A 43,984-nucleotide genomic window follows, 5' to 3' on the forward strand; every position below is an offset into this window, starting at 1 on the left:
GCCGCGCACCGCACCGGTGCGGTGCGCGGCCCCGCCCGCCGGCCCGACCCCACGGCCGGACCGGCGCAGGGCCCGCTCAGCCGAGGCGGGTGAGCCGGGTGCCGACGGAGGGCTCGGTCAAGGCGTTGCGGACGGCCACCGGCACGCTCTTGGCCCCTTCTCCCTCACCGGCCGTCAGGGTGCCGACCTCCGTGCCGGCCTTCGCCTCGTGCGGCAACGGCGGGGCGCCGGCCGCGGCGACGGTGAGCTTGAACTGCTGGCCCGGAACACCGATCACGTTCAGGTCCTTGGTGGCCACGAGCGGCGTGCGGCCGCCGAGGCCGTCGTCCACGTATCCGACCGTGTCGCCCTTGCGGACGAGCGGGGTGGCCGCCAGGGCCGTACGCACCGCTTCGATGATCTTCTTGCTGTTCGCCTGCACCAGGGCCAGGCTGTTGATCGCGTTCAGGTCCGGTCCCTCCACGCGCTGCTCCATCAACGTGCCGACGATCAGCGGGGTCTCGTCACCGACCGACTTGTACGCCGCCCACATCAGTGCCCCGCCCGCCGGCGTGCTGGAACCCGTCTTGATGCCGCGGACGCTGAGGCCCTGAACGCTGAGCAGGCCGTTGTTGTTGCCGAGCGGCTCGGGCAGACCCTTGATGGGTGCGCTGGGCATGGCGACGATCGAGCGGAAGACCTCGTCCTTCATCACCGCCTCGGCCAGCTTCAATTGGTCGGTGGCGGTGCTGACGGTGCCGGCGTCCAAGCCGCTGGGATCCGTGTAGGTGGTGTCCTTCATCCCGAGGTCCCGGGCGGCGGCGTTCATCTTCTCCACGAACGCGGTCTCGGAGTCGCTGCCGGTGTCCCAGCGGGCCAGCAGCCTGGCCACGTTGTTGGCCGACGGGATCATCAGCATCTTCAGCATGTCCTGCTGGCTGAACTTCGTGCCGGCGGTGAGCCCCTGGATCCGGGACTCGTCCTCGGAGTTGCCCTCGACCACGGCCTTCGCGTCGACCGTGATGTCGGGACCGGGATCGTTCTTGCGCAGGGGGTGGCCCTTGAGGATCACGTAGGCCGTCATCACCTTGGCCACGCTGGCCGTGGCGACGGGCTTCTGCTCGCCGAACGAGCCTATGTCGCCGGAGCCGGGAACCCGGACGGCCCCCTGGCCCTTGGCGGGCCACGGGATCGAGAACTGCCCGTCGACGGTGCGACCGGTCTCGGCCGCGACGAGCCGGGGGGCGGGGAGCGGACGCAGCAGCTGGGCGCCGACGTAGGCCCCGGCGAGGAGCAACAGGATCGGCGTCCACACCTTGACGCGGCGCAGCGCCGTCCGGCGGAAGGTCTCCGGCGGAGGAGGCGTGTTCGTCAGCTGGGCCAGCAGATCCAGCGGCGGCTCGGGCGCTGCGGACGCGTGGGGCTGGGAGGGGGGACCGGACCGCGGCGCCGCGGGCGTCGGCTCGTCCAGCGGCTTGAGGGCGACGAACCGGCTCGTCCGCTCGGTGTCGCCGTCCTCTCCGCGAGCCCATGCGGGCACCTTCCGGCCGTCGCCGTCGCCGTCGGCCGTGGCCTTGGTGCCGGTGGCGGTGGCGGTGGCGGTGGCGGTGGCGGACTGGCTTCCTCGGCCTTGGGGCCCGTCGGCGTCCTTCGCCGCGACCGAAGGCTCGGCTTCCTCGTGCGCATCGCGACGCGCTTCGTCGTCGTCCCCGGCAGGGTCCGTCGCGGCGTCGGGCGCGCGCAACGTGACGGTTCGCGTGTCCTCGCCTCCGCCATCGGAGTCGGCCGCGGAGGCCCCGCCCCCGGCCCCGGTCTCGTCACCCGGCGCGGCGGCGCGCGTCGCCGGCTCGGCCCCGGCCTCGGCCTTGGCCTTGGCCTTGGCCTTGCCCTTGTCACGCGTCGGCTTGGTGAGCGTCAGCGTGCCATCGGCCTCCGCACCGCCTTCAGTTGCGGTCCCGGTACGGCTTGCGGGCACGTCATCCGGCTCGGGCCCGGTGTCCCGTCCCTTGCCGGCGGTGGGCTGGGACCCGCGCTCGGGTTCGTCGCCCCCTGCGGCGCCGTCGGGTTCGCTCGGCGCCCCGGTGTCCGAGGCGGACTCGGCCCCCGCCTCGGCGTCAGGGGTGTGCTTGGGTGCGGGTGACGTGACGGCTCCCGCGCCAACGGTTCCTGTGCCGCTCCCGGGCTTGGCGGGGGTGGGCGCGGGCATCGCGAGCACCTGCGTGTCGTCCGCCTTGGGCCCGGCCTTGGCTTCCGCGTCCGCGGCCGTGTCGCCCGTGTCCGTGTCCGTGTCCGTGCCCAAATCTGCCGCCACGGCCTCGGGCTCGGCCTCGACCTCGGGCTGGGTGCCGGGCCGGGCGGCTTCCGCTCGGGAGTCGGCTCCGTCCATGGCCTCGGGGCGAGTCCCAGCCGTGTCGTCGGCCGTGGTGCCGTCGGCCCCGGCGCCCGTCTTCTCCTGCACGGTGTCACGCGCAGGCTCGGGCCCGCCGGCCCCGGCCCCTTCATCCGGCTCATCGCCCGGTACGTCAGTACCGCGCCTGAGGAGCTCACCGTCTGCGTCCGCCTTTGGCGTCCCGTCAGCCGTGGACAACGCGAGGGCAGACGCGTCTTCGGCGTCGATCGCGTCCGCGTCGTCCGGTTCCGCGGTGGTGTCGTCCGGGACCGCCCCCGCGGTGGTAGTGCCCTCGACCTTCGGGTCGTCCGGAGAACCGCCCACCACCGTCATCGCCTTCATCCCAGCCCCGCCTTGCCACTCACACCGTGCAGATATCGTGCGACGGTGCCCATACGGAGCCCCGCCGCACTGCTAGATGTACGCAGCGCACCGTGCGTTCCCCCTTGCTCGCTCTTGTGACCGTTCGGCACGGCATGTCGGCCGGGTTCCGCTCCCGCGCCGCGGTCGGGCCTGCGGTGCGGCCGCCGCCATGTACGCCCTCGGGGTGGCTGGTCGCGGCGGCCGTGCGCGCCGCTGCACCGCCGCCGGGCCACCACGGTGCCGATTGAAACCCCATCCCGCGGCAGACTGTGCAGGTTGCAGCCGTTCGGCACTGCTGACCAGCGGATACAGTACGGGAACCGGTCCTACCGAGGGGCCGATCGGGGGTGACCACGAGACGGCCGCACCCTGGTCGCGGCTCTTCCGGGCCGGAGACCAATCCGATGTGAATCGTTCAGGGGGAGCCTTGTTCAGGCCCATGTCCACGTTTGCCGCGACCGCGCTCGTCGTCGGCGGTGTCTTCTTCAGTGCTGTGCCCGCCGCTGCCGTGACCGTGCAGCCGAGCGCCGTCCCGGTGGTCCTCGCCGCCGGCGGTGAGGCGGATCCGCAGTATTTGCTGGACCAGTACCACTACTGGAGCCGCATGGCGGACAAGTACAAGAAGGAGGGCAAGACCACGGAGGCCCGCAAGGCGCGGGCCCGGGCGGACGAGGCCAAGAGGCGCTACGACCGCCTGACTGCTTGCGACCGTAACCTCCACTGCTAGTACTGCAACGGCACTGGCCGTGACGGCTCGGGCCGCCGTCGGGGCGCCGAGCCGCGGGCGTGTCGCGGTGCCGGCCGGGGTACGACGGAACCCCGGCCGGGCAGTATGCAGCTGACCAACGCCGCTTCGGGGCAGGGTCCCTGAACGATGCCCCGGCACCACCTGCGTTCGGCGCCGTCGGCCGACGCCGGTCACACGTGCCCGAAACCTCGATGCCATGGCCGATGGACCGTACCGGCCCCGGAGACCCCGGTCGGCTCACGGATCGAACCGCCCGGGACCCGGAGTGTGCGTTCGGCGTAGGCTTCTTTGCCACTCAGCGCGCGGAACTCGGTCGCGCCCAGGCCCTACGCCTCCCGGAAGCTGCGGCTGAAGAGCGTCGGCCCGCTGAAGCCCCAGCGGCAACGGTGTGCACCGGGCTGACGCGAAGGCCCGTACGCGCGAGGTCGGATCGGCACCGCTGCGGGCGACGCCGTCGGATCCTGGCCCGGATGCTCGGATGCTTTCCTCCTGGCAGCGGAAGCGCTGGTGGAGGCTGCGGACGGCCGGGCCTCATCGCCGGCATGCGCGAGACGACGCTGGAGAACCGAGCCCAAGGCCGTGCTGCCGTAGCGAAGATTCCCGGTAAGAAAGCCGGACGGTCTGAGTACGCGTACTCTGACGCGGCCGGGCCGGACGGGATCCCATGGGGGTCACACGCGGGCTGCCCGCCTGCCCCAGGCACCACCACCAGGAGAACCCTTGCGTTCCGGAAAACTGCGCACGATCGCCGGCATCACCTTCGGCAACTGGCTCTCGCGGGCCTACCTCGGCCTGGCCGGCTTCCTGCTGTTGATGAGCGCCGGGAACGACGGCAGCCTGGCAGCCGGGCTCTGGGCACTGCTGCTGGCCGTGCCCACGGGGGCCGCCCTCATCGCTCTGGTCAACGCCGCCGGGGACTTGGCGCCGGAATCGGATGCGATCGTGTGGTTCATCCTGCTGTTCTCTTACCTCTTGCAGGCGTTCCTGCTGGGCCTCGTGGCGCGGGCGGTCCGACGGGCCGTCAAGCGGATCGGGCGGCGGCCCGCGACGGCACCGCAGTGGGGAAACCCTCCGGAAGAGACGCCGTAGGGGGCCGTCGAGCACCGGCCCTCCGTCGTGCCGGCCCGCTCGTCGTCTTTTTGACGCGCGGAAATCCACGGGTGCGCCGGGCCGACCACGGCAAGGTGCTCGCCTCGCCGACCTGCCGGGACGCCTCCGGGCGCAGCGGGACGGTCCGGCCGACCGCTATCCTCCACATCCGCCGCAGGGGCCGTGCGGATCCTGCTCACGCGCCCACCAGGAGTCACACCGGCAGACCCCGAAGGGTGATTGACACGTGTCGCACTTCGGCTCGGACGGTTCTTCCGGTTCGGAGACCGGACAGGGCGCCTCGGGTATTCCCGCCCGGCTCCTGCGGCATTCGCAGGACAGACTGCCCCGGCAACTGCCGCCGCGCAGGACCGAGTGGACGAGCCGTTGGTGGCCGCACTCCGTACACCGGTACTCGAACACGGGCCGGCCTATCCGAGCGGGGCGGGCTGCACGGCCGCCGCCGGTGCCAGCAGGCAGTACCAGGGTGCTGCGGACGGAACGGCCCGCGCTGCCCCGTGGCCGAATGGGGCGCCCGCGAAGCGCGCGTTGCACGCGGGCGGGAGCCAGACCGACGAGGTGCTCCTCCGCTGAGATGCGGAAGTTCGGACGTGCTCGGCGCGGCTGACCGGCCACGCAGTGCTGACGAGAAGGCTCATACTCCACAGGATGACCCAACTCGCAGACCAGCAGGGGCGATTCGGCCGTGCGCTTCGCCACGGTGTCACCCGTGCTGTCGGCGGTCCGGCTCCCGGACCGCGGGGAGGAACGATCGCAGGAATGATCACGCCGCCGCAGGTCCGCGTGGGTGGCGGTTCGGGGCGGGCCCGGAGGGGCGTTCGAGTGACCGCGTCGAGCAAGTCGGACGGCGAACCGGGCCGGCGGCCATGCCGGCCCTGGTCGGCGGACTGGTTGGAAGGGCCACCTCAAGCCCTCACCTGACCCCGGACGGGCGTGGCCGGGCCGCCGTCACAGACACGCCGCCGTCTTCCCAGACCTCCGGAACCGGAACCGGGTCGATCGGCCGGAAGCGGGACAACGGGCGTACGGGCGGGTCAGTCAGCTCGGATGGTGCTCGGGGTGGGTCTCGGTCTTCAGCGTCCAGTACTCCCCCAGGCACACATCCGGCAGCGGCGGGAAGCGGTGACCTTTCACGTCCGTGCTCCAGTGGTGCTCACCGCCGCAGTCACACTCGTAGATCCCGCTCGCGGGCACGATCTCGCCCGGGTGCCATGACGTCTGCTCCTCGCTCATGCCACCAGGTCTACGACGACCACCGCTCCACCGCCACCCAGCCCGGAGAGGAGACCCCGGGCTCGGCACGCGCGGCGTTCGGAGGCGGGGCGGTGGTCGAAGAACCGGGCGCAGGCCCGCTCGACTGCGACCGGGCTCACCCGGCGAGGTGGCGGCGACCGCCCTCACTGCCGTCCGACGGCTCGCCGTCTTGGCTGGTGTGTGGCCAGTTGCACTGCGTACGGGGCGTCTGGTTGTGCGGCTGGTGTGGCTGGGGGCCGGGCCTACGACATCCTCGTCCACCTCCACCAGGTCCGCGCTGCCGACGAACTCTCAACCGCACCCGCACCCGCAGCCGCGGCCGCGCCCGACAGCGGGAAGTGGGGTGGGGAGTGGGGAGCGGCCGGATCGGGTCCGGGCGCGGGCAGGACGACGGCCGCGAGCGACCGCCCGCGTTCGACGCACCACAGCCGACCTGGCCAGGCCCCGCGCAGTTGACCTGATCAGGTCCAGCACGTTGCAGCCGGGCCCTCGGTCATGGCTGCCCTGCTCCTGCTCCTCGCCGTGCGCACCTACGAGGAGACGGCCGTCGCACTCGCGCGGTCGAACGGGGCGCTGCGCACCGCCGAGGCCACCATCACGAAGCTGACGTCGCACACGGCGGTCGAACTGCGTGCGGCGGCAGCTGATGACGGTCGGCGGCGTCCCGGACGAGGCCGCACACGGCCTTCGCCGGGGACAGCGAATCGAGGCGGTCCCGTGGCACGGCGGGCGCCGGAACCTGGCCGCGCCGGCGAGGCTGAGGGTGGTGGTCCGGTGGATCCGTGTGCAGTAGTGCGGCGGATCGCCGCGGCAGCTGTCAGGGCCGCACCGGACGTTTGGTCGAGCCCACCACGGTGACGGCCCCAGGTACCTGCACGGTGTCGGCCGCCCGAGGGGGGGGACGGTACCCCACCCCCGCCATCTCGGAGGCTGCTCAGTCGAGACAGAATTCGTTGCCCTCGACGTCCCGCATGACGATGCACGATTCGTTCTCGTCATCGGCAGGCAGTAGTCGCTCGCGTACGGCGCCGAGGGCGACCAATCGTGCGCATTCGGCCTCAAGCGTGGCCAGGCGCTCTTCACCCACGAGTCCGGTGGCGACCCGCACGTCGAGATGCAGCCGGTTCTTGACGACCTTGGCCTCGGGAACCCGTTGGAAGAACAGTCGCGGGCCCACACCCGAGGGATCGATGCACGCGAACCATGAACCCTGATCTTCAGTTGGCAGGGAGCGATCGTAATCGCCCCAGGTGGCGAACCCCTCCGGGGACGGCGGTACGACGTACCCCAACACCTCGCACCAAAAGCGGGCGACGCGCTCGGGTTCTGCACAGTCGAAGGTCACTTGGAACTGCTTGATGGAAGCCATCGGCCCACCGTAGCAAGGGGACTCTGCTACTCATTTCCCTTTTACGTCCTGCGAGTTGACGAGACCACCCGAGGGGTACCCGTCTCGGAGCCTCATCGCCCGTCAGTGCGACGGAGTCAGGCGCGCATCTGCTCCAGGGCGTGCCTGACCGTCCCGCTGGGCTCGCGGGACCCGGCGCGCACCTCTCCCAGGGCAAGTACGGGCCGCACGGTGTCGACCAGATCGACCAGCAGGTCGGCCGTGGACGCCCACAGGTACGCGCTCCATGCGCCTCCGTCGGCCCACGGCGACAACAGGAGCAGTCGCTGCTCGTCTCCGGGACCGGCGAAGCGCCGCTGCTCCTCCCGGTCCGTTCTCGTCACAGGACGCGCTTCGAGCCGTTGCCCCAGGGTTTCGAGTTCCGCCGCGGTGACCTGCGTGGCGGTCGCTTCGAGCATGCCGGAGCCACGGAGCAGCGCGAAGTCCCACACCCGCGTGTAGACCCACTGGGCGAACGTGTCCGCGTGCGGCAGCCAGCCGCCGGGTTGCACGCCGTCCCAGGAGAGCAGCACGGGCGGGTCCTCGGAGCCGTCCAGCTGCACCGCAAGGCAGTAGACGCCCTGGTTCTCCTGGAGGAACGGCAGCAGGTCGTGCGTCAGGGGGGCGAACTCGCGTTCCTCCTGCTCCTCCAGGTCCTCCGGCCATTCCTCGTCGTCGGTCGGCCAGTAGAAGGTCTCCGGCCGGCCGAGGCTCTCGACCGGGTAGACGTGGTCGGCGTGGCGCGCCGGTTCCAGGAGCGTGGTCGCGGCGGCGAGGGAGTACCAGTCGCGTACCGACCGGGGAAGTGCCCGGCCGTGCTGCGCCGCGAGCGCGTCCAATCGGGCAACGGCCGCATCCGAGCGCTCGGCGCTCGCATCCGCGAGGGTCAGGGCGGTCGCCAGGTAGTCCATGTCCCTCAACCGTTCGTCGTCGACGTGGCGCGGTTTCGCGTCAGCGGATCTATATCAGGCCGCGCCGACGATCGGACCATCGGTCCTTCCCCTGCGGACCAGCTGACCAGGGCGCCGTGATGGTTTGCTGGATCTTGCCCTCTTGGCGGCGGTGGTCCGCCGGGCCGAGCGGATGCGGGCCGCTGTGGGTGGGAACGTCCGGGAGGCCCGCTACGTGGTCGCGCAGCCGACGAGGAGGCGGGGCGCCGTCCGTACCAGGGCGGCGGCCGCGACGCCGATCGCGGCGCCGGCCACGACGTCGGAGGGGTAGTGCGCCCCGCTGTGGATGCGCTCGATGGCCACCAGCACCGTCGGCACGGCGCAGGCGGCCCCCGCAAGGGGCCAGGTGGGCGCGACTGCCCCGGTGAACGCCACCGCAGCGGCGGTGTGGCCGGAGGGGAAGGAAGAGCTGTCCGGCCGGTCCTCGTCGCCGTGGTGCGGGATCCATTCCTTCGGCGGGCGGCGCCGCTCGACGAGCTGTTTCCCGACCCCGTTGGAGAGCAGTTCCGCCACCGCCATGCCCGCAACACCCGCGGCTGCGGCCTTGCGCCCCCTCCAGCCGCCCCAGGCCGCCATGACCGCAGCGGCCGCCCACCACACCTTCGTGTGTTCGGCCGCCTCCTCGACCCGCGGCAGGAGCCGGCGGGCCCACGCGGAGTCCCAGACGGCGATCCGCTTGGTCAGCCGATGGTCACCGTGACGTAGGGCCGCCGGAAGCCTCATGTCTTACCGCTTCCCGGCCCGCGGCCACTCCACACGGTGCTACGCCGAGCGGCGATCCGGGCGGCACGAACGAGCACGCCGCCGCGGTCACCGCATGTCCCGACGTGGAACCCGCCCTACAAACGGAATGTAGTATTCCGCCGACGTACGACAGAAGGACAGACGACATGTTCGACTCCCTTGCATCCGGCGGCGACCTCGGTCGGTTCCAGGCCGCTTCGGGCACCCGTCCCGGATCTCCGGCAGGTCTCATGTCGCGCTGCGCCGCCACCGCCATCGACCTGGTCATCGCCGTCGTGGTCATCGTCGCTCCGCTGGTCGGCCTCGACCGGACCCTCACCGGCGCCGGTGTCGCCGATGGGGATGCCCGTGTGATCTGGCGCGCCACCGCCACCGTCTGGGCCGCGGCCTTCTTCCTGCTCTACTCGCCGCTGAGCGTGTCGCGCTGGGGCGCGACTCCGGGCAAGCGGTCCCTGCGCCTCGAAGTGGTGCACTTCGAGACCGGCGAGCGCATCGGCTACGGCTCGGCCGTCGCCCGGCACCTCACGAACCTGGTGATGAGCGGCATCCCGGCGCTGTCTGTCGCCCACGTCTCGTTGATCACCCTCAGCCGGGACGGCCGCGGCCTGCACGACAGGGCGGCGGGCAGCGCAGTGATCCACCGCCGGTGACGGCACGGTCAGGGCGGGCTCAGGGGCCGGGGGTATCACTTCCGACGGAGCGGTCTCGAAGCCGTTGACGCGGCCGGACTCGGACGGCGGCACGTTCGACGCCCCCGGCCGGACGAGGGCGACGTTCCGTGACGAGCGGGTGACGACCGGTTCCCGCTCGACTGGCGGCGAAACCGCTTCCCTCCCATGATCACCGGGCTGAACGTGGTCCGCATGACGACACGGGTGATCACTCAACAAGCCATCGGCGGCTCCGACGTGCTGGAACTCGCCGAAGTACCCCTCCCTTCGCCGGGCCCGGCGAGGTCCTGGTCCGGGTACGGGCCACCGGTATGAACCCCGCGGACTGGAAGGTCCGCATCGGCAAGGTGGACTTCTTCGGCCCGCCGCCGTTCGTACTGGGCCACGAGTTCAGCGGCACCGTGGAGGCCGTCGGCGCGGGAGTGAACCGTTTCCCGGTGGGCGAGGAGGTCTACGGCTGGACCGTCCCGCCACACGGCAGCCACGCCGACCACGTAGTGGTCACCGAGGACAGGATCGCACCCAAGCCGCGCACCTCGACCACGTCGGCGCCGCCCTGCCGATCTCCGGCTTCACCGCCTACCAGGCCCTCGTCACCCTCTCCGACGTACGGCCCGGCCAGCGCGTGCTGATCCACGGCGCGGCCGGCGGGGTCGGCCACCTCGGCGTACAGATCGCCAAGGCCCGGGGCGCGTACGTCATCGGCACGGCTCGCGCCGCCAAGCACGACTACCTGCGCGGACTCGGCGCCGACGAGCTGATCGACCACACGGCGGAGGACTTCTCCACCCTGCGCGACGTCGACGCGGTGTTGGACACCATCAGCAACGACTACGGCCCGCGCTCCCCGCCCGCCCTCAAGCCGGGCGGCATCCTGGTCGACGTCGTCGGCGTCGGCGTGGACCGCACCGAGGTGACGGCCCGCGCCGCCGCACTCGGCGTGCGGTTCGTGGAGTTCTTCCTGGAGCCCACCCCGCCGTCCTGACCGCCTTCGCCGAACTGGTCGACACCCACGGCGTACGCCCCACGATCTTCGAGACCTTCCCGCTCACCGAGGCGGCGAAGGCCCACCACAGCGAAACCGGCCGGGTACAGGGCAAGATCGTCCTCGTGCCGCAGGCACTTCAACGGTTGCTCGCCGTGACGGTTGGGCAGGCGGATCCTTGGGGTCTGACCGTGGATCGGAGCGGCCTGAGTCGGCCCTGGCGGGCGGCGGCTCGAACGGCGGCGAGGGCCGGGCAGCGGGGAGCTGCGGTGTGCGGGGAACCGCGGGGCGGGCGTCGGCAGGCAAGGGCTTTCCAAGATCACAGAGCGCCCGGCCCCGTGATCGCGGTGCAGCGCCGTGTCGTCATCCCGAACCGAGCTGGCGGAATTCATGGGTGGCGCGGGGGAACAAGGTCGACAAGATGCTCGACTGCAGCTCTCCGGTAAGGGAAGTTGCGAGGAATTGGGTGCAGGACGCCGAGAAGTGTTCCCATCGGTCCCCGCGGGCCTCGTTCACCATGACGGTCCATCGGTCCGACTCAATTCCTGGCCGAACGAGCCAGTGGAGGCATTCTCCGTTGTCCGTGGTCGCCCATGGGATCACTCGGGCACCCTCGACCTCCAGTTCCGCCGGTTTCCCCTCGAATTCCCAGAGGTCTTCCAGGACTTCGGCCTGGCGCTCTGCCCATGCGATGAGGTCGTAGTGGTCGTTGGGGCAGCCCGGCTCCAGAACGTAGAGGTAGTCGTCCCAGTTGCTTCCTCCATAAACGTCGATGAGCTCCTTGTAGTCGACGGGAAGTACGACTCCAAGGCTGCGCTCGACCTCGCCCCAATCCTTGTGGCGGGTCTCGCTCGGCACTGGGGCGATGCCGAGAAGACGCGTGAGGGCGTTGGTCATAACGGGTCCTGTTTCCTGAGGGGCAACGGGTCCGGGAGGCGGGGAGGTTGGCTTCCTCCTGCAGCACCGCCTTCGTGGCCGTCGCGCCGGCAACGGGCGAGATGAAGTCCCAGGGCCTGCTCGACTGCCGGGGGCGGGTGACACGGGCCGGGCGGGGCGGCCGGGCGCAGCTGGTCGACCGGTTCGCCTCGACGCCCTCTGGAATCGAATCCGCCGTTCAGCCGTGGAAGGAGAAGTAGAGCGTGTCGTTGTAGAAGGAGGCGAAGTGTTGTTGCCAGTCCGCGCGGACCGAGGCGAGCCAGTCGTCGTTTTCGCCGGCGATCGCCGCCTCGGCCCGGGCGACGGCAGCGGGTATGTCGTGGGCGACCAGCCGTTGTACCCCGGCCACCGGGTCGTCGTCCGTGATCGACACCATCTCCCCGGTCTCCAGGATGAAGTACCTCGCCCGCTGCCGTTCCAGGTGGGCGGTGGTCTTGTCGATGCACTCGGCGAACTCGGCGTCGTCTTCGAGTCCCTGACCGACCAGGTGCAGGAGGTCGCTGAGCAGGGCGGCTCCGCTGGCATAGTCCGCGGCGATGCCGATCCGCGGATTCCAGATCATGGACGGGACGATCGTCGTTCCGTACCCGGCCATGAGCTTGTGGGCGAGCGGGACGTCCCACCTGTGCTCGGATATGCACCGGATCGCCTGGGGGTTCTCGTCCTCGGTCGGCATCGAATCAGCAGCGTAAAGGTATGAACGGTTTGCCATGGCGGCGACCCTAACAGCGCGGACCGACAGCGCCCGGTGCCGACGGCTCGAACGACCGTGCCGGGGCCGGGGTTACGGTGCCGAACCGGTCCGGCGAGCGGGTTCGCGGTGCGCGGGACCAGCCGGTGGAGGGCGTAGAGCCGCCGGGACTCCTATGCGGGTCGGGCTTGGAACCGCCCCCGCGTCCTCGTTGAGGGACGGGCCGGGGCCGGGCCGGGTCGTTGTGCCGCGGGGGCGGATCCGGCCTCGAACCGACGCGTGGCGGTGGTTATCGGCCGTTTTCGCGTAGAGGAGCCGGCAGGGTGTCCACGAGCGGGATGACGGGGCAGGCGGTTCGATGTCCGACACCGCCGCGCCGCTGTAGCTCGGCCGCCCAGCCGGAGGCTGAACGAGCGGCGCCGACGAGGAGGTTCCAGCATGCTGATCACCGTGACGCGGACCGGCGGGTTCGCGGGCCACGAGCGCCAGGCCGCCGTCGAAACGGAATGCCGCGCCGACCGCGCCGAGTTGGAGGCACTCGCCGAGCGCGCGCTCGGCGAGGACCGCCAGGCCGACCAGCAGCCGGTGGCTGACGGCTACCACTACGTCGTACAGGTCGACGGGAAGTTCATGGAACTGCACGACCCCCATCTCACCGACACCCAAAGGCGGTTGATCAGCACCGTCCTGGAGGAGGGCGCCTGACGGAACCCTTGCCGCCGGGGCGCCCGGCCACCGCGACGGGTCTTCGGGGCGCGGCGGAGGAAGGGGGTCACGGCGGCGGACGAGGAGGACCAACGGCCCGGAGGACCAACGGCCCGATCGACACGGGGGCACCGCCCCGCCGTCCGGTAAGACGGGCACCGCCCGAGGGCTCAGGCCTCCACGTACTTGCGGTAGGCCGCCCCCAGTTCGATCACGTCCACCGAGGCGTGCACCACCGGGCGGGGCCCGTCCGCCGCGCCGGACGTGTACGAGCGCAGCAGGTCGAGCGCGGCTGCGCTCAACTCGGCCTTGACCGCCTCGGACCGGCCGGCGAGCAGGCCCAGGTGCACGTGGACGACGGCGTTCTCGGGCGCGCCGTCGGCCACGTACACCTCTTCCAGGCGCCTGAAGCGGGTCTTGCAGTCGGCGACGGAGCCCCCGGCCACCTTGGCGGTGAGGGCGTGCAGGGCGAGGGCGAAGGGGCGTCGGGAGAAGACGTCGGAGAGGTTCGCCGAGTAGTCGACGGTGATCTGCGGCATGAGGCAGTCCAGTTCTGTTATGACCCGATCGGTGCGGTGTCCATGCATTCTCCCCGACCGTCGTGCGCACGGGTCACGCGGGTGAGCCGGAGGACCGGTGCGAAGAAGAACGCGCCCCAACGGTGACATGCAGGCGCAGCCGCATGAACACCACCGCTCCCCGGGCCCGAGGGAACCGCCCCCTCCGCGAACGACCAGGAACGACCTCCTGCGCTGGCGCTACGGCCGTCGCGGGAGTGTGGTCTTCGCCCGGGGCCGGGCGGCCTGGGCGGGGACCGGGGGTCGCGCCGGAGCGTATCGGCTGGTGGGCGGCGGTGGGTGCTGGTGCTGCGTACGCTGAAAGTGCAGGCGGCGAGGGCGTCGCGTGCGCGGAAGGAGTCGTGTGTGAACCGGTTCGCGCGCCTGGCCACGCGCCTGTTGGCCGCGCCCCGGGCCGTCGTGTGGATCGCCGCGGGCCATGAGGCCACTGAGGCGGCCGAGGCCTGGCCTCCGGGCGTCGCTGACGAGGACATGATCGCCTTCTGTCGGCGCACCGCCCGAGAGGGCCGCCCTTGGGCGGGGCGGTCGTCCGGGGCGGGGGTGGTCTGCTTCGCCGGTGTCCCGCTGGCCGGGCCTGACGGAGCCCTCCTCGGGGTGCTGGCCGTCGCCGATACCGGCGTGCGCCGGTGGAGCGAGGACGACCTGGAGAACCTGACCGATCTTGCCGCCGCCTGCAGCGCCCAGGTCAGACTGCGCGAGCGGTCCCGGACCGCGCAGCGCGGGCAGCAGGAGGCCGAGGCCGCGGCCGGGCTGGCCGTGGTCGAGGCGAACCGCATGGAGGTGCTGTTGTCCCGGGCGGAGCTGCTGCTGCGGGCGGCGGAGGACCTGGGCAACACCAGCGGGCTCGTGCAGGTCCGTACGCGGGTGGGCGACCTGGTCAGCGGTGATCTCAAGCCCTCCTACGTGGGTCTGGTGCTGGTGGGGGAGGACGGGCTGCTGCACCGGCTCCCCAGCCCCGGAGGTGGTGGCGCCTGGTCGGATGCGAGCGAGGTGTTCGAGCTGGGGTCCGCCTGGCCCAGTGCGCGTGCGGTCAGGGAGGGCCGGATGGTCGTGGTCGACGCCCGGGAGGCACTGGCGGCGGGGTACGGGCCGGAGGCTGCTGCCGCGTTCGACGCCCGAGGTCTGCGGACCGTGGTGTGCGCGCCGCTGCTGGGCGTACGCGGCACCCTGGGTGCTCTGGTACTGGGGTGGGAGACCCCGTACACGGTGGACGTGGCGGAGCAGGCGGTACTGACCGCGTTGGCCGGATACACCGCGCGCGCGGTCGAACGTGCCCTCTATCTCGACGAACGGATCTCGGTCGCGCACCAGCTGCAGCAGTCCATGCTCACCGACCTCCCCGAGGCCCCCGGCCTGGAGATCGCGGCGCTGTACCGGCCGGCCGCACACGAGCACATGGTCGGCGGCGACTGGTACGACATGTACCCCCTCGCCCCCACGGACCGCGGCGGCGGCAGTTGGGCTGTGACGGTCGGCGACATCATCGGCCACGACCTGGCAGCGGCCACCGTCATGGGACAGGTCCGGAGCATGCTCCGCCAGGCCGACCACGACCAGCCCGGGCATGCGCCGCACCACGCGTTGGAAGCACTCGACACCGCCTGCCACACCATAGGCGTGCCGGCGGGCGGCACTCTCATCCACGCCCATCTCACCCCCCGCCCCCGGGGCCACTGGCACTTCGCGTGGACCAACGCCGGCCACCCGCCCCCGCTCCTGGCACGTCCCGGCCACGGGGCCGAATCCCTGCCCGGCAACGACATCCTCCTGCATCCCGCCCTTCCCCCCACCCCCCGCACCACCCACACACGCCTCCTGCCCCCCGGCAGCACCCTGCTCCTCTACACCGACGGCCTGATCGAACACCGCCACCAGGACCTCGACCGCGCCATCGACCACGCCGCCCGGCACCTGGACGCAGCCGACCCCCACACACCCCTGCAGCACGTCCTGCACGACCTCACCAACGCCGTCGGCCCGCGCCACCCCGAGGACGACACCGTCACCCTCGCCATCCGCACCGCTCCGCCCACCGCGGAGTAACCGGGCGGTCCAGCAGACCGAGCGGCCGGCGCAAGGCCGCCAGGGCGGCTCAGAACGCGGAGTGGGCGAACCAGTGGGCCAGCAGATCCCGGTCGCCGAGCAGCTGGAAGGCGTCGTCCTGCTGGTCCAGGCGGCCGTAGAGCAGGAGGTGGAGGTCCGAGGCCGTTCCCCGGACCGTGGCGTCCGCCGTGCCCGGCTCGGCGGGGTCAGCCGCCAGGGCGAAGCCGTCAGGATGCAATCCGACGAGCCACTCGCCGTCGCCGTCGGTACAGCTGAAGTGGATGGTCCGGTCAGGGGCGCGCAGCTGGGTGGTCAGTGGCGCGAAGGAGGAGGCGAACGGCAGGTTGGTGAGGAACTCGTCGATGCCGTCGACCGCCAGTACGCGGTCGACGTCCGGGGCGAGTCCTAGTGCGAGTTGGGCATCGACCCGGTGGACGAGGGTCTCGAAGAGCATGCGACGGACCCAGAAACGGGCGTGCTGGTCGACCCCCCAGGCCCACATCGGAGTGTCCGGGTCGGTGGCGGCGAACACCTCGGCGGCCTCCGCCGCGCCCGCGGCCAGCCAGTCCGGGAGGTCGCCGGGGTGGTCGGGCAGGCGCAGGTCCACCTCGCGGCGGGTCGGCGGCTGCTGGATGCGGCGACGCAGCAGCTCGCTGAACCAGCGGTGCACGCTGCCGACGTGCTGCGTGAGGTCGGCCAGGGTCCAGCCGGGGCAGGTCGGCACCGGGCTGGAGAGGTCGCGCGCCGTGACGGTGGCGACGAATGCGGCGGCCTCGGCTGCGACGGCCGCTCCGTGCTGGGCGGGGGTCATGGGGTGCCCTTCTTCGGGTGGTGCTGCCCCCGGGATGGCGAGGGTAATTGAAGAGATGGATGATTGAGGCCCTTAAATAATCGCTGGCGACGGTATTGCGCGGGCCGTGATGATGTCAACTCCGGACACCGTCCTCCGCCCGGTGGTCGCAACCGTGTGCCCGGCTTCTGGTGGGGCTCGTGCCGAACGCCTACCGACCGGCGGCTGGGTGCCGCTGCTGATCCCACGCTGATCCGCTGCTGGCCCGCGGGAGCGTCGAAGCTGTCACCGCCGCCGGGACCGGGCCGCCCATTGGCCCTGGACGTACGGGTCGGCTTCCGGGGCGTACGGGCCACCGTGCGTGGTGAGGTGTTCCTCGATGCGCTCCCACTCGGCCACGACGGCCGGGGCGGCGCCTGCCTCGCGAGCCGACTCCAGGGCGGCCTCGGCCTGGTGGTGGTGCATGCCCGTGGCCTCGGCCCGTACCCGGTCGCGGACCTCCCGCTCGCCCGGGGCGGGATCGTGCGGCTCGTGCGCCGCCTCGACGGCGGCCTCGTCCGGGTGCCCGGTCATGTGCTGCTCCCCCCCTAGCGGTACTGCCACTGCCTTCCTCCTGCCCGGTCCCGGCACGCACACACGCCCGGGACGCAGCACCCCCCGTACCGGCCGGAACCCACCGCCGTCACGCCCCGGGCACGCGGTGGACCGCGTCCGCCTCCGCCGCGGGGGCCCGGCAGGGCGGCGCGCACCGGGTGCGACGCCGCGCCGGTGCTGCTGCCGGTCCCCCGCGCAGCCATCAGTGCGGCACGGGCAGCCCCTGTGCGAAGCCGCCGTCGACGGCCAGCTCGACGTTCGTGGTGAACGTCGCGTCCGCGGCCAGGAACAGGGCGGCCGTGGCGACCTCCTCCACCGTGCCGTTGCGGCGCAACGGGGTGGTCTCGTTGCCCTGCTCCTCGAACTCTCGGCGCTCCTCCTCGGTCAGACCGGCCACACCCATGGTGGGCGTCTTGATGAAGCCCGGGGCCACGGCGTTCACCCGGATCCGCCGGGGGAGCAACTCGGCGGCCAGGACGTGGGCGAACGCCCGCACCGCTTCCTTCGACGCCGAGTAGGCGCTCAGGCCGGGGAAGACCACGTCGTTGACGACGGTCGTGAAGACGATCGACCCGCCGTCGCGGAGCAGCGGTGCGAGTGCCTGCACCGTGAAGAAGGAGCCTTTGGTGTTGACGGCGAAGTGCCGGTCCCAGGCCGCCTCGGTGACTTCCGCCAGCTCCGCGAACGCGGCGACGCCGTGGTTGACGAACAGGTGGTCGACGCGGCCGAGGCGCTCCTGCACGGTGTCGGCGAGTGCCGCGATGTCTGCCATGCTCGCCGCGTCGGACCGCACGACATGGGCCGGCCGGCCCTTGAGCCGGGTCCGGGCCTCCTCCAGGTTCTTTTCGTTGCGGCCGGTCAGCAGGACCTCTGCCCCTCCGTCGAGGAGTGCTTCGACGATGGCCAGCCCCATGCCGTGGGTGCCGCCCGTGACGACCGCCTTGGTGCCCGTGAACTTGCCGGTGTCGCTCATGTGGTTCCCAGTCCTTCCGGTGCTCTGTCGGTTGAGGGGGGCCGACCGTTCGGCCCCCGGCGACAACCACGGTGCGCGAGCGGACTTGCGGAACTCCTGCGGTACCCGTGCGCTCGGGTCGTTCTCCTTCGGTTTCCTTGCGGACGTCCTTCAACTCGGCCGGCAGGGCCGGGAGGAGCGGTCCTGCGGAACCGTGTCGCCTAGGCTGGTCGGATGCGTTTCGGTGTACTCGGCCCCCTGGTCGTGTGGACGGCCGACGGCCACCCGGTGGCGGTGCCCGAGGCGAAGGTCCGCGCGCTCCTGGCGCGGCTGCTGGTGGCCTCCGGGGAAGTGGTGTCGGCGGAGCGGCTGGTGGAGGACCTGTGGGCGGGTCGGAGCGTCCCGGCCCGCCCGGTGAACTCCCTCCACACGCTGGTGTCCCGGCTCCGCAGGGCCCTCGCCGCAGCCGGCGGTGAGGAAGCGGTGCTGCGCCGACCGCCGGGCTATGCCCTCCCCCTGGACCCCGGCACCGTGGACGCCGGCCGGTTCGCCGCCCTCGCGGACCGCGCCCGCCTGCAGGACGATCTGCGGCAGCGGGCCGCTCTGTACGCCGAGGGGCTGGGCCTGTGGCGCGGGCCGGCCTTGGCGGACTTCGCCGACGAGCCGTTCGCCGCAGCCGCCGCGGCCGGCCTGGAGGAGCAGCGGCTCCTGGTGGTGGAGGAACTCGCCGGGACGCGGGTGCAGTTGGGTGATTTCGGCGAGGCCGCCAGCGACGTCGCGGATGCTGCCCGTGCGCACCCGTTGCGCGAGCGGCTGCGCGCGGTGCAGATGCGGGCCCTGTACGGAGCCGGCCGGGTCGACGAGGCGCTGGAGGTCTACCAGGACGTACGCGGGCGGCTCGCCGAGGAGCTGGGCATCGAGCCCGGTCACGAACTTGCCCGGCTGCACCAGCAGGTCCTGCGGCGGACCCCGGGGCTCGCGCAGCTCCCGGACCTGCCGGAGCCGGAACGGACCGGGCTGCCGTCCTCCGGCCCGGCGCCGGTCGCGACCCGGGCCGACGTACGCGCGACGCCGCCGCGGGCGGACGTGCACGCCGTACCACCGCGGCGTACGAACCTGCCCGCTGCCCCGCTCTCCGGCTTGGTCGGCCGCGACGGGGACGTGGCGGACGTCAGGGCGCTGCTGGCCGTCACCCGGCTGGTGACCTTGACGGGGGCGGGTGGAGTGGGCAAGACCCGGCTCGCCCTGGAGGTGGCGCGCGGACTCGTGGACGATCAGCCCGACGGCGTGTTGCTGGTCGAACTGGCCGGGCACGCCAGGCCTGCGGAGGCGGACGGGCCGGGAGCCGTGGACCTTCTGGCCGAGGTGGTCGCCGCTGCCCTCGGCGTACGCGACGCGTCGCCCCACCACCTCGGCCCGCGCGAGGCGGAGGCCGCTCAGCAGTCGGAGTGGTCCCTGCCGGCCGGACGCCGAGGGGCTCCGGCACGCCGGCTGGCCGAGGCCCTGAGCCACCGCCGACTCGTGCTCGTCCTCGACAACTGCGAGCACGTCGTGGAGGAGGCCGCCTTCCTCACCCGGGGGCTGCTCAGCGCCGCACCCGGGTTGCGGGTCCTCGCCACCAGCCGTGAACCCCTGGCCCTGAGTGGCGAACAGCGGTGGCCGGTCGGACCGTTGGCGTTGCCGGGCCCTCGGGCGACCGCGGCCGAGGTGCTGCGGAGCGACGCGGTCCGGCTGTTCGAGGCCCGCGCGGCCGAGGCCTCCCCCGGCTTCACGCTCCGCGAGAGCGATGCCGCGGCGGTGGCGGCCGTGTGCCGCCGCACGGACGGCATCCCACTCGCCCTGGAGCTGGCGTCCACCCGGGTGCGCACCCTCGGCCTCACCGGGATGGCCGAACGGCTCGACGACCGCTTCGGCTTGCTGACCGGCGGCCCTCGGGACGCCCCGCGCCGGCAGCAGACCCTCAGGTCCGTGATCGACTGGAGCTGGGACCTGCTGACCGCGGCCGAGCGGATCGTACTGCGCCGCCTGGCCGTCCACGCCGACGGCTGCACCCTGGAAGCGGCGGAAGCGCTGTGCCCGACCGCCGGAGTGAAACGGGGCGAGGTGCTGGACCTGCTGGCCCGTCTGGTGGACCGCAACCTGGTCGTCGCCCAGGTCGACGGGGCCGGCCCGCCCCGCTACCGCCTGCTGGAGTCGGTGACCGCCTACTGCGTGGAGCGGATGGAGGAACGCCCGACCCACGGCTCCGGGTCCGATGCGGGCACCGGGCCCACGGAGTACGAAGAACTGCGCCGTGCCCACGCGCAGCACTACACGCGTCTGGCGGAGGAGGCCGACCCCTCGCTGCGCGGCCCGGAACAGGAGCGGTGGCTGGAGGTCCTGGATGCCGAGACGGCCAACTTCCGCTGCGCCCTGGACTGGGCGCTGACGGCCGGCGACGCCCGACTGGCACGGCGGCTGGCGGGCGCGCTGACGTGGTACTGGTTCCTGCGCGGGCGGCTGGGCGAGGCCGGCAGGGCGACGGCTGCGGCACTCGCCCTGCCGTGGCCGCCCGGCACCGACGCCGACCCGGACGGTTACCTCCTCGCCGCCCGGCAGCGCGCGTTGGACCTGCTGTCGGGCGCGCCGGCCCCCGTCTGCGGCAACCGCCCGGCCGACGACGCCACCCGGACCGCGCCGACCGACCGGCCCCCCGGTGGCGGAGGGCCCCCAGGACCAGAAGGGCGCGAGCGGTCCGTGTCGTCCGTGCGGTCCGTGCGGCCCGAGGGATACGGGAGCGGGAACCGGGCGGAGCGGGCCCGTTCCCTGTGGTTCCTCGGCCATGCCACCACCCTCTTCAGCGCCATGGAGGCCGGCGAGGACCTGGTGCACGCGGCGCTGGAGGAGTTCCGGGCCCTGGACGACGACTGGGGCGTGGCCGCCGCCTTGACCGTACGGGCCGTCCAGCGCTCCGTGCGCGGCGAGCTGGCCGCTGCCCGGGGCGACGGGGAAGAAGGACTGCGGCTGTTCCGGAGGACCGGCGACCGGTGGGGGCAGCTGCAGGCAGGAGCCGTCCTGGGCCGGCTGGCCGAAGCCGCGGGCGACTACGCGACGGCCGGGGCCCGGCACGCCGAGGGCTTGCAGATATCCGAGGACCTCGGGTTGTGGACGGAGGCGTCCGTACGGCGTGCCGCACTGGGCAGGATCGCCCTGCTCCGCCAGGACTATCGCCTCGCGGACCTCCTGCACCGGCAGGCACGGCAACTGGCCGTCGAACAGGGCGACCGGCCGGCGCAGGAGATCGCAGAGGTCGGCCTGGCGCTGAGCGCCCGCCGCCAGGGCCGACCGGAGGAGGCCGAGACCCGCCTCCGTCCGTGGCTGGAGTGGAACCGGAAGCTCGCGACGGCCACCGGCACCGCACTGGTACTCGCCGAACTCGGCTTCGCCGCCGAACAGCGCGGGGACGCTGCTGCTGCCCTCGCGCTGCACCGGGAGGGCCTGGCCGCGGCCCGCAGGACGAACGACCCGCGCGCCGTCGCCCTCGCCTTCGAAGGTTTGGCGGGGGCCCACGTCCGTGCGGGTCGGCCGGGCCGCGCAGCGCGTCTCCTGGCGGACGCCGCCCGGCTGCGTGCCTCCGTCGGGGCGCCGCTGCCACCCGCCGAACGCGGCGACGTCGACCGCATCACCGCCGCCCTCCACGCCGAGCAGGCCCGCACCGGGTGATCCCGCCCCGGCCCGTCCCCCTCCCGGGGACGGCACGGAGCGGGGCCGTTCACCGTTCGTGGTCCGGCACGCCGCCCGCCGAACACGCCGGGAGGCTGACCATCACACCCGAAACGTCCTGTTACCTTCCTGTTCGTACGCAGAGGGACGACGGAAGGGCACCCGTGGACGGCGGCTCGAACACCACGCACCACGGCAGCGGACGGCGCGCCTACATCGGTTCCTTCACGACGGGTGGCGGTCCTGGCATCGTCGTCGCGGACGTGGACCACGACACCGGGACGCTGACCCCGTTCGCGGCGGTCAACGGCTTCGACAACCCGTCCTGCCTGGCACTCGCCCCCGACGGGCGGGTGCTGTACGCGGTGAGCGACTGCGACGACGGCCTCGCGGTGGCGTACCGGCCCACGGCCGGCGGCCTCGCCCTGCTCGGCCGGCCCGTCCCGGTCGGCGGCCGCGGACCGACCCATCTGTGCCTGACGGGCAACCGGCTGCTGACCGCCCATTACGCCTCCGGCAGTGTGAGCAGCCTGCCCCTCGCGAACGACGGCAGCCCGGCCCACTCACCCTCCGTCCTCGCCCACCGGGGCTCCGGCCCCGACCCGGACCGGCAGAGCGGGCCCCACGCCCACCAGGTCCTGCCCGACCCGTCCGGGCGCTGGGTGCTGAGCGTCGACCTCGGCACCGACTCCGTACGCGTCTGCTCGCTCGACGCGGGGACCGGCGCGCTGCGCGTCCACACCGAAACGGCCCTGCGGGCGGGGAGCGGACCGCGGCAGCTCGTCTTCCACCCGGACGGTGGCGTCGGCTACGTCGTGCACGAGCTCGTGCCGCAGCTGACCGTCTGCCGGTGGGATCCGGCCGCCGGGCGGCTGACGCCCGTCGGCGAGGTGCCGCTGGGCTCGCCGGGCGCGCCCGACGAGGTACGCGAGTACCCCTCGGTGGGGGTGGTCTCCCGCGACGGGCGGTTCCTCTGGGTGGCCGTGCGCGGCACCGACCTCATCGTCACGCTGTCGTTGGCGGACGGCCCCGAGGAGCCGCGGCTCACGGACACCACGGCGTGCGGGGGCAACTGGCCGCGGGACCTGGTGGTCGACCCGTCCGGTGCCCGCCTCTACGTCTCCAACGAGTGGTCGGGCAACGTCACGTGGTTCGAGGCGGACCCGCTGACCGGCCGGCTGCAGCGCTCCGGCCATGTGGACGTCCCGGCCGCCGCCTGCGTCGTACTCGCCTGACGCCGCACTGGACGGTCGGCCACTCGGCATCCCGGAGGGCCACGCAAGCGCCGGCCCCCGACGCGGTGGACGTCGAGGGCCGGGGGTGCGACCGGGTCAGGGCTTCTTGCGGCGGCTGCGCGCCGAGTCCGCGACTCCGCGGGCCTGCTCCTCGGCCTTGCCCGCGGTCTCGCGCACCTTGCCTTCGACCTGGTCCATCTTGCCTTCGGCTTCCATCCGCTCGTTGCCGGTCACTTTGCCGGCGGCTTCCTTTGCCTTGCCCTTGGCCTGCGCCATCTTGCCCTTGGCCTTCTCAGCCATGAAGAGTCTCCTCCTGGAAGAACGCGCTTACGCCCACAAACTATGCGAGATCGGACGGCTTCGCGCGCCGAGGCGGGGAGCCCGGGCGCGGAGGGAGGGGCATCCGCGGAGAGGTCCGTCGCACCGGGACTCCACCGCACCCGGCCCGCCGCGCCGGCCCTCAGGGCGTGGCACGGTCGTCCGGGCGCCAGGACGTCGCGTCGGCGTCGGCCCGGCCTCCCGCTCCCAGCAGGCCCGTGGACCGCAGGTCCTCCCCGGCCTCCAGCCCTGGGAGTTCGCGGCGGGCCACGCGCGTCACCAGGGGCGGCAACCCAACCCGCGCGAGCTGCACCGCCCGCAGCCAGGACGGTACGTACACGGCGGGGGACCGCCGTTCGACCCCCGTCACCAGCCGACGGGCCACGGGGCCGACCGGGTGGATGCGGCGTGCCGGGGCGGGCATGTGCGCGCGGAGTTCCCGCAGCGCCGGCTGCCGGTCGGCGCCCTCGACCATGTCGGTGTCGGTCCAGTTGATGTACGCGATCCCGACGTCCACCCCGTGGTGCGCCACCTCGGCCCGCAACGCGTGGGCGAATGCCTCGACGCCCGCTTTGGAGGCGCAGTAGGCGCTCATCATCGGAGCCGTGCTGAAGGACGCCAGGGAGGCCACCTGCAGCAAGTACCCGTGAGTTTGCCGCAGCGCGGGCAGGAACACGCGCGCCGTCGTAGCGCTGCCGGTCAGGTTGACGTCGATCACCCGCCGCCAGGTCGCGAAATCGGAGGTGGCGAAGAGTCCCGCCTCGGCGATACCGGCGTTGGCGATGACGACGGAGGGCGGGCCGAAACGCGCGGTGATCTCGTCGGCGACGAGCATCATGGCGGCTTCGTCGGTGACGTCGGCCTCCCAGTACGCGGTGAGGGGGCCGAGTCGTGCCGCGACCCGGTCGAGCACCTCCCGTTCGTGCCCCACCAGGGCCGTCCGCGCCCCGCGACGCACGAGCTCCCCCGCCAGGGCGGCACCCAGCCCCCGCGCCGCCCCGGTGACCACGGCCACCCTGCCGTGCAGCGGACTTCTGGACCGCATCGACCGCATCGACCGCACCGGCCTCATGGACCGCATGGATCGTATGGACCGCATCCGCATTCCACCTCCCGCCGGGTCGCCGCGGCCACCGATGCACCGGGTTGTGGCTCACTGGTGCTCCTGTTTCCGGCTCCTACCCCGTTCCGGCGGCGGAAACGGACGGGCGCGGGCGTCGGCGGCCCGGCCCCGTTCCGGGGGCCACCGCCCGCCGGTGACGGGGGCCGCCGCAGGCGATTGCGGCCGCCGCTTCCGGGCAGCCGCCGCACATGAGTGATGACACCGCTGTGGAATGGGCCCCGTACTGGATGAAGACGGCGCCGCTGCCGCCGCGCCCCGCCCTCGACGGGCGGGTGGAGGCGGACGTCGCCGTCATCGGCAGCGGCATCGCCGGGCTGAGCACCGCCTGGGAACTGGCCCGCGCCGGCCGCGACGTCATCGTGCTCGAAGCACGACGGTCCGCGTCGGGCGTCACCGGGCACACGACGGGCAAGCTCACCGCACTGCACTCGGCGGTCTACGGGAAACTGCGCGGCTCCCACGGCGAGGAAGCCGCGGCGCAGTACGCGCGGTCCCACAGCGCTGCCCTCACGCACGTGCGGGAGACGGTCGTCGCGCTGGGGATCGACTGCGGCCTCGAAGACCGGCCCGCGTTCACCTACTGTGAGGACGAGGACGGCGTCGCGGACCTGCGTGCCGAGGCCGAGGCCGCTCGGGCGGCCGGCCTCGACGCATCGTTCGTGACGGAAACGGGCCTTCCCTATCCGGTGGCCGGCGCGGTGAAAGCCCTCGACCAGGCGCAGTTCCACCCCCTGCAGTACCTGGGGGGCCTCGCGTCCGACCTGACCGCACGCGGGGGCCGCATCTTCGAGCACACGAGGGTCACCGGTCTCGGCCGCGGTGCACCCCACCACCTGACCACTGCCTCCGGAGCGACCGTCACGGCGGACACCGTGGTGGTGGCCACCCACCACCCGCTGTTCGACCATGCGCTGCTGGCCACCCGGCTCACCCAGCACCGCGACCTCGTCATCGCGGGCGTGGTGCCCGGGGAGGCCGACCCGGGGGGCATGTACATCACCCGCGAGGGCGGCACCCGCTCGGTGCGCACGGCCACGCACGAGTCCAGTGGAAGACTGCTGATCGTGTCAGGTGAGGCCTTCACCCCCGGCTCGGACGAGGACATCACCGTCCGCTACCGGCGGTTGGCGGCCTGGGCGCAGGAGAGGTTCCCCGATCTCGTGATCACCCACCGGTGGGCCGCCCAGGACAACGCCTCGACCGACACCGTCCCGTTGATCGGCCCGCTGCCGGCCGCGGGCGAGCGGGTGTACGTGGCCACCGGCTTCGGCGGCTGGGGCATGACGGGCGGAGTACTCGCCGGCCGGCTGCTCACCTCCCTCATCGAAGGCTCGCCCGAGCCATGGGCGGGCCTCTACGATCCGGGCCGGATCGGCCCGGTCGTGCGCGAGGCGGCGGCTTTCCTCAAGGCGCAGTGGGACGCGGGGAGGCACGCCGTGCAGGACCGGCTGCGGACCCTGGGCGACGGCACCCGCGGCTCCGTGGCCGATCTGGTGCCCGGGGAGGGGACCGTGGTCCGGTCGGGCGGGCACCCGTACGCGGTCCACCGCGATGACGCCGGCCGGCTGCACGCCGTCTCTGCCGTATGCACCCACATGGGGTGTCTCGTCGCCTTCAACAATGCGGAGCGGACCTGGGAGTGTCCCTGCCACGGCTCGCGGTTCACGGTCGACGGCAGCGTTCTCCAGGGCCCCGCCCTGGAGGGACTGGAACCGAAGGATCCCGATTCCTTCGGCTAGAGCGGCTACAGCGTAGGGCTCGCGTAGGGCTGGGCCGTCCCCCGAACGGCCCCCTGCCGCGGGCCCGAGCGCCTGGGCGACGGACAGCGGCTGGGCGAGGGCCCGGCCGGGCCTCCCGACGGGCAGGCCGCGGCCCAGCATCCGCCTTCCGCCTCGCCCCGCCGCGGGCGACCACCCGCGGCAGGGCAGCGGAAGCCGGAGCCGACCGGTGTCAGACCTCGCCCCGCCACTGACCCGTCGGCATGCCGCGCTCTTCGATGAAGTGCTTGAACCGCTTCAGATCGCCCTTGACCTGCCGGTCGACGAAGCCGAGCTTGTCACCGATGGTCTCAGCCATCCCCTCGGGGTCGAAGTCCATCATCAGAGTGACCCGCGTGTGCGAAGGGTCGATCGGCTCGAAGGTCACCACACCCGACTGCTCCGTCTGGCCACCGATCGTCACCCACGCAACCTTTTCGTCAGGCACCTGCTCGGTGATCTCCGCATCGAACTCCCGTTCCACGCCGGCGATCTTCGTCACCCAGTGCGTCAGGGTGTCCGTGCGCTGATCGATCCGCTCCACCCCGTCCATGAACTGGGGGAACGACTCGAACTGCGTCCACTGGTCGTACGCGGTCCGAACCGGTACGTCCACGGCGATGGATTCCTTGACATGCGACACAACAGACCTCCTTGCTCCGATGATCGCGGGCGGCCGCGCACAGCGGCGGCAGCGCAACCGCCCCCTCCGCTCGCGCCTGCCCGGGCATCCCCCTCCCATGCACACGCGACGCCCGATTCCGCCGGCTGGCGCTACGGCGTGCACAACGGCCTGCGCAGCACGCCGCACCGTGCCGCACGGGGCGCCCACCGCCCGGGCCGCGCAGCTGGGCATCCGGCCGGCGCCCGCCGCCGCGTTGCGGCCTGCGGCTCGTCACGCCCCTGAGCACGCCCTTGAGCCGCGCAGGGACCTGGTGGAGGTGCACTGGGTCGCCGCTCTGCGGCCTGACCCCCCGTCAACTCGCCCACGTGACGGTCGTCCCGGTCACCGCTGTCGCCGCCCTCGCCGCGGTCGCTTCCCGGCCGTGTCCGCGCGTCGTGAACCTGCTCGCCCGACCGCCTCGGTACCGCCGTCGGGGCACCGCTCGCGAGCGCCGCGCTATGCCTTCGCGCCGCCTCCCGCGACGACGCGCAGGGTGCGGACGGAGGAGTCGGCCGCGTCGGGGATCAGTACGCCGTGCTCGACGCCGCTGCGCAGGTAGTCCAGCACCTCGTCGGTGATCACCTCGCCGGGCGCTATCACGGGCACGCCCGGTGGATAGGGGCTGATCAGCTCCGCGGAGATCCGACCTGCGGCCCGCTCCGCCGGAACGTGCTCGGCAGGGGCGAAGAACGCCTCCCGCGGCAGCAGTGCCTGCTCCAGCTCCAACGCCGGAGGAGCGGGGAGGTCCACCGGCGGCTGTGACTCCATGGAGTCGGCCCCTTCGACGAGGGCGCGCAAGGCCGTCACCAGCCGCTCCTCCGTCTCGGCGTCGTCGGCGTGCGTGATGGAGACGCTCATGCGGCAGCTGTCCGAGCCGCCGAGGTCGACGTGCCGGTGGGTGCGCAGCCATTCGGCTGCCTGCATTCCGCTGACGCCCAACTCCCGTACGTCGACCACGATCTTCAGCAGGTCGAGGTCGGCGGCCAGCCCGGACCGCACGACCTGGCGGTCCATCAGCCGCAAGCCGGGCATGTCGTCGATCGCGGCGCGGATGCGTTGCGCGCGGCGCAGCGCCGCGTCCAGCAGTTCGCGGCCGTGTTCGGCCATCTGGCGGCGCCAGCCGTCCAGTGTGGCGTAGACGAGGGTGGAGGCACTGGTGGTGGCCAGCAGGTCCTCCCGCTGCTTGAGCACCTCGGGCGAGACCCGGTCGTACTGGAGGTGGAAGACCGAGCTCTGCTCGATCGCGCCGCCCATCTTGTGGACGCTCGCGACGACCAGGTCCGCCTCGTGGTCCATGCCCCACGGCGGCAGGTCCGGATGGAAGGGCAGGTGGGCGCCCCACGCCTCGTCGACGATGAGCGGGACGTCGAAGTCGTGGCAGGTCCGGGCCACCCCCCGGACGTCCGCGCAGGTTCCCCATTCGGTGGGGGTGACGAGGAGCATGCCCTTGGCGTCGGGGTGTTCCTCGAGACGACGGCGTACGTCGTCCGGCTCGGGCGGGTGGGCGAGGTGTCGCTCCGCATCGAACTTCGGGTGCACCCAGATCGGCTCGACGCCGTTGATGATGACCCCCGCGATCACGGACTTGTGGGCGTTGCGGGACAGGAGGAGTTTCTCGCCGGGCCCGGCGACGGCCAGCATGGCCGTCTTGACGGACAGGGAGCTGCCGCAGGTGGAGAAGAACGCGTGCTCGGCGCCGACCGCCTCGGCCATCAGCTGCTGTGCCTGGTCGAGCACCCCCCGGGACTGTCGCCGGTCATCGAGCCCGTTGAGCACGAGCACGTCGGAACGGAACACGTCGATGCCCACGGTTTGGGCCACCCGAGGGTCCGCACCCCGGCCCTGCTTGTGCCCGGGCGGCCCGTACACCACGTCGTTCCGTCGGCGGAACTGCTCCAAGGCCTCCAGTACCGGGGCACGTGACTGGTCCATCGATCGCTCCTCTCATGGCGCCGTCGGTCGGCTTGGGCGTCAAGCGCCGGGCGCCGAGGCGCCGCAACGGCTGATCGGGCTTTCCCGACGTGTTGCCGCGAACCGCCTGCGGAAACGCGGCCGCCTTCGTCAGCCGTCGGGAACGCGGCGTCATCGGCCTCCCACTCGGGCCGGGACGCATCAGGGGACGGGGGCCCACGAGGCACGCAGCAGTCCCTCGTACCGGGCCACGGAGGCGTGGCTGTCGGCGATCACCGTGTAGCGCCAGGTCAGACCGTCCGGGGGGACGTCGGCGTAGAGGACGACTCCTTCTCCCCGGGCCGGGTCGTAGGCGATCCGCTCGGCGCACAACCGGTCCACGGCCTCGTCGAAACCGTACCGGCGCGGCGTCCGCACCGTGCCGGTCGCCCAGGCCGCCGCGGAGGCCCCGGCGTTGGCGGCGAGTCGCGCCACCATGGCGTACGGGGTGGTGGTGGCGGTGCGCCGGACGTTGCTCTCGCCGGCGAAGAGCTCACCACCGGCCGACACCATCGCGTCGAGGCTGAAGGGTCCGGCGTACCCGTGCGCGGCCAGGTGACGGCCCAGGGCCATGCCCCACCTCTCCAGCGTCGGCCCGTTCTCCTGCAACGGGGCCGGCAACGGCGACAGATAGCCCGCGAAGGTGCCCCCGAGGGTCCGCATCTCACCGCTGAACACCGGCCGCGGCCCCGCCGGCCCGGTCACCATCTGGATGCTCACCGCACGTGCCACGTCGACGCGCTCCTCGACGACCCACAAGCCCTCCGCACCTCCCACCGCCGGGAGGTCCTCCAAGGACGCGGCCCCGGCCGCCGCCGAGAGGAAGCGCAGGCCGTGGCCCCCTGCGGACCTGTCGGGTTTGACCACCACCTGCTCGTGCACGCGCAGCAGCTCCCCCATGGCGTCCGCCAGCCCTTCGCGGCGGCAGACACGACCGTCCGGAAGCCGCATTCCCAGTCCGGCCGCCGTGTTCCGGAAGACCGCTTTGGTGTTGAGCGACCTGGTGATCCCCAGCGCCGCTTCCGCCGCCTCCGCAGAGGGGTACGGCGCCACCGGCACCCCGAGCCCCCGCGCGAGCGCCACCGCCGGAGCGTCCAGCGCGGTGGGCAGCACCGCGCCCGCGTCACGGCCTTCGGACGCCTTCCGCACGGCTCGGACCACTTCCGGCAGCGCGGCGCATCCGCTCACCGTCTCGAAGGCCCGTGCCAAAACGACCACCGCCACCGATTCCGGGGGGACCCCGGTCAGGCCGCAGGCGTACCGCAAGAACGCCTCACCGACGGGCACCGGGCTCACCAGTACGTCGCCGGGGCGCAGCACCCACACTTCCCGCGGCGCCAGCTCGGCCCACGCCCTCAGCACGTGACGCTGGGCCAGGTCCACCGCGAGGTCGGAGACGAGGTTCGCATAGACGATCAAGAGCTGCGCTCCTCCCGAGGAGGGGGCCGCACGGCACGGCGGCCCGAGCCGCCCCACACTGCCGAAGCCGCGCCACCCGGCAGGCGAGGCACCCCGTCCGGCCACGAACAAGAGCACGTGGGGGTGAACCCGGTGGACTCGCTTCCGTCCGTTTCTGCCACGCGACTACCCCTCGGCCCGGCCTTCACTCCGACCGGCGTCCGCCGGCCTGAAGGGGGGCCCGGGAGCACCGTCGAAGCGTCGCGCGGTGATCGGGTTGAGCCCCGCACGCTCGGGAAGGCGCCCGGGCACACGGACTGCCACGGCAGTCGCGGTGGCAGCGGGCGTCCGGCAGTCACCGGGAGGCCTGCCGGAGAGGACCGGAGAGGAAAGCAGATGAGCGTGCGCAAGCGCCCGGGCGGCGGAGGCGGGTGGGAGCAGTCGGCCGTCGGCGTCACCGCGGCCCAGGTCCGCGCGCTGTTGGAGCCGACCGGCCGGGACCGCTCCCTGGTGCTGCTGGAGGGGCGCACTCACGTCGTCGCGACGTCCTCGCTGTCGTCGCCGCGCTATGGCGGAGCCATCGAGGTCGTCTCGGGCCGGGACCTCGCCGATGCCCTGCCGTCCGGGCCACCGGCGGAGCAGGACCTCGAAGCGCTGGCGGCACGGCTCGAATCCGTGATCGCTCACCTGGGCGCCTGAATCGGTTCCCGCGCCGGCGCCGGGGGGACCGGGGTCCGGCGTCGCGTGCCGGGGTCCGGCGTCGCCTGCCGGGGTCCGGCGTCGCCTGCCGGAGTCTCGGGCCGGATGCCGGCTGCGTCTAATGCCGGTGCCAGGAGGGTCAGCCCTCGGCGTCCTTCACCCGTACGCGCCTTCGCCACGCCCGGCGGCGCGGCACGGATGGGCGTAGACAGAGGGCGGTGAGCGAAGGGGCCACTGCTCACCGTCACTTCCGCGCGAGGGAATCCGCATGGCAATGACATCGACCGAACCGGTCGCTCCCGTCCCTGCGCCAGGGCGAACGCCGGGACAAGTCGTGGTGACCTGGCTGTCCACCACCGACCACAAGAAGATCGGACACCTGTACCTGATCACCTCGTTCGTCTTCTTCCTGGCGGGAGGGCTGATGGCGCTGGCGATCCGGGCCGAGTTGGCCCGGCCGGGGACCCAGATCCTCTCCAACGAGCAGTACAACCAGGCGTTCACCCTGCACGGCACGATCATGCTGCTGCTCTTCGCCACGCCGACCTTCGCCGGCTTCGCCAATGCGATCATGCCGCTGCAGATCGGGGCGCCGGACGTCGCCTTCCCCCGGCTGAACATGCTGTCGTACTGGCTGTTCCTCTTCGGCGGCATCATCGCCTTCGCCGGGCTCCTCACCCCGCAGGGCGGCGCGGACTTCGGCTGGACGGCATACACGCCGCTCAGCGACGTGGAACGCAGCCCCGGCATCGGCTCCGACATGTGGATCATGGGGCTGGTGATGGGTGGTTTCGGCACGATCCTGGGAGCGGTGAACTTCGCCACGACGATCATCTGCATGCGGGGGCCCGGGATCACCATGTTCCGGATGCCGATCTTCACCTGGAACGTGCTGCTGACCTCGGTGCTGGTGCTGTTCGCGTTCCCCGTGCTGGCCGCGGCGCTGCTGGTGCTGGAGTCCGACCGGAAGTTCGGCTCCCACGTCTTCGACCCGGCCAATGGTGGCCCCCTGCTGTGGCAGCACCTGTTCTGGTTCTTCGGTCATCCCGAGGTGTACATCATCGCCCTGCCGTTCTTCGGGATCATCACCGAGATCCTGCCCGTGTTCTCCCGCAAGCCGATCTTCGGCTACATCGGCCTCGTCGCCGCGACGATCGCCATCGCCGGGCTGTCGGTGACGGTGTGGGCCCACCACATGTTCGCCACCGGGGCCGTGCTCCTGCCCTTCTTCTCCTTCATGACGTTCCTCATCGCCGTCCCCACGGGGGTGAAGTTCTTCAACTGGATCGGCACCATGTGGAAGGGCTCCCTCTCGTTCGAGACACCCATGCTCTGGTCCATCGGCTTCCTCGTGACGTTCTTGTTCGGCGGGCTGACCGGCATCATCCTCGCGTCGCCGCCAATGGACTTCCAGGTCACCGACACCTACTTCGTCGTCGCCCACTTCCACTACGTCGTCTTCGGCACCGTCGTCTTCGCCATGTTCGCCGGCTTCTACTTCTGGTGGCCCAAGATGACCGGCACCATGCTCGACGAACGCCTCGGCAAGATCCACTTCTGGACGCTGTTCACCGGCTTCCACGGGACCTTCCTCGTCCAGCACTGGCTCGGTGCCGAAGGCATGCCGCGCCGGTACGCCGACTACCTGGCCGCCGACGGTTTCACCGCACTCAACACCGTCTCCAGCATCGGCGCCTTCCTCCTCGGCCTGTCGACGCTGCCGTTCTTCTACAACGTGTGGAAGACCGCCAAGACCGCGCCCCGTGTCGAGGTCGACGACCCCTGGGGATTCGGGCGCTCCCTGGAATGGGCCACCTCCTGCCCTCCGCCGCGGCACAACTTCGTCACCCTCCCCCGCGTACGCTCCGAATCCCCCGCCTTCGACCTCCACTACCCGGAAATCGCGGCGCTGGAGCGGACCGGCGACGAAGGCGAGCGCGATGCCATCGACCAACCCGGCGCCCGCAAGACCCCCGGTACCGGCCGGGGCCCGGCCGAACGGTAGGCGGCGCGCCCATGGACCGGAAGGAGACCGCGGACGGCCTCGCCCGACTGGAGGCCTACTTGATGAGCCAAACCGCGCTGCAGGAAGCCGCGACGGCGGGCGAGGCGTTCGCCCGCCGCCTCTCCTGGCTCGGCCCCCACGAACAGGACGAGGTCGCCCGCCGATTCGCCGACCACCACCTCGCCCTCCGCAAGCAGATGCTCCGAGCGGTGATCGACCGCGCCCACGAACTCCGCGCCGAATACGGCCACCGGTACGCCGTGCTGCGCCGCCGCACCGTCGCCGTGGCCCTCGCGGCAGTCGTTGCGGTCGCAGGAGCCTCAGCCGGCATCACGGCCCTGCGCTGACCGCACGGCCGCGGGGCACTGGCCCGAACCGTCCCGCGCTCCGCGGCTCTCCGGCTGCCGCACGGCGACGCCACGTGCGCATCGCACTGCACCTCGTTCCCGGGGTGCGGCGGGGTTGAGGATGCCGCCGCCGGGCAAGCGCCCCACCATGAGCGGCGACAGCTTCGACCGGTTGGGCCGCGGGCCGGAGCCGGAGGTCCTCGCGGAGTGGGCGGCCGTTCCCTCCGTGTCGTCCGACCCCGCCCGCGCCTCCGACGTGCGCCGCTCGGCGCAGTGGCTCGTGGACGCCTTCCGTCGGCTGGGGTTCCCGCAGGCGGAGGTGTGGCGGACGGCGGGCCTGCCGGCGGTCTACGGCTGCCTGCCGGCCGCCGATCCGGCCGCACCCGTGCTGCTGGTGTACAGCCACCACGACGTCCACGCCGCCGACCCCGCCGAATGGCGGCTGGGCCCACCTTTCACCCCCGTCCTGCGGGACGGCCGCCTGTACGGGAGGGGTGTTTCCGACGCCAAGGGGCAGGTCATGTGCCACCTGTGGGCGCTGCGGGCACACCTGGCGCACAGCGGCCTGTCCGCTCCGGCCGTCACCGTCAAATTCCTGATCGAGGGAGAGGAGGAGATCGGCTCGGTGCATCTGGCCGACCTCCTCGCGGAGCACGCCGGGCAGCTCGCGGCCGACGTGGTCATGGTCTCCGACACGATGCTGTGGTCCTTGGACCACGCGAGCGTCTGCACCGCGGTCCGCGGGTCGGTCACCGCCACGCTCACCGTGCGTGGCGCCCGCCGGGCCATCCACAGCGGTGCCGTCTCGGGCGCCGCCGCCAACGCGGCCTCGGAGCTCTGCCGATTGCTCGCCCACCTGCATGACGGGGGCGGGCGGATCACCCTGCCCGGGTTCTACGAGGCGGTGGCCGAAAGCCGTCCAGCGCGCCGCGCCTCCCTCGCCGCGCTGCCCTTCGACACCCGCACCTGGCTCACCGACACGGGCACCTTCACGGCCGACGGTGAACCCGGGTACAGCGTGCCCGAGCGCCTGTGGACGCGGCCCTCCGCCGAGGTCGCCCGCGTCACCGCCGGCCGCACCGACACCCCGGCCCTGGGAGTCATTCCCGCCGAGGCCGGCGCCGACGTGTTGCTACGACTGGTTCCCGACCAGCGGGCCGATCAGGTGGCCGACCAACTGCGCGCGTGGTTGGGACAGCACCGCCTGGAGGGGTACGAGTACCGCCTCGACGTGTCCTCGACCATCTCGGACCCGTACGAGACCCCGTCCGACGACCCGGCGCTGGCCGCCCTCGTCCGGTCCGTCAGCCGCGCCTACGGCTCCCCCGCCCGTGCGATCGGCAACGGCGGCGCCGCCCCGGCGGCTCAGCTGGCGCGCGCGTGCGACGCCCCCGTCCTGTTCTTCGGAACCGGTCTGCCGGGCGACCGCTGGCACGGTCCCGACGAGCGGGCGTCGCTCGAAGCCCTCCGCATCGGCGTGGAAGTGATCACCGGATTCCTCGCGGAGCTGCCGGGGTGCCTGCGCCCGCGGTGATCCTGGCAGCGGGCGCAGGGCGGCTGCGTTCGCGGCGGTCCGGTGCGCGTGTCAGCCGAAGGGGGTGGACCGTTCCCGGGGGGACTCTTCCACCACGTCCGCGAGCCTCTTGAGCATGGTGCGGTGGCGGAGCTGGATCAGGACGTCGAGCGCGACGTTGTGCAGGGCGCCGCCGACCCCCTGGAGGGGGTGCTCGTCGACGATGACCAGGGACTCCTCGCCCCAGGAGCGGATCTCGATCGCCACCCGGGCCGTCCCGAGCGGGCCGCTGTCGACTTCGAGTTCCAGTGCGTCGGGAGCGTTCACCCGTCGGACGACGGTGGTGCCCGAAGCGGTCCACGGTCCGACGCGGACGGTGTAGTCCAGGGTCGACCCGAGCTGGGGCCACGGGCCCCGGGTCACGTGCGACTCGCTGGTGCCGACCACCCAGTCCGCATATCGCGAACCGTCGGAGAGCACGCTCCACACCCGGTGCGGAGCCGCGTGGATCAGTTGGTGTCGTACGGCCATGGTGGGTCTCCTCCCCCAGGGCGGAGGCGTCGATGCCGATCCGGTCGCCGGGATGCGGTGGAGTCGGGGCCACGGACGGCGGCAGGCAGTCGCCCGTCCCCCGGACGCCGCGCAGAACCGGCCCCGGCGGGGTGTCCCGGGCCGGGGCGGGTGGGCCCGCAGCTTCCGGAGGACCGCCGGGTCTGCGGCGAGCTCCTGGCCGCCCCGACATGGGCGGCGCCACGCCGGTACGGGCACCGCCCGGGCGGGCACCCCGGAGCCGGCCCTCCGAGGGGGCTGCGCCCGTGCGGTGTCGGCGGCCGCGGCTGCTCATGGCGTGCCTCTGCCCGCCCGGTGCACTCCTACACGCCGCCGCGGCCGTCGTGCCGGACACTCGGGGGCGGTCGCGGTCGTCCTTGCGGGCGCGACGGGCACGGCCTCCTCCGCCGGCTGCGCCGCCGGGGGCCCGCCGTGAGCGGGCGGGGGCCGGCCCCACGGGCCGCGGGAAGCTTCCCCGCAGCGGGCGGATGCCGCCGCAACTGCCCGCCGGTCAAGGTGCAGGGCCGTCCTCTCGCGGTCCGGGGGTGGCCGTGGAGGTGGCGACCCGCGGCAGCGCGTACGGGTGCTTCTCCGCCAGCCAAGCGACCAGCTGTTCACGCACCGTGCAGCGGGCGGTCCACAAGTCGTCCGGGTCCTTGGCGGTGACGATCGCCCGCACCACGATCGTGCTGGCGGTGGTGTCGGTGACCGCGAGGTCCCAGCCGCGGCCGTCCCACGCGTCGCAACCGTCCAGGATCTCCTTCAACTTCTCGCGCATCAGCGCGACGGGGGTGGTGTGGTCGCAGTGGAGGAACACCGTGCCGGTCATCTGGACGCCGCCGCGCGACCAGTTCTCGAAGGGCCGCCCGGTGAAGTACGAGACGGGCATGGTGATCCGGCGCTCGTCCCAGGTGCGCACGGCCAGGAAGGTGAGCGTCACGTCCTCCACCACGCCCCACTCGCCGGCGACGACGACCGTGTCTCCGATGCGGACCATGTCACCGAACGCGATCTGGAACCCGGCGAAGAGGTTGCCGAGGGTGGACTGCGCGGCCACACCGGCCACGATGCCGAGGATGCCGGCCGAAGCGAGTACGGAGGTGCCGACGGCCCGGAAGGCCGGGAAGGTGAGCAGCATCGCGGCCGCGGCGAGCACGGCGACGACAGCGGTGACGATCTTCATGATGAGGGTCACCTGGGTGCGGACCCGCCGGACGCGGGAGGGGTCGCGGGCGCCCACCGCGTAGCGGGCGTACGACGATTCCACCGCAGCGGAGGTGACGCGGACGACGAACCACGCGCCCGCCCCGATCAGCACGAGCGTCAGGACCCGGTCCACGGCGCTGTCGTGGTCCCGCAGCGGCTGCCACGCGATCTGCCGGTACGTCCCGCGCAGTATCGCAGCGAGCAGGAGGATCCGTACCGACGGGCCGCAGCGCCGCAGCATGTTCCAGAGCGGTGTCTCGGGGTGTCGGGCGTCCGCGCGCCGCAGCAGCAGGTCGATGAGCCAGCCCGCGGCGAGGCTGAGCAGGATCGAGCCGCCCATGACGGCCAGCAGTCGGAGGGGACTGTTCATGACTCCTCGGAGAAGGGGTGGGTCGGGGAAACGGGTTCCGGCACGTGTCGGCCCCGCGCGGGCGAACCGGGGTCGGCGGAGGTGTCCCGTCACCCTCTCGGGCACCGCGGAGGCAGTACAGTCGAGGCGGAAAACGACGCCCGGGCGGCTCTGACGGGACGTGCCGGGGCCGGGGCCGACGACGGGCGGGGGCGCAGTGCAGACCAGCGGACCGGACGCCGGTGAGCCCGAACCGCAGGGGCGGACGCCGGACTCCCGCCGTGACCGCCGCCAGGACCGGCGGCTCGCGCTCCGCGGCGTCCGGCGACAGGTGGCCCGCGGGCGGGAGTTCGCCCGGGAGGTCCTGGCGGAGTGGGGGTGGGACGGTCATGACACCGCCGAGGACGCGCTCCTGGTGGTGTCCGAACTCCTCTCCAACGCCAACCTGCACGCCGACGGCTGCCACGAGCTCCGGCTCGCGGCCGGGAAGGCGTTCCGCGTCGAGGTGCGCGACGGTGTCGGCGACCTCCCGCGGCTGCTGCCCGCGCCGCGCCCGGGTGTCCCGGGCGGGCACGGCCTGCACGTCGTGCGCCGGCTCGCGGACCGCTGGGGCGCCGATGCCCACGAGCACGGCAAGGTGGTGTGGGCCGAGATCGACGCCGAGCGCATGCGGACCGGCCTGCCCCGGCGCGGTTGACCCCTCGGGGTGGCGGGTCAGCCGTGCAGCAGTTCGCGGCGCAGGGCTCCCAGTGTGCGGGCGAGCAGGCGGGACACGTGCATCTGGGAGAGGCCGATCTCCGCGCCGATCGCCGCCTGGGTCATTTCCTCGCCGAAGCGCAGTTGGAGGATGCGCGTGCAGCGCTCGTCCAGGTCTGCCAGGAGGGGCGCCAGGGCGTGCCAGTTCTCGACCGCCTCCAGGGCGGGGTCGACGTCGCCCACGCTGTCGGCGAAGGTGCGCGGGGCCCGCCCGGGAGCGGGCGCCTGCGTACCGGGGGCGGGGGACTCCTGGGGCGCGTCGAGGGATTGGGCGGAATAGCCGTTGGCGGCGACCAGGCCGTCGCGGACCTCGTCCTCGGTCAGGTCCAGGTGTGCTGCGAGTTCCGCAGGTGTGGGCTCGTGGCCCAGTACGGCGGTCAGCTCCTCCGCGGCCTTCGCCAGTCGCGTGCGCAGCTCCTGCAGGCGGCGCGGGACCCGCACGGCCCAGGCGGTGTCCCGGAAGTGGCGTTTGATCTCGCCCGTGATGTAGGGCAGGGCCAGCGTCGTGAACTGCGTGTCACGCGCGGGGTCGTAGCGGTCGATGGCCTTGATCAGGCCGATGATGCCGACCTGGAGGATGTCCTCGTTCTCCGGGCCGCCGGGGCGGTCCCGGAACGGGCGGGCGGCGAAGCGCACCAGTGAGATGTTCATCTCGATCAACGTGTTGCGTACGTACTGGTACTCCCGGGTGCCCTCTTCGAGGCTCCGCAGCCTTTCGAAGAACACGCGGGTCAGGTGCCGGGCCTCGGAGGTGGACAGTTCGCTCGGGCAGGACACCTCCGGCAGCCCGCGGAGCGCGGGTGCGCCCCCTCCGCCGTCGGTGGGGGTGTTGGTCGTCGTCGAGGTGGTCGTCGTCCGGGTCGCGGCCTCGACCGTGGCCATGAGGGTCATCGTCTTCGCTCCTTGGGCACGGGTGCTTGCGGTGCGTGCGCGAATGCTGGGTGGTCTCACTCAAGCGGAAGCCCGCTTCCGCTCCCCTGCACCCTGCCGGGGCTACGGACACACGTCAAGGGATACCGGAAAAACAGTTCTGGATTTGCTTTTCGCGAGTCCCCACTCAAGAATGCGAACGTGGAGAACGAGCACACGGGTCCCCGTCGGAGCCGCTGGACCTTCCTGACGAACCACGCCCGGGTCCTGATCGCCATCGCGCGGGACCCCGGGATCCGGCTGCGCGACATCGCGGCGAACTGCGACCTGACCGAGCGCACCGTGCAGGCGATCGTCACGGACCTGGAGGCCGACGGGTACCTCACGCGGACCCGGGACGGCCGGCGCAACCGCTACGTCATCGCACCCGGCGCCCGTTTCCGCCACCCGGCGGAGGCCGACCGCGAGATCGCCGGCCTGCTGGCCTATCTCGTCGGCCCGCTGACCGCCCCGACGGCGGCTGCCGCTGGGGAGACGCACGACAGGCCCGGCCGTCGGGCCGACGACGTCCCGGCGGCCGAGAGTTCTGCCTGACGGCACCGTGTACGGGGTCGGCTGCGGGCCCGGCCGGGACCCGTGCGTTCGGGATGCGGGGAGCGCTGGGCCCGGTGAGCCTGGGGGCATGCCCGACACCCCGCACATCACCATCCACCCCGTCACCGCCAAAGGCGGCAGGCCCGTCACTGCGCACGCCCACGGCACCGACACGCCACTCGGCACCGCACACAGCCTCGCCGACGTCCTCGAGTTCGCCCGCCGCGCCGGCCTCGACGACCCCGGAGCGCTCATCGACCGGAACGATCCTGTGATCGTCTGGACCGGCGGCGGCCCCGACACCTGGACCTAGCCCCGCGCACCGGCCCTGCCGGCTGCCGTGATGGACCGGGTCTGCGGCCCACGAGGGTCGCCCGCAGCGCCGACCCCCCGACCTGCCCCGCCGCGAACGCGCAGGCGCGCCGGCGGATGTGGGGTGGTCGGCCGCCAAAGTTCGCTGGCCGGGGTAGCCGCCCGAGCGCCGATCATCACACCGCGCGACCGCGCGCCGTGCGCCGTCCTACTCCTCGGGGTCCCGGGCGCGGAGGAGGTCGAGCAGCCCTGCGTCCCCGCCGATCCACACGGAGGCCGCCCGTATGCGGTCGTAGACGAAGAGGACCAGCTCACTGGCCGTGGCCCGGACGGAGGCGCCGACGACGACCCGACCCCGTCCGGTTGGCGGGGCACGGTGATGGACAAGGTGGGGACGTCGCGGTCGCCGCAGAACTCCGGTGGCGTCGCCCGGCACCGGCTCCAGGAGACCGCGGTGCACACCTACGACGCTCAGGTCACCGGTGGCCCGGATGCGGAGGCACCGCCGGCGTCCGCGACCGCGGTCGTGCCGGGCACACCTGCGTGGCGTCCGCGCCGCACGCCCGGACGTCCGGCGACCGGCGCGATCGCCGGGCGTGAGGTGCTCACCGGCCGGGTAGGCGCCGGGTCCGCAGGGAGGGTCATCGCGGCTGAGGCGACGGAGGCAGGGAGGCACCCATGGCAGTGCAGCACCGGCTGGTGCCGTGCGACCGGGGAAGCGCGGGCCGCGTCCACGAGGCACCGGAACGGATCGAGCCGGAAGCCGGGGCGGGCGGCGCCGAGCCGCGGCACCGCCCGCTGGTGGCGCGCCCGGCCCGCGGGCGCGGGGACGCCGGTCGTGGCCGGTCCTGACGCGGTGGTCATCGGCGCCGGTCCGAACGGGCTGGTCGCGGCCAACGTGTTGGCCGATGCCGGCTGGCAGGTCGTCGTGCTGGAGGCCCGCACCGTACCGGGCGGCGCGGTCCGCAGCGACCGCGGCCTGGACCCGGCGTACGTCCACGACCTGTTCAGCGCCTTCTACCCGCTGGCGGTGGCCTCGCCGGTGATCGAGCAGCTGCACCTGGAAGAGTTCGGGCTGCGCTGGAGCCGCGCGCCCGCCACCGTGGCGCACCCGTTGACGGACGGGCGCTGCGCCGTCCTCGCCGCCGAACCGGAGGCGACGGCGGCCTCGCTGGAGCGGTTCGCCCCCGGCGACGGGGACGCCTGGTTGCGGCTGTGCCGGCTGTGGCAGCGGATCGGCGGCGATCTGCTGGAGTGCCTGTTCACGCCCTTCCCGCCGGCCCGCGCGGGCGGGAAGCTGGCGGTCCGGCTGGGCTGGTCCGAGGGGCTGCGGGTGGCGCGCACCATGCTCCTGCCGGCCCGGCGGCTCGGTGAGGAGGAGTTCGCGGGCGCGGGTGGGCGCCTACTGATCGCCGGCAACGCCCTGCACGCCGATCTGGCACCGGAATCGGCGCTCGGCGGCGGGTTCGGCTGGCTGATGTGCATGCTCGGCCAGACCTACGGTTTCCCTGTGCCCCGCGGCGGCGCGCAGGCCCTGACCGATGCCCTCGTACGCCGGTTCACGGCCCGGGGAGGTGTGCTGCAGTGCGGGCAGGAGGTGACCGGGGTACTGGTGCGGGACGGGCGAGCCGTGGCCGTCCGTACGGTCGACGGCACCGTGGTCGCGGCGCGGAGAGCGGTGCTCGCCGCCATGCCGGCGCCGGTGCTCTACGAGCGGCTCCTGCCCCCGGAAGCGCTGCCCGACCGCCTACGGAGCGACCTGCGGCGGTTCCAGTGGGACTTCTCCACCGTCAAGGTCGACTGGGCCTTGTCCCGGCCGGTCCCCTGGGCCGTGGAGGGCCCGCGCACGGCCGGAACGGTCCACCTCGCCGACGGCGTCGACGAGCTGACCCTCCTCGCCGCGCAGATCGCCATGCACCAGGTACCGAGCACCCCGTTCACCGTGTTCGGGCAGATGACCACGGCGGATGCGAGCCGCTCCCCCGAAGGCACCGAGTCCGCGTGGGCGTACACCCACGTCCCGCAGGACATCGCGGGCGACGCGGGCGGGGACGGCATCACCGGCCGGTGGGACGAACGGGAGAAGGAAGCCATCGCCGCCAGGATCGAGGCGCAGGTCGAACGGTACGCCCCGGGGTTCACCGCCACGGTCCGCGCCCGCCGGGTCCTCGCCCCGCCCGACCTCGAACGCCTCAACCCGGCCCTCGTGGGCGGCGCCGTCAACCAAGGCACCACGAACCTGCACCAGCAGCTCTTCTTCCGCCCCTTCCCGGGCACCGGGCGGCCCTCCACCCCCATCGCAGGGCTCTACCTCGCCTCCGCCGCGGCACACCCCGGAGGCGGCGTCCACGGTGCGCCCGGAGCCAACGCCGCCCGGACCGTCCTCTCCGCCCACCGGCCACTGCGCCGGCTGCGCCGGCCCCGCCGAAGCCGCTGAACGGCCCGGGCCGTGACCGGCCGGTCCTGGACCGCCAGGCGCGTCAGGCGGCTCGCCAGGCGCGTCAGGAGGCGGCAGGCGGCGAGCCCAGCGCCCAGCGTATGGTGCGGGTCACCGCCAGTCCCGCCGGCCGTACGCACCACTGCTCGGTCCGCGGCAGCAGGGGCAGCCCCAGGGGTTCCCTGGCCCACGGCGGCAGCAGGGCCACCGCCGCCCCCGCCAGTGCGGCGTACGGCAGGCGCGCCGGCCAGGGCAGCGGGGGCTCGAACAGGATGAAGCGGGCCGCCGCGCGGGCTTCCTCGGTTCCGCGGAGCTCCGGCCGGTAGCCGTCGATCCGCTCGTCGAGCTCGGCCGTCGTGCGGGGCGGGCGGACGACCCCCAGGGCCTGCCCGACACGGGCCGCCCCGGCGACGTACGCGTCGCACTCGTCCGCGTCCAGGGGCCGGACGCCGTACTGCCGATAGGCCCGCAGGAAGCTGTCGACCTCGGCGACGTGCACCCATTCGAGCAGGTGCGGGTCACCGGCGCAGTACGGCTCCCCGTCCGGGGTGCGGCCGCGGATGCGCTCGTGCACCGCCCTCACGCGGTCCACGGCCCGCTGGGCGTCCTCGGCGGTCCCGTACGTGGTGAAGGCCAGGAAGGTGCTGGTGCGCTGGAGGCGGCCCCAGGGGTCCCCCCGGTAGCCGGAGTGGGCGGCCACCGCAGCCATCGCCCGCGGGTGCAGGGACTGCAGGAGCAGGGCGCTCAGTCCGCCGACGAACATCGATGCGTCGCCGTGCACGCGGCGGATCGGCTCGTCGGGAGCGAACCACCTCGGCCCGGGGGTGCCGTGGATCCTGGCCCGGTTCTCCGGGCCGTCCGCACCGGCGACACGGCGGAAGAGGGCGTCGCCGAGGCGGTCACGAGCCGTCGGCGGCGGCAGCCGGTTCAGCGTTCCCGACCGGTTCACGTGTCAAGTGTCGCGCCGACCGGCCGGTGTCGGGAGCCGCCCCGCGGACGATGCGGATCGCCGGGACCGGTGCTCCCGTGGCGCGCGGCCGTCAGGTGTGCAGGCGGCTGTTGACGCCGTCGTGGCCGTCGGCGTGCTCGTCGTCGAACCAGTAGTCCCCGGCCGCCAGGTAACGGAAGGAGTGGCTGCCGTGGACGGGCAGCGCGACCGTGGCGGCGCGGGTGCCGTCCCCGCGGGCCCGCAGGGGGTGCGCGGCGGGGTTCCAGTGGTTGAAGTCCCCCACCACGCTGACCGGCCCCTCAGGAGTGTCCTCGGGGAGGACGAAGGTGACCTGCGTGCGGCCCTTGAGATGCTTGCGTTCGAGCACCGGATGACTCCAGGGGTGGGGCTGACAGAGGTTCATGCACCCTCGCACGGCAGTTCCCGCCCCGGACCGGCACACGCCGCCGGCAGGGGCGGCCGTCACCCGCCCGGCCGCCGGGCACCCGTCGTGCGTTGCCCCGTGCCGGGCGGCCCCGCCCCAACGCGTCTCCGGCGCGCGCGAGGCACGGCGGGGGCGTCGGTCGCGGCGGCCGAGGTCGAGGGCCCGGGTGCCCGGTCAACGCCCGCCCGGGCGCCGCGCGGCCACCGTGTTCGCCAGGGCCACCAGCTTCCGGTACTCCAGCTCGTCCGCCTGCCGGGCCCTGAAGTGCAGCGGGGGGCGCTCGACGAGGGGCCGGAGGGCGGAGTAGCCGGCCACGTACGCCTGCTCCTGCCGCTCGGTGCCCACCGGATCCCAGAAGATCAGCAGCTGCTGGTTCCTGCGCGTTCCCTCTTGGGTGGCGAAGCACAGTTCGTGGGCAACCAGCCGGGGCTCGTCCGCCGGGAGGGCCGCAAGGAGTTCGTCGTGGGTCAGGTTGCCCTCCACCTCGGGCACCAGGACACCCGTCGGCCGCTGACAGCGGAGGATCACGGTGTTGACGTCCCGCCGCTCCTTCAAGTGGCGGAACGCGGCGAAAGAGCCTTCTGAGAGGCCGGGCGGGCTGTTCACACGGATCTCGCTTCGGTCGTGGACAGGACCTGGAGATCAACGATCCGATCCTGGCGAAGATGCGGCCGAACCGAAGGCCACGGGCCGCCCCGCGCCGGCACCGTCCGAGGCGTGGGGCGCAGCAGGGGGACGGTGCTCTGGTTCGGGACCGTGCGGCCCGGGCGGTGCCGGCACGCTACCCCGGGGGCAGCGCGGGGCACGCACCGAGCGCCGAGCGCCGGGCGCCGGGCGCCGGGCGCCGGGCGCCGTCGACGTGGTCGGCGACGCGGCCACCGGCGGCCCGCCCGAGGACTGATCGGCCCCGCCCACCGGCCTAACCCGGCGCGCCCGCCCCGGCCGGGCTGCCCACAGT

41 protein-coding genes and 1 pseudogene are annotated in these 43,984 nt (G+C 72.9%); 19 read left to right on the forward strand and 23 right to left on the reverse strand.

The window, feature by feature from the left end; translation table 11 throughout:
• Positions 1-76: 76 nt before the first annotated feature.
• Positions 77-2,710, reverse strand: a complete 2,634-nt coding sequence (locus ACFV7Q_RS20235; protein WP_385430182.1) for a serine hydrolase — start codon at positions 2,708-2,710, stop codon at positions 77-79.
• 460 nt (positions 2,711-3,170) lie between these two features.
• On the opposite strand from ACFV7Q_RS20235, the gene ACFV7Q_RS20240 reads away from it, so the two are divergent.
• Complete coding sequence (locus tag ACFV7Q_RS20240; protein ID WP_385430183.1) at positions 3,171-3,458, forward strand: hypothetical protein; 288 nt, start codon at positions 3,171-3,173, stop codon at positions 3,456-3,458.
• A 741-nt stretch (positions 3,459-4,199) separates the two neighbouring features.
• Entirely contained in the window at positions 4,200-4,568 is a 369-nt protein-coding gene (locus ACFV7Q_RS20245; RefSeq protein ID WP_385430185.1) for an SCO4225 family membrane protein, read from the forward strand.
• 1,059 nt (positions 4,569-5,627) lie between these two features.
• On the opposite strand, the gene ACFV7Q_RS20250 is transcribed toward ACFV7Q_RS20245, so the two are convergent.
• The 4 genes from ACFV7Q_RS20250 to ACFV7Q_RS20265 form a co-directional block, all read right to left on the reverse strand.
• Positions 5,628-5,822 (reverse strand): hypothetical protein, encoded by a 195-nt coding sequence (locus tag ACFV7Q_RS20250; protein ID WP_385430187.1) that lies wholly within the window; start codon positions 5,820-5,822, stop codon positions 5,628-5,630.
• 955 nt (positions 5,823-6,777) lie between these two features.
• Positions 6,778-7,212 (reverse strand): VOC family protein, encoded by a 435-nt coding sequence (locus tag ACFV7Q_RS20255; protein WP_385430189.1) that lies wholly within the window; start codon positions 7,210-7,212, stop codon positions 6,778-6,780.
• 116 nt (positions 7,213-7,328) lie between these two features.
• Positions 7,329-8,141, reverse strand: coding sequence for an SMI1/KNR4 family protein (locus ACFV7Q_RS20260; RefSeq protein ID WP_385430191.1), 813 nt, complete (start codon positions 8,139-8,141; stop codon positions 7,329-7,331).
• 210 nt (positions 8,142-8,351) lie between these two features.
• Positions 8,352-8,903 carry a phosphatase PAP2 family protein gene (locus ACFV7Q_RS20265; protein ID WP_385430192.1) on the reverse strand — a complete coding sequence of 184 codons (552 nt, stop codon included), beginning with the start codon at positions 8,901-8,903 and terminating at the stop codon, positions 8,352-8,354.
• Between the two features lie 167 nt (positions 8,904-9,070).
• On the opposite strand from ACFV7Q_RS20265, the gene ACFV7Q_RS20270 reads away from it, so the two are divergent.
• On the forward strand, positions 9,071-9,574 hold the full coding sequence (locus tag ACFV7Q_RS20270; protein ID WP_385430194.1) for an RDD family protein: 504 nt from the start codon (positions 9,071-9,073) through the stop codon (positions 9,572-9,574).
• A gap of 213 nt (positions 9,575-9,787) precedes the next feature.
• A pseudogene (locus ACFV7Q_RS20275) lies at positions 9,788-10,705 on the forward strand (NADP-dependent oxidoreductase); the annotation flags it as partial.
• A gap of 238 nt (positions 10,706-10,943) precedes the next feature.
• Here ACFV7Q_RS20275 and ACFV7Q_RS20280 read toward each other — a convergent pair.
• Complete coding sequence (locus ACFV7Q_RS20280) at positions 10,944-11,477, reverse strand: SMI1/KNR4 family protein (RefSeq protein ID WP_385430196.1); 534 nt, start codon at positions 11,475-11,477, stop codon at positions 10,944-10,946.
• Positions 11,478-11,524: 47 nt separating this feature from the next.
• Between ACFV7Q_RS20280 and ACFV7Q_RS20285 the strand changes: the two genes are divergently transcribed.
• The gene (locus ACFV7Q_RS20285) at positions 11,525-11,716 is read left to right on the forward strand and encodes a hypothetical protein (protein WP_385430197.1); all 192 of its coding nucleotides are present in this window, start codon (positions 11,525-11,527) and stop codon (positions 11,714-11,716) included.
• Here the strand turns inward: ACFV7Q_RS20285 and ACFV7Q_RS20290 are convergent.
• Positions 11,695-12,192, reverse strand: coding sequence for a hypothetical protein (locus ACFV7Q_RS20290; protein ID WP_385430199.1), 498 nt, complete (start codon positions 12,190-12,192; stop codon positions 11,695-11,697). The two genes, ACFV7Q_RS20285 and ACFV7Q_RS20290, sit on opposite strands and share 22 nt — an antisense overlap.
• Before the next feature lie 453 nt (positions 12,193-12,645).
• Here ACFV7Q_RS20290 and ACFV7Q_RS20295 point away from each other — a divergent pair, with 453 nt between their 5' ends.
• Entirely contained in the window at positions 12,646-12,912 is a 267-nt protein-coding gene (locus ACFV7Q_RS20295; RefSeq protein ID WP_385430200.1) for a protealysin inhibitor emfourin, read from the forward strand.
• 170 nt (positions 12,913-13,082) lie between these two features.
• Here the strand turns inward: ACFV7Q_RS20295 and ACFV7Q_RS20300 are convergent, their stop codons facing one another.
• Positions 13,083-13,451, reverse strand: coding sequence for a 5-carboxymethyl-2-hydroxymuconate Delta-isomerase (locus ACFV7Q_RS20300; RefSeq protein ID WP_385430202.1), 369 nt, complete (start codon positions 13,449-13,451; stop codon positions 13,083-13,085).
• 384 nt (positions 13,452-13,835) lie between these two features.
• Here ACFV7Q_RS20300 and ACFV7Q_RS20305 point away from each other — a divergent pair, with 384 nt between their 5' ends.
• Positions 13,836-15,533, forward strand: a complete 1,698-nt coding sequence (locus tag ACFV7Q_RS20305) for a SpoIIE family protein phosphatase (RefSeq protein WP_385430204.1) — start codon at positions 13,836-13,838, stop codon at positions 15,531-15,533.
• Positions 15,534-15,582: 49 nt separating this feature from the next.
• Here the strand turns inward: ACFV7Q_RS20305 and ACFV7Q_RS20310 are convergent, their stop codons facing one another.
• From ACFV7Q_RS20310 to ACFV7Q_RS20320, 3 genes are all read right to left on the reverse strand, one after another.
• The gene (locus ACFV7Q_RS20310) at positions 15,583-16,344 is read right to left on the reverse strand and encodes a maleylpyruvate isomerase family mycothiol-dependent enzyme (protein ID WP_385430206.1); all 762 of its coding nucleotides are present in this window, start codon (positions 16,342-16,344) and stop codon (positions 15,583-15,585) included.
• A 264-nt stretch (positions 16,345-16,608) separates the two neighbouring features.
• Positions 16,609-16,896 carry a hypothetical protein gene (locus ACFV7Q_RS20315; protein WP_385430208.1) on the reverse strand — a complete coding sequence of 96 codons (288 nt, stop codon included), beginning with the start codon at positions 16,894-16,896 and terminating at the stop codon, positions 16,609-16,611.
• 223 nt (positions 16,897-17,119) lie between these two features.
• Positions 17,120-17,890 (reverse strand): SDR family oxidoreductase, encoded by a 771-nt coding sequence (locus ACFV7Q_RS20320; protein ID WP_385430210.1) that lies wholly within the window; start codon positions 17,888-17,890, stop codon positions 17,120-17,122.
• Between the two features lie 213 nt (positions 17,891-18,103).
• Between ACFV7Q_RS20320 and ACFV7Q_RS20325 the strand changes: the two genes are divergently transcribed.
• Positions 18,104-21,571, forward strand: coding sequence for a BTAD domain-containing putative transcriptional regulator (locus tag ACFV7Q_RS20325; RefSeq protein WP_385430212.1), 3,468 nt, complete (start codon positions 18,104-18,106; stop codon positions 21,569-21,571).
• Positions 21,572-21,735: 164 nt separating this feature from the next.
• Positions 21,736-22,806, forward strand: coding sequence for a lactonase family protein (locus ACFV7Q_RS20330; protein WP_385430213.1), 1,071 nt, complete (start codon positions 21,736-21,738; stop codon positions 22,804-22,806).
• 96 nt (positions 22,807-22,902) lie between these two features.
• Here ACFV7Q_RS20330 and ACFV7Q_RS20335 read toward each other — a convergent pair whose 3' ends face one another.
• Entirely contained in the window at positions 22,903-23,106 is a 204-nt protein-coding gene (locus tag ACFV7Q_RS20335; protein ID WP_385430215.1) for a CsbD family protein, read from the reverse strand.
• 160 nt (positions 23,107-23,266) lie between these two features.
• Positions 23,267-24,169, reverse strand: a complete 903-nt coding sequence (locus ACFV7Q_RS20340; RefSeq protein WP_385430216.1) for an SDR family oxidoreductase — start codon at positions 24,167-24,169, stop codon at positions 23,267-23,269.
• Positions 24,170-24,435: 266 nt separating this feature from the next.
• On the opposite strand from ACFV7Q_RS20340, the gene ACFV7Q_RS20345 reads away from it, so the two are divergent.
• Entirely contained in the window at positions 24,436-25,986 is a 1,551-nt protein-coding gene (locus ACFV7Q_RS20345; protein WP_385430218.1) for an FAD-dependent oxidoreductase, read from the forward strand.
• Positions 25,987-26,197: 211 nt separating this feature from the next.
• Here ACFV7Q_RS20345 and ACFV7Q_RS20350 read toward each other — a convergent pair whose 3' ends face one another.
• The 3 genes from ACFV7Q_RS20350 to ACFV7Q_RS20360 form a co-directional block, all read right to left on the reverse strand.
• Positions 26,198-26,647: an SRPBCC family protein gene (locus ACFV7Q_RS20350; RefSeq protein ID WP_385430219.1), complete on the reverse strand. Its 450-nt coding sequence runs from the start codon at positions 26,645-26,647 to the stop codon at positions 26,198-26,200.
• Positions 26,648-27,124: 477 nt separating this feature from the next.
• On the reverse strand, positions 27,125-28,600 hold the full coding sequence (locus ACFV7Q_RS20355; RefSeq protein WP_385430221.1) for an aminotransferase class I/II-fold pyridoxal phosphate-dependent enzyme: 1,476 nt from the start codon (positions 28,598-28,600) through the stop codon (positions 27,125-27,127).
• A 180-nt stretch (positions 28,601-28,780) separates the two neighbouring features.
• Positions 28,781-30,037 (reverse strand): peptide ligase PGM1-related protein, encoded by a 1,257-nt coding sequence (locus ACFV7Q_RS20360; RefSeq protein ID WP_385430223.1) that lies wholly within the window; start codon positions 30,035-30,037, stop codon positions 28,781-28,783.
• 375 nt (positions 30,038-30,412) lie between these two features.
• Here ACFV7Q_RS20360 and ACFV7Q_RS20365 point away from each other — a divergent pair, with 375 nt between their 5' ends.
• The 4 genes from ACFV7Q_RS20365 to ACFV7Q_RS20380 all read left to right on the forward strand — a co-directional run bounded on the left by ACFV7Q_RS20365 (position 30,413) and on the right by ACFV7Q_RS20380 (position 34,601).
• Positions 30,413-30,715, forward strand: a complete 303-nt coding sequence (locus tag ACFV7Q_RS20365) for a hypothetical protein (RefSeq protein WP_385430225.1) — start codon at positions 30,413-30,415, stop codon at positions 30,713-30,715.
• Positions 30,716-30,983: 268 nt separating this feature from the next.
• The gene (gene ctaD, locus ACFV7Q_RS20370; protein ID WP_385430226.1) at positions 30,984-32,720 is read left to right on the forward strand and encodes a cytochrome c oxidase subunit I; all 1,737 of its coding nucleotides are present in this window, start codon (positions 30,984-30,986) and stop codon (positions 32,718-32,720) included.
• Positions 32,721-32,731: 11 nt separating this feature from the next.
• Positions 32,732-33,067, forward strand: a complete 336-nt coding sequence (locus ACFV7Q_RS20375; protein ID WP_385430228.1) for a hypothetical protein — start codon at positions 32,732-32,734, stop codon at positions 33,065-33,067.
• Between the two features lie 148 nt (positions 33,068-33,215).
• Entirely contained in the window at positions 33,216-34,601 is a 1,386-nt protein-coding gene (locus tag ACFV7Q_RS20380) for a M20/M25/M40 family metallo-hydrolase (RefSeq protein WP_385430229.1), read from the forward strand.
• A 51-nt stretch (positions 34,602-34,652) separates the two neighbouring features.
• Here ACFV7Q_RS20380 and ACFV7Q_RS20385 read toward each other — a convergent pair whose 3' ends face one another.
• A complete protein-coding gene (locus ACFV7Q_RS20385) occupies positions 34,653-35,111 on the reverse strand; it encodes an SRPBCC family protein (RefSeq protein ID WP_385430231.1) in 459 nt (152 codons plus the stop codon).
• Positions 35,112-35,640: 529 nt separating this feature from the next.
• Complete coding sequence (locus ACFV7Q_RS20390; RefSeq protein ID WP_385430233.1) at positions 35,641-36,705, reverse strand: mechanosensitive ion channel family protein; 1,065 nt, start codon at positions 36,703-36,705, stop codon at positions 35,641-35,643.
• A 196-nt stretch (positions 36,706-36,901) separates the two neighbouring features.
• Between ACFV7Q_RS20390 and ACFV7Q_RS20395 the strand changes: the two genes are divergently transcribed.
• Entirely contained in the window at positions 36,902-37,381 is a 480-nt protein-coding gene (locus ACFV7Q_RS20395) for an ATP-binding protein (protein WP_385430234.1), read from the forward strand.
• A 17-nt stretch (positions 37,382-37,398) separates the two neighbouring features.
• On the opposite strand, the gene ACFV7Q_RS20400 is transcribed toward ACFV7Q_RS20395, so the two are convergent.
• Positions 37,399-38,322, reverse strand: coding sequence for a SigB/SigF/SigG family RNA polymerase sigma factor (locus ACFV7Q_RS20400; protein ID WP_385430250.1), 924 nt, complete (start codon positions 38,320-38,322; stop codon positions 37,399-37,401).
• A 189-nt stretch (positions 38,323-38,511) separates the two neighbouring features.
• Between ACFV7Q_RS20400 and ACFV7Q_RS20405 the strand changes: the two genes are divergently transcribed.
• Both ACFV7Q_RS20405 and ACFV7Q_RS20410 read left to right on the forward strand, forming a co-directional pair.
• Entirely contained in the window at positions 38,512-38,904 is a 393-nt protein-coding gene (locus ACFV7Q_RS20405; RefSeq protein WP_385430236.1) for a helix-turn-helix transcriptional regulator, read from the forward strand.
• Between the two features lie 88 nt (positions 38,905-38,992).
• A complete protein-coding gene (locus ACFV7Q_RS20410; protein WP_385430238.1) occupies positions 38,993-39,217 on the forward strand; it encodes a hypothetical protein in 225 nt (74 codons plus the stop codon).
• Positions 39,218-39,424: 207 nt separating this feature from the next.
• On the opposite strand, the gene ACFV7Q_RS20415 is transcribed toward ACFV7Q_RS20410, so the two are convergent.
• Complete coding sequence (locus ACFV7Q_RS20415) at positions 39,425-39,676, reverse strand: hypothetical protein (protein ID WP_385430240.1); 252 nt, start codon at positions 39,674-39,676, stop codon at positions 39,425-39,427.
• A 218-nt stretch (positions 39,677-39,894) separates the two neighbouring features.
• Here ACFV7Q_RS20415 and ACFV7Q_RS20420 point away from each other — a divergent pair, with 218 nt between their 5' ends.
• The gene (locus ACFV7Q_RS20420; protein ID WP_385430242.1) at positions 39,895-40,068 is read left to right on the forward strand and encodes a hypothetical protein; all 174 of its coding nucleotides are present in this window, start codon (positions 39,895-39,897) and stop codon (positions 40,066-40,068) included.
• Positions 40,055-41,653: a phytoene desaturase family protein gene (locus ACFV7Q_RS20425; protein ID WP_385430243.1), complete on the forward strand. Its 1,599-nt coding sequence runs from the start codon at positions 40,055-40,057 to the stop codon at positions 41,651-41,653. Before ACFV7Q_RS20420 ends, ACFV7Q_RS20425 begins: the two co-directional genes overlap by 14 nt.
• A 64-nt stretch (positions 41,654-41,717) precedes the next feature.
• Here ACFV7Q_RS20425 and ACFV7Q_RS20430 read toward each other — a convergent pair whose 3' ends face one another.
• From ACFV7Q_RS20430 to ACFV7Q_RS20440, 3 genes are all read right to left on the reverse strand, one after another.
• Positions 41,718-42,602, reverse strand: coding sequence for an oxygenase MpaB family protein (locus ACFV7Q_RS20430; protein WP_385430244.1), 885 nt, complete (start codon positions 42,600-42,602; stop codon positions 41,718-41,720).
• Positions 42,603-42,693: 91 nt separating this feature from the next.
• Positions 42,694-42,969 (reverse strand): isoamylase early set domain-containing protein, encoded by a 276-nt coding sequence (locus ACFV7Q_RS20435; RefSeq protein ID WP_385430246.1) that lies wholly within the window; start codon positions 42,967-42,969, stop codon positions 42,694-42,696.
• A gap of 231 nt (positions 42,970-43,200) precedes the next feature.
• Positions 43,201-43,632 (reverse strand): hypothetical protein, encoded by a 432-nt coding sequence (locus tag ACFV7Q_RS20440; RefSeq protein WP_385430248.1) that lies wholly within the window; start codon positions 43,630-43,632, stop codon positions 43,201-43,203.
• Positions 43,633-43,984: the final 352 nt, after the last annotated feature.

Source organism: Streptomyces sp. NPDC059851, assembly GCF_042732005.1.
Lineage (GTDB): Bacteria > Actinomycetota > Actinomycetes > Streptomycetales > Streptomycetaceae > Streptomyces.

Bases quoted from the DNA above. Each gene is read 5' to 3' on its own strand.
- ACFV7Q_RS20420 (WP_385430242.1), top strand. From the start codon at position 39,895: ATGGCAGTGCAGCACCGGCTGGTGCCGTGCGACCGGGGAAGCGCGGGC.
- ACFV7Q_RS20235 (WP_385430182.1), bottom strand. From the start codon at position 2,710: ATGAAGGCGATGACGGTGGTGGGCGGTTCTCCGGACGACCCGAAGGTC.
- ACFV7Q_RS20325 (WP_385430212.1), top strand. From the start codon at position 18,104: ATGCGTTTCGGTGTACTCGGCCCCCTGGTCGTGTGGACGGCCGACGGC.
- ACFV7Q_RS20375 (WP_385430228.1), top strand. From the start codon at position 32,732: ATGGACCGGAAGGAGACCGCGGACGGCCTCGCCCGACTGGAGGCCTAC.
- ACFV7Q_RS20400 (WP_385430250.1), bottom strand. From the start codon at position 38,322: ATGGCCACGGTCGAGGCCGCGACCCGGACGACGACCACCTCGACGACG.
- ACFV7Q_RS20240 (WP_385430183.1), top strand. From the start codon at position 3,171: ATGTCCACGTTTGCCGCGACCGCGCTCGTCGTCGGCGGTGTCTTCTTC.
- ACFV7Q_RS20270 (WP_385430194.1), top strand. From the start codon at position 9,071: ATGTTCGACTCCCTTGCATCCGGCGGCGACCTCGGTCGGTTCCAGGCC.
- ACFV7Q_RS20255 (WP_385430189.1), bottom strand. From the start codon at position 7,212: ATGGCTTCCATCAAGCAGTTCCAAGTGACCTTCGACTGTGCAGAACCC.
- ACFV7Q_RS20390 (WP_385430233.1), bottom strand. From the start codon at position 36,705: ATGAACAGTCCCCTCCGACTGCTGGCCGTCATGGGCGGCTCGATCCTG.
- ACFV7Q_RS20280 (WP_385430196.1), bottom strand. From the start codon at position 11,477: ATGACCAACGCCCTCACGCGTCTTCTCGGCATCGCCCCAGTGCCGAGC.
- ACFV7Q_RS20385 (WP_385430231.1), bottom strand. From the start codon at position 35,111: ATGGCCGTACGACACCAACTGATCCACGCGGCTCCGCACCGGGTGTGG.
- ACFV7Q_RS20260 (WP_385430191.1), bottom strand. From the start codon at position 8,141: ATGGACTACCTGGCGACCGCCCTGACCCTCGCGGATGCGAGCGCCGAG.
- ACFV7Q_RS20250 (WP_385430187.1), bottom strand. From the start codon at position 5,822: ATGAGCGAGGAGCAGACGTCATGGCACCCGGGCGAGATCGTGCCCGCG.
- ACFV7Q_RS20380 (WP_385430229.1), top strand. From the start codon at position 33,216: ATGAGCGGCGACAGCTTCGACCGGTTGGGCCGCGGGCCGGAGCCGGAG.
- ctaD (WP_385430226.1), top strand. From the start codon at position 30,984: ATGGCAATGACATCGACCGAACCGGTCGCTCCCGTCCCTGCGCCAGGG.
- ACFV7Q_RS20300 (WP_385430202.1), bottom strand. From the start codon at position 13,451: ATGCCGCAGATCACCGTCGACTACTCGGCGAACCTCTCCGACGTCTTC.
- ACFV7Q_RS20410 (WP_385430238.1), top strand. From the start codon at position 38,993: ATGCCCGACACCCCGCACATCACCATCCACCCCGTCACCGCCAAAGGC.
- ACFV7Q_RS20295 (WP_385430200.1), top strand. From the start codon at position 12,646: ATGCTGATCACCGTGACGCGGACCGGCGGGTTCGCGGGCCACGAGCGC.
- ACFV7Q_RS20355 (WP_385430221.1), bottom strand. From the start codon at position 28,600: ATGGACCAGTCACGTGCCCCGGTACTGGAGGCCTTGGAGCAGTTCCGC.
- ACFV7Q_RS20340 (WP_385430216.1), bottom strand. From the start codon at position 24,169: ATGCGGTCCAGAAGTCCGCTGCACGGCAGGGTGGCCGTGGTCACCGGG.
- ACFV7Q_RS20265 (WP_385430192.1), bottom strand. From the start codon at position 8,903: ATGAGGCTTCCGGCGGCCCTACGTCACGGTGACCATCGGCTGACCAAG.
- ACFV7Q_RS20290 (WP_385430199.1), bottom strand. From the start codon at position 12,192: ATGCCGACCGAGGACGAGAACCCCCAGGCGATCCGGTGCATATCCGAG.
- ACFV7Q_RS20315 (WP_385430208.1), bottom strand. From the start codon at position 16,896: ATGACCGGGCACCCGGACGAGGCCGCCGTCGAGGCGGCGCACGAGCCG.
- ACFV7Q_RS20365 (WP_385430225.1), top strand. From the start codon at position 30,413: ATGAGCGTGCGCAAGCGCCCGGGCGGCGGAGGCGGGTGGGAGCAGTCG.
- ACFV7Q_RS20310 (WP_385430206.1), bottom strand. From the start codon at position 16,344: ATGACCCCCGCCCAGCACGGAGCGGCCGTCGCAGCCGAGGCCGCCGCA.
- ACFV7Q_RS20320 (WP_385430210.1), bottom strand. From the start codon at position 17,890: ATGAGCGACACCGGCAAGTTCACGGGCACCAAGGCGGTCGTCACGGGC.
- ACFV7Q_RS20335 (WP_385430215.1), bottom strand. From the start codon at position 23,106: ATGGCTGAGAAGGCCAAGGGCAAGATGGCGCAGGCCAAGGGCAAGGCA.
- ACFV7Q_RS20345 (WP_385430218.1), top strand. From the start codon at position 24,436: ATGAGTGATGACACCGCTGTGGAATGGGCCCCGTACTGGATGAAGACG.